The organism is Amycolatopsis sp. lyj-109, assembly GCF_046548995.1.
Classification (GTDB): domain Bacteria; phylum Actinomycetota; class Actinomycetes; order Mycobacteriales; family Pseudonocardiaceae; genus Amycolatopsis.
This window is the reverse complement of the sequence record NZ_JAJPWR010000023.1, coordinates 57,672-115,342: the sequence shown is the minus strand read 5'-3', so window position 1 is coordinate 115,342 and position 57,671 is coordinate 57,672. Positions and strand designations below refer to the sequence as shown.

Genomic DNA, 57,671 nt, shown 5'->3' with positions numbered 1-57,671 from the left:
TTGGTGAAGGCGGAGGCGCCTCGTGATCAAAGTGCTCGTGGCCGAAGACATGCACATAGTCCGGAGCGCGCTCGTGGCGCTGTTGCGGCTGGAGCCCGACATCGAGGTGGTGGCCGAAGTCGCTTCCGGGACCGAGATCCTTTCCGCGGCCCGGGCCAGCGAAGCGCACGTCGCCATCATCGACATCGACCTGCCGGGCAAGGACGGCCTCACCGCCGCCGGTGAGCTGCGCGAGCAGCTGCCGTGCTGCCGCACCCTCATCCTCACCGGCCTGGGCCGTCCGGGCACGCTCAGGCGCGCGCTGGACGCGCGGGTGAGCGGGTTCCTGCTGAAGGACGCGCCGCCGGGCGAGCTGGCCCACGCGGTCCGCGGCGTCGCGGCCGGACGGCGGATGGTGGACGGCGCCCTGGCCCTGGCGGCCTGGGACAGCGACGACTGCCCGCTGACCGGCCGCGAGCTCGACGTGCTGCGGCTGACCTCCCAGGGGTACGGGACGGTCGAGGTGGCGGCCCGGCTGTACCTGTCGGCGGGCACGGTGCGGAACTACCTGACGACGGTGGTGTCGAAGCTGGGGGCCCGCAACCGGGTGGACGCGATCCGGCTGGCCCAGGAGTCCGGCTGGATCTGAAGCGCCGGTCGCCCGGGAAACCGGCTCTCAGACGGGTACCACGGCGCGCAACCGGAACCGGCCGTCGTCCACCACACCGGCGGTGAGCTCGCCGCCGAGGTCGGCCACCCGGTGGGACAGGTTGCCGATGCCGCTGCCCGACGCGGTGCCGGGCCGCGCGGCTCCGTCGTCCGCCGGATCGGCCGGGGTGACCGGGCGCGGGCCGGACCGCTCGACGCCGTCGTTGACGATCTCGAGGCTGACTCCGCCGTCGACCCGGTGCAGGGCGATCTCGCAGGTCTCCACCCGGCTGTGCCGGAGCACGTTCGTGATGCCCTCCCGCAGCACCACCGCCAGTACCGTGCGGACCGGCGCGGGCAGCTCGTCCTGGAGCATCTCCATCTGGACCCGGACGTCGGCGGCGGCGAGCACGGAGCGGGCCGAGCGGGACTCGCTGTCCAGGGACAGCTCCCGGTAGCCGCTGGCCACCGAGCGCACGTCGGAGAGAGCCTGCCTGGTCAGGCCCAGGGTCTCGACCAGCTCCTCGGCCGCCCGGTCGCGGTCCAGTGGCAGCACCCTGGCCGTCAGCTCGCTCTTGAGCGCGATCGCCGAGAGGCTCATGCCGAGCAGGTCGTGCAGGTCGCGGCCGAAGCGCAGGCGCTCCTCGGCGACCGCGGTCTCGGCCAGCCGCCGCCGGCTGTGGTTGAGCTCGGCGACCAGCCGGACCAGCCACAGCATGCCGAACACGATGAGCCCGACCATCACCGTGCCGGCGGAGAACGTCACCGCGTAGAGGGCGTCTTCGCGGGCCTGCCCTGCGACGTACTCGAGCCAGAGGTAGAAGCCGGCGTTCGCGGCGAAGACCAGCCAGCCGGCGACCGGGGGCAGGACCAGCAGCGCGCAGCCCATGAGCAGCGACGGCCAGCTCACCCAGTCCCGTTGCAGCGGCAGCATCGGGAGGTAGATCAGGCAGGCCTGGACGAACAGCATCGCGATGCTCTGGCCCGAGCGCAGCCGGGTGGAGGGGCGGTTGAAGTAGGCGAACTGCAGGGTCAGCAGCGCCGCCAGCGACCCGGCGACGAGCGCGATGTGCCAGCCGTTCGTGGTCAGCAGGAGCTCGTGCACGACGGCCATGAGGCCGAACAGGGTGAAGATGACCGGCAGGAGCACCCGGACCCGCCTCGACTCCGCGTCGGCCGGCTGGGTGCCGTCGTCGGTGGACGGCGGCTCGACCCGGTCCGGCAGCGGCAGCTCGACGAGCAGCCGGAACCGGCCGTCCTCGCCGATACCGCTGCGCACGGTGCCGCCCAGCGCGGCCACCTCGTCCGGCAGCCGGGCGAGCAGCTCGGACTCCGCGGGCAGGTCGTCGGGGCCCACGCCGTCGTTGACGATCTCCAGCGACACCCGGCCGTGCCGCTGCTGGACCGCGATTTCGCAGTGTTCGACGTCGCTGTGGCGCAGGACGTAGGTGACGCCCTCCTGCAGCACCTTGGCGAGCAGGGTGCGCGCCTGGACCGGCAGGTCGCCCTGGTCCAGGTGGATCCGCACGGCGATGTCGGAGGCGGTCAGCAGCGACTGGGCGGTGCGGAACTCCTTCTCGAGCGACACGCGGTAGCCGTGGGACACCGCGCGGACGTCGGAGAGCGTGCGCTGCGCGATGGCGGAGATCTCGGCCAGCTCGGCCTGCGCCTGCTCGCTCGACTTGCGCATCAGGCGGTGCACCAGTTCACCCTTGAGGGCGATGGCCGAGAGGCTCATGCCGAGCAGGTCGTGCAGGTCCCTGGCGAAGGCCAGGCGCTGCTCGGCGACCGCGCGGCGGGCGAGCTCGGTCCGGGCCAGGTGCAGCTCGCGGATCATCCGGGCGACCAAAGGAAGCTGGGCGAAGACCAGGCTGTAGACGGCGACGCCGAGGACGGTGTAAACCGTCTCCAGCGGAGTGTCGTAGCGCAGCTCGATCCACAGCACCGCGGCGAGGTTGAGGCCGAAGAGGGGCCACGCGAACCGGGCGGGCAGCACCAGCACCACCGCGCCGCCGAAGAAGACCGGCATCGCCGACCACATGGCGTCGAAGGTGAAGACCGGCACGTAGCCCAGCAGGGCCAGCACGACCAGCAGGACCCGGCTGGTCCTCGTGTCGAGGCGGACCGACGGCCTGCTGAAGTGGAGCAGTTGGATGGCGAGGAGCAGCGCGACCGCGAGGATGGCGTAACCGGCCGCGACCGGGCTCACCGACTGGGGGATGAGGCCGGCGAGCAGCACGGCCCCGAAGCCGGCGACGACCACGGTGATGATCGAGCCGGCGAGGTAGGTCGCCAGCTTGGGCCGCCGGTCGACCGCGCTCGTGCCCCAGGGCCCGGAAAGGGCGCCCGAGCGGTTCGAGTCGACGACCGGAGACATGCGCAACGATCCTCCGGTGTCGTGGCGTCGCACGGAGTGGGTTCGGTGACCCGGGCTGAGCTCGGTCTGCATGCTTCCGGCCAATCCTATCTCATCTCTCATCCCGTCGGCTCGCATTACCAATCCGGCCCGAAAGTAGGCCGCCCCCTGTACTGCACGTAACCGTTGTCACCAAGCCATTCGGCCGTGACTGTGGCCGGATCGGCGACGATCGGCACAGTCGGCGAAGAGTGGCCGTGCCGCCGTGCGTCCGGCTCCGGCCGAACGTCCGGTCCGCTTCGTCAGCCGCGGCCCCGGCCCCGCGCGACACCGGCCAGCGCGAGGAAATCCAGGTACGGCACCGCGATCGAGCCGGTGTGCAGCACGGATCGCCCGTCCTGGCGGAAGAAGCTCAGGCCGGGACCGTCGTCGTCGTGCTCGCCGGGGCCGGCGCGCTCGAGGCGGCGCGTCGCCGGGAAGTCCGCGGCGAACCCGGTGTCCAGCGCCGAATACACCGGCAGGTCCCACCCGAAGTGCCTGCGGTACTGCTCGATCTTCGTGTAGGGGGCGTGGGAAACGATTACCAGGCGGGTGTCCCGGGTGTGCAGCGCGGCCGAAAGCTCTTCGGCGGAGGCGACGGCGGCGGGCCGGCTGCGATCGGGGACGGTGTGGTGCACCACGAGCCGTCGATGCCCGTCGAACAACCCGGTCAGGGTGACCGTGCCCGCGGGCCCGGCGAACCGGTACGCCCCGGCCGGCACGGGGCGTGGCCGGGGTGGGGCCTGCCGGGTCAGGCCGGGCAGCGCCAGTTCGGTCATGATCGCCTCCTGGGTACGGTGTGTCGGTGCGCACCGCGCATTGTGCGCCCGGACGCCGGGCCAGGTCACCGGTTCGCGAGCGGGCAGAGCAAGGTGGGAGACGCGGGCCGCCGGGCGCGGCCGCGGGCCGGGCCCTAGGCTCGCGGCCATGGCGAAGTACTTCGACGTGCACCCGGACAACCCCCAGCGGCGCGCCATCGGCCAGATCGCGGACCTGGTGCGGCGCGACGGGCTGATCGCCTACCCGACCGACTCGTGTTACGCGCTCGGGTGCCGGCTCGACAACCCCGAGGGCCTCGACCGCATCCGGGCGATCCGCAAGCTCGACCGGCGGCACCACTTCACGCTGGTCTGCCAGGACTTCGGGCAGCTGGGCCAGTTCGTGCACGTGGACAACGCGGTCTTCCGGGCGATCAAGGCGGCGACGCCGGGCAGCTACACGTTCATCCTGCCGGCCACCAAAGAAGTGCCGCGGCGGCTGATGCACGAAAAGAAGAAGACCGTCGGCGTCCGCATCCCGGCACACGTGGTCACCCAGGCGCTGCTGGCCGAACTGGGCGAACCGCTGGTGTCCAGCACGCTGCTGCTGCCGGACGTGCCGGAACCGCTGACGCAGGGCTGGGAGATCAAGGACGAGCTCGACCACGTGCTCGACGCGGTCGTGGACTCCGGTGACTGCGGGGTCGAGCCGACCACGGTGGTCGACTTCTCCTCGGGGGAGGCGGAGATCGTCCGCCGCGGCGCGGGCGACCCGGACCGCTTCGCCTGATCAGTCCGATTCGGACGTCCATAGTGGATTTCTGTGCTGCTGCACCAGTTCCAGCCATCGGCGGGCGCGCGGCCCGGTGGCTTCGACGGCCAGCCCGGCGGCCGGGCGACGGCCGGTGAACAGCAGGCAGAAGTCTTCGGCACGGCCGGAGATCCGGTCCGCCGCGTCGGCGGGGCCGAATTCCCAGAGCGTCCCCGACGGCGCGGTCACTTCGAACCGGAGCAGCCCGGCGGGCGGCCCGCCGTGCCCGGCGTAGACGTCGCCGCTGGTGCGGACGCCGTAGTAGGCGACGTGGCCGATGGCGTCGTCGCGCGGGAGCCGGGCGCCGAGCACATCGGCGATGTCCTGGCCGCGGGCGAACAGGACCGTCAGCAACGCCGCCGCCAGCAGGGACGGCCGCAGCGGGCCACCGGGCCACGGGACGTCCCCGGCCGCGGTGGCCAGCAGCTCGACGGCCTTGCGGTGCTCCGAACGCCAGGCGAGCACGGCGTCGCCGAGCAGGCCGGCGTCGGTGATCCGGGGAGCGGGCCCGGTCCCGGTGCCCTCCACGGCCAGGACGACCCGCCGCGCGACGACCGTCAGTTCGGCGAGGTGGGCGGCGACCGCGCGGGCGGACGGCAGCGGCAAGGCTCCCGCGTGTGCGTGCACCAGGTCCGCAAGGGCGTCCGCCCCGGCCTCCAGATCGGCGTACACGTCGGACATGGTCGCGGCCTCCGTGGCTGATCGGCGCTGAGGTGTCGATGCTGCTCCCGGGCCGCCGCCGCGGGCGACTCGTGGGTTGCGGTCCCGGATCGGCTATGTTCGGGACCGGCAAGGCCGGATCCGGGGAGGACACGTGAAGTACCTGCTGGCGATGTACATGAACCCCGACGTCTGGGAGGCGCTGTCCGAGCAGGACAGGGACGAGGTGATGAGCGGCCACGGCGAGTTCATCCGCCGGATCCGGGAGTCAGGGGAGATGATCAGCACCCAGGCCCTCGACGCCCCGGCCCGCAGCGCCGTCGTCCGGGTGACCGACGGGGTCCCGGCGGTGACCGACGGGCCGTTCATCGAGTCGAAGGAGTTCCTGGCCGGGTTCTACCTGGTCGAGTGCGCCTCGCCCGAGCGCGCCTACGAGGTGGCCGCGATGATCCCGGACGCCGGGATCAAGGGGCTCGGCATCGAGGTCCGGCCGGTGGTGTTCTTCGCCGACGCCGAAACCGAATCCGGGTTCACCGGCGGGTGAGCGCGTCCGTCGGGGAGCGCCTGCGGCCGCTGGTGCCCCAGGTGCTCGGTGCGCTCGTGCGTCGGTACGGCCAGTTCGACGCGTGCGAAGACGCCGTCCAGGAGGCACTGCTCGCCGCGTCGCAGCAGTGGCCCGCCGACGGCGTGCCGGACAACCCGTATGGCTGGCTCGTCGCCGTCGCGACCCGGCGGCTCACCGACCACTGGCGCAGCGAAAGTGCGCGGCGGCGGCGGGAGGAGTCCGTCGCGGTCCGCGAGCCGGTGGTGGCGCCCGGGCCGGACGACGACCGGCCGTCCGACGAGGACGACCCGCTCACCCTGCTCTTCCTCTGCTGCCACCCGGCGGTCTCCCCGCCCTCGCAGGTCGCGCTGACGCTGCGCGCGGTCGGCGGGCTGACCACGGCGCAGATCGCCAAGGCCTTCCTCGTGCCCGAAGCCACCATGACCCGGCGCATCACGCGGGCGAAGGAGAGCATCGCGGCGGCAGGCTCGACGTTCGGCGAACCGGACTCGGCCGACCGCGCGGAGCGGCTCCGGGTCGTGCTGCAGGTGCTGTACCTGATCTTCAACGAGGGCTACGCGGCCACGTCCGGGACGGACCTCCAGGCACCCGAGCTGGCGCGCGAAGCGATCCGCCTGACCCGCGGGGTGCACGCGCTGCTGCCGGACGACGGCGAGGTGGCGGGCCTGCTCGCACTGATGCTGCTGACGGACGCACGCCGGCCTGCGCGGGTCGGTCCCGAAGGCGAACTGGTCCCGCTCGCCGAGCAGGTCCGCGGGCGGTGGGATCGGGCAATGATCGCCGAGGGCGCCGGCCTGGTCCGCCGTACGCTGGGCCGTCACCCGGTCGGCCCGTACCAGGTGCAGGCGGCCATCGCCGCGCTGCACGACGAAGCGCCCAGCGCGGAGACCACGGACTGGCCGCAGATCGTCCAGCTCTACGCGGTGCTCCAGGAGCTCGCGCCGAGCCCGGTGGTCACGCTGAACCAGGCGATCGCGATCGCGATGGCGGAGGGGCCGGAACGGGGGCTGGAGCTGCTGGCCACCCTGGCGGACGACAGCCGGATGAAGCAGAGTCACCGCCTCGACGCGACCCGGGCCCACCTGCTGGAACTGGCCGGCGACCACGAAGCCGCCCGAACCCACTACCGCCGCGCGGCAGAGGCGACCGCGAGCCGGCCCGAGCAGCGTTATCTGCTGGGGCGGGCTGATCGGCTGGGGTGACTCGCGCGCGTGGCCGGGCCGAGCGGTTGCCGCGGCCCGGCACGGGCTCGTGGGCGGCCACCGCGGGGGTGGCCACCCACAGCACTGTCCTCAGTGGACGACGATGCCCTCCTGCGGCGAAGGTGCCGCGGTGATGCGGAAGAGCCGGGCGAACAGCTCCAGGTCGGCCAGCCTGCCGTCGATCGCGATGCGGCCCGTGCGGACCGCCTCCGCGGCGCTCGTCTGGCCGCCGATCACGTCGAGGAGGACCCGGCCGCGGTCGGCGCGGATGACCAGGTCCGCGTCCGGGAGGCGGCCCTCCGCCACCTTCAGCGCGCCGTCGTCGACCATCGCGTGCAACGTCATCGTGTCGTGGTAACGGATCTCGAACGTCGCTTGCACGCCGTCGGCGGCGTCGCTCTGGAACGTCGTGTAGAGCGAAAGGATCGCCGCGTCCAGCGTGAAGACGTCCTCCGGGTCACGGCCGTTCAGCGAGCGCGCTCCCCACAGCCCGAGGTCCAGCAGGACGTGTTCCAGCTCGCTGCCGTACTCGGTGAGCTCGTACACCACGTTGGCGTCCAGGTCGGGCCGCACGCGCCGGCGGACGACGCCGGACTTCTCCAACTCGTTGAGCCGGGCCGACAGGATGCTCGGCGGGATCTTCGGGAGCCCGGCCTGCAGCTCCGTGTACCGCTTCGAGCCGAGCACGAGGTCCCGCACGATGAGCAGTGCCCACCGCTCACCGACGAGCTCCATCGCGCGGGCCACTCCGCAGAACTGGCCATAGGTACGGGTTTGTGCGGTCATCGGTCCTCACTTCGTGCGGTGAGGTGGAACTGGTTGTGGTCGCCCTCGGAGATGAGCTCGCGGTGCAGCAGCTGCAGGTCGTCGCACGGCTCGACGCCCAGCTCCTCGGCGAGCCGGCGGCGCAGGTCGCGGTACACGGCCATCGCGTCGGACCGGCGGCCACTGCGGCCCAGCACCCGCATCAGCTGCCCGTGCAGTGCTTCGTCCAGCGGGTTGCCCACGGTCAGCGACCGCAGCTCGCCGATCAGCTCGCGGTGCCGTCCGCTGGCGATCTCCGCCTCGACCAGTAGGTGCAGCGTGGTGCGGTGCTGCTCGGCCAGCTGGGTCACGTACGACTGCAGCACCGGTCCACAAGAGACGTTCGCCAGCGGCGGGCCCGACCACAGGTCCAGCGCCTCGCGGAACCGGCCCGCCGCGTCGTCGTGCCGCCCGTTCCGTTGCAGGACCTGCCCTTCGTGCTGCAGCCGGTCGAAGCGGAAGACGTCCACCTGCGCGGGGTCGATGCGGAAGACGTAGCCCGGGTTCTTGGTGACGAGCAGGTCGTCGGCGTTCTCCGCGAGCCCGATCTGCTGGATGCACCGCCGCAGATGGTAGACGTAGGTGTGCAGGGTGGTCCGCACCGTGCGGATCGGGTCGCCGGCCCACAGCTCCTGCATGATCGAGTCGGCGTGGACCAGCCGGCCCGGCCGGACCACCAGCAAGGCCAGCAGCTGCAGGACCTTCGGTGTCGTCGGCGCGTAGTCGACGCCGTCACGCAGGAGGCCGAGCGGGCCGAGGACCGTGAAGCGGACGACACTTTCGGATGGTTCCCGTGGCCGCGGGGTTGCCCCGGCCGCTAGCCTAGTTTCGGAGTACATTGCCGAACGCCTCCAGTGTGCAGCCGTGTGCCGGCTCCCCAGTAGTGTCGCGTCAGGACCGATGTACTCCCGATGTACCGTCGATCCCCCGCTGTCCACACTCGAATGTGACAGAGCGGCCGGGGTGCGGCCAGTGAGCCGCCCACCAGAGTCGAACTGTGTTTCTCCGCCCGGACCCGTGCGTTCCGCACGTTTCGCGGCCGCGTGCCGCGGACTCCCGACCCGGCCGGATTGGCCGTCCGGATCATGCCGCCCGGCCGGGCGAACGGCGGAAGGCCGGTGTTCACTTGCCGTGTCGGGGCAGCTTTCACAACGGATCCGTGCGAAGTGCACGACGGGAGCCGTGCCCTTCGCACGGGTTCGGCGTTCCCCGCCGACAGCGCCTTCTCCGATCTCCGTCGAGGCTCGATCGGTCGTCCACCGACCCGCGACATCCGGCGTCTTACCTGGCGGCGAGGGAAATTCAAGCGGAGGAATTCGAGGTTGGACTGATGATCTTGCGATCGATTGCGTCCACGGGGGCGCAGCGGGAGGCCGGCGAGCCACCGGAGGACGCGGACCGGCTCAGACGCGAACAAGCCGTCCAGCCGGCGATCCTGCGGGCGATCGAGCTGCTGCTCGAACGCTACTTCGAGCCCATCACCCTGTCGGCGCTGGCCGCCGAGGTGTACGTGAGCCCCTTCCACTTCTCGCGCATCTTCGCGAAGGCGACCGGGGTCACCCCGGGCCGGTTCCTGACGGCCGTGCGCCTGTTCGAGGCGAAACGGCTGCTGCTGACCACTTCCCTGACCGTGTCGGACATCGTCTGCAGCGTCGGCTACAGCAGCGTCGGCACCTTCACCAGCCGGTTCGTCCGGGTCGTCGGCATGACGCCGACCGAGTACCGCGAACCGGACGTCGGCGACCTGCTCGTCGCGCACTCGGCGCACTTCCAGCGGCTGCCGTCGCAGCAGTCGCTGCGCGAAGCCGGCCGCGGCTGCGCTTCGCAGCCGATGGGCACCGGCCACCTGGACGTCGACCTGGTGGTGCCGGACGATGCGGCCCCGGCCACCGTTCTCGTCGGCGTGTTCGCCGACAACGTGCCGCAGCGCGGCCCGGTCGCCTTCGGCGGCTCGGCCAACACCCGGTCCGGGCGGGTGACCGTGCACGGCGTGCCGGAGGGCAACTGGACCGTGATTGCGATCGCCGACCACAGCATGCACGCCAAGAGCGGCCCCGCTTTCACGGTCGGGACCGCCTCGGCCGCCGTGTCGCCGTTCGACCCGCCGGGCGTCACCGTCCGGCTGCGGCGGCCCGCGCTGACCGACCCGCCGATCGCGATCACCCTGGCGTCCCGGCCGACGCCGTCGAGCCGGCAGGAGTTCGCCACGCAACGGCCGCACCTGCGCGCCGTCGCCTGACCCTTTCCCCCGACCGACAGGAAGATCCGGATGTCGACTCTGATCGGCGTGCTGCGCAAGCGCGTGCTCGCTCCCTCCCTCGCGTCCGTCGGCTTCGCCGAGCGCGGGTTCCCGGTGGTGCACACCGACGCCACGGCCCGCCTGGAAGCGGTGCCGCAGGCGGTCGTGTGCGGGTTCGAATGGGCCATCGAAGGCGCGTCGCTGTGGGAGATCGAGCGGCGCCTCGCGCTGATCGAGCCCGAACAGCGCGGGTTCGCCTACGAGGGCGCGACGATGGGCTACTCCGTCCTCGACGCCATGCCCGGCGGCGGCTCGGACCGGACCCGCGAGCTGCTCGAAGGACCGGGCCGCCCGCACATCTTCCTGACCTACATCGGGATCGGGTTCGCGATGGCGCGGCTGCCGCGTCCACTGTGGAAGAAGATCCTGCCCGAGCTGACCGGGGTGGCCTACCACCCGGTGATGAGCTGGCTCGCCGTCGACGGCTACGGCTTCGACCGCGCCTACTTCGACACCGGGAAGTGGGTGGAGCGGCAGGCCGCTCCCGAGCCCTACCCCTGGGCCGGCCGCCCGGAGTACTTCTCGCGGGCGTTCGACCAGGGGGTCGGCCGCGCGCTGTGGTTCATCCACGGCGGGAACCCGGACGCGGTGGCCGCCGCGGCCGGCCGGTTCACCGAGCACCGGCGGGCCGACCTGTGGAGCGGGATCGGGCTCGCCGCGACGTTCGCGGGCGGCAGTGACCAGCTCGGGCTGGCGCGGCTGCGCCGGGCGGCCGGCGGGTACCACGACGAGCTCGGCCTGGGCGTCGTGTTCGCGGTGAAGGCGCGGACCTACTCCGGGTACGTGCCGGCGCACACCGACCTCGCGTGCGGTGCCCTGGTCGACCTGACCGTGCAGGAGGCGCAGAACCTGGCCGACCGCACCGAGCGCGCCGACGGCGACGACGGGCCGGAACCGCCCTACGAGCTGTGGCGGGAGCGGATCCGGCAGGAGCTCCGCCCGGCCGCCGCGCGCCGGGCGAGCTGAGCGGTGATCGTACGCAACCGTGGAGTAGACCGCCGACCAGCGGATATGTGACTGTGGAATCGACGAGCAGAACCAAGTCCCATTCGACCCGTGAGGGGGAGAGTGCGTTGGGCAATGGCTGGCGCGCGCTCAGACGCCGCATCCTGACACCGAACGTTTCGGAGACCTCGCTGGAAAAGCGTGGCTTCCACCGCAAGAGCCCAGCCGCTCAAGAACGACTCGAGACGGTCGGGGAGAAATTCCTCCTCGGGTACGCACACGCGGTCGAGGCGCGTTCGGTCGAGCAAGCCGAAGAATGGCTCGAGCGCATTCCACCGCAGTTCCGCGGCTTCGCCTACGAAGGCGCGGGAATGGGGTACGGCGTCCTCGACGGGCTGCCGTTCGGCAAGAGCACGAACATCGCCGAATTCCTGGCCGGCCCCGGTGAGAAGCACGACTACATCATCTACGTCGGGGTCGGCTGGGCCATGTGCCGGCTCCCGCGGTTCGCGTGGCCGAAGGCCTCGGCGTTCGACCCGCTGCTGCGCTGGCTCGTGCTCGACGGCTACGGCTTCCACCAGGCGTACTTCAAGACCGACCAGTACATCCGGCAGCAGTACCAGGAGCCGGGTTTCTCGTGGCCGGACAAGCGCTACGACGGTTACGCGTTGCGCGCCATCGACCAGGGCATCGGCCGGGCGCTGTGGTTCATCTGCGGTACCGACGTCGAGCTGGTGACGAAGACGATCGAGGAGTTCCCCGAGTCGCGCCACGGCGACCTGTACGCCGGGGTCGGGCTGGCCTCGACCTACGCGTGCGGCGTCACGGCCGACGAGCTGCGGGAACTGGTCGACCGGGCCGGCATCCACCACGGGCCGCTGGCGCAGGGAAGCGCGTTCGCGGCCGAGTGCCGGGTGCGCTCGGGCCTGATGATCCCGGAGACCGAGATGGCGGCCCGGGCGATCTGCGGGCTCCCGGCCGAGCGCGCGGCGGCCATCACCCAAGAGGTCCGGCCGGAGGTGGTCGTCGACGGTGACGACGTCCCGGCGTTCGAAATCTGGCGGCGGCGGATCGCCGACGAAGTCCTGACGCACGGAGGTGTGCACGAATGACCGCGACCTTGGGCCGGCTGCGCAAGCAGCTGGCGGGCATCGTGGCGCTGGCGCTGATCTTCAGCCTGTTCCTGGTCGCGCGCCTGCCCAGCGTCTCCGCCGCCGAGCAGGACTCGATGGCGAGCAAATTCCACTTCACGCCGATGTCGATCGCGCTGCCCGCGGCGAAGAAGGCGCAGTCGATCCGCACGGTGAACAAGCAGTATAAGGACATCGCCGCGTGGATCTCCTCGGTCGGCGCCGCGATCGCGCTCAACGACATCAGCGGCTCCGGCAAGGCCAACGACCTCTGCCTCGTCGACACCCGCAGCGACCAGGTCGTCATCACGCCGGCGCCGGATTCGGGCCCGCGGTACGCGCCCTTCGAGCTCGATCCCGCGCCGGTGCTGCCGACGTGGGACTACATGGCGCCGATGGGCTGCGTCCCCGGTGACTACAACGAAGACGGCCGGACCGATGTGCTGGCCTACTACTGGGGCCGCACGCCCGTGCTGTTCCTGCAGAAGGCCACCGCGACGAAGTTCGACGCGTCCGCGTTCCAGCCGGTCGAGCTGGTGGCGGGCAACCACCGCGGCCCGGACGGCAAGTACAACGGCCCGCTGTGGAACACCGACTCCGCCACCATCGGCGACTTCGACGGCGACGGGCACGTCGACATCTTCATCGGGAACTACTTCCCGGACAGCCGGGTCCTCGACCCGAACGCCGACGGCGGCATCACCATGAACCAGTCGATGTCGCACGCGCTGAACTCGGGCGCGAAGTACATCTACCGCTGGACCGGCGCCGCGTCCGGCGCGAACCCGAGCGCGCAGTACGTCGACGCTTCGCAGGGCATCCCGGAAAGCGCGCGGTTCGGCTGGACGCTGGCCTCCAGCGCGACCGACATCGACGGCGACAGCCTGCCGGAGCTCTACATCGCCAACGACTTCGGGCACGACCGGCTGCTCTACAACAAGTCCACGCCGGGCCACATCGAGCTCGCCGAGGTCACCGGCGTCCGCGGGATCACCGACCCGAAGTCGAAGGTGCTGGGCAACGACTCCTTCAAGGGCATGGGCGTCGACTTCGGCGACCTGAACCACGACGGGCTCTACGACCTGTTCGTCAGCAACATCACCACGTCGTGGGGCATCGAAGAGTCGAACTTCCAGTTCATGAACACCGCGAAGAACACCATGGACCTGCGCAAGCAGCTGCAGGACGGCGTCGCGCCCTTCGAGGACGAGAGCGGGAGCCAGGGGACCGCCTGGTCCGGCTGGGGCTGGGACGTCAAGATCCAGGACTTCAACAATGGCGGCGAGAACCAGATCGCGCAGGCGACCGGGTTCGTCAAGGGCGAGGTCAACCGCTGGCCGAACCTGCAGGAGCTGGCCACGGCGCACGACGGCATGCTGTCCAACCCGCTCTGGTGGCCGAACGCCCGTGCCGGTGACGACATCGGCGGCGACCACACCCTGCACTTCTTCGTGAAGAGCGCGGACGGCCGGTACACCGACCTCGCGCCGCAGCTGGGCTTGGCGGTCCCGGTGCCCACCCGCGGCATCGCCGTCGGCGACACCGACGGCGACGGCCTGCCCGAGTTCGCGGTGGCGCGGCAGTACGAGGCGCCGATCTTCTACCACAACGACAGCCCGAACCCGGGCAAGTACCTGCAGCTGAAGCTGTTCACCGACGCCCCGGTGGCGCCCGGCCCGCTGCCCGCGGCCGGCCCGCCCGCGATCGGCGCCCAGGCCACCGTGACGACGGCGGACGGCAAGAAGTACCTCGGCCGGGTCGACGGCAGCAGCGGTGAGGCCGGCCGGCGCAGTTTCGACGTCCAGATCGGCCTCGGGCACGACGTCAGCGGCCCGCTCGACGTGCACCTGCAGTGGCGGGACCGGACCGGGCAGCTGCGGACCCAGAACCTGAAGCTCGAACCCGGTTGCCACATGTACCAGCTCGGCACCACGGCGAAGGAAGCGATGTGACGTGATGGCGACCCCGACTCTGACCAAAGTGGACACCGCGCCACCGAAGCGCACCGACAAGGTCACCACCGCCTTGCGCCGCTTCGCGATCTCGATCACGATCTTCAACATCGTCGGCTACACCGTGCTCGGCTTCGAGCAGCCGTGGCTGTACCCGTTCGTCGCGCTGGCGACCGCGTACACCACGGAGATCCTGCTCGAAATCATCAACGCCCGCGTCACCTCGCGCGCGGTCCGCTTCAAGGGCAACGGGTTCAAGGGGCTGATGGAGTTCCTGCTCCCGGCGCACATCACCGGGCTCGCGCTGAACATGCTGACCTACGTCAACGACCGGATCCTGGTGATGATCTTCGGGGTCGTCGTCGCAGTCGGCACGAAGTGGATCCTGCAGGCGCCGGTGTACGGCCGGATGCGGCACTTCATGAACCCGTCGAACTTCGGCATCACCATCATCCTGCTCCTGTTCCCGTGGGCCAGCATCGCCCCGCCGTACCACTTCACCGAGCAGATCCCCACCTGGGGCGGCTGGCTGATCGTCGGCATCATCCTCGCGTCGGGCACGGTGCTCAACGCGCTGCTGACCGGCCGGATGTTCCTCATCGCGGGCTGGCTGAGCTTCTTCGTCATCCAGGCCGTCGTCCGCGGCTGGCTCTTCGGCACGTCGATCCCCGGCGCGCTGGCGATGGCCACCGGTGTCGCGTTCGTGCTCTACACCAACTACATGGTGACCGACCCGGGCACGTCGCCGTCGAAGCCGGGTTCGCAGTTCGCCTTCGGGGCCGGGGTGGCGCTCGCGTACGGCTTCTTCACCGCCGTGCACGTGGCCTACGGGCTCTTCCTGGCCACCGCGACCGTCTGCTTGATCCGCGGCATGTTCCTGTGGGCCCTGCACTTCTCGAACAAGGCGCGGATCAAGTTCGAGGCCGAGCAGGCCGAGCAGAAGGCGAAACTGGAGCTCGCGCCCGCGCCGGCGGAAGCGGGTGGCGAGAAGCCGGGAGCCGTCGCGGCATGACCGGCCGCCAGCACCGAGCCCGGGCGGCGCACGCCGCGCCGCCCGGGCCGCCGCGCCGGGCGACCCTCCGGTTGCTGAAGCAGCTCTTCACCGACCGGCTCGCGCTCATGGGCGACAACGCCGAGGTCTACGGCGACGTCGTCCGCATCGCCATCGGCCCGAAGGCGATGTACCTGGTGAACCACCCGGACCTCGCGAAGCACGTCCTCGCGGACAACGCCGCGAACTACCACAAGGGCATCGGCCTGCAGGAGGCCCGCCGGGCCCTCGGCGACGGCTTGCTCACCAGCGACGGGGAGACCTGGCGCGAGCAGCGGCGGACCATCCAGCCGGTGTTCCAGCCGAAGCGGATCTCGCGGCAGGCCGCCGTCGTCGCGGCCGAAGTGGACGCGCTGATCCAGCGGCTGGCCGCGCACGACGGGCCGGTCGAGATCCTGCACGAGATGACCGGGCTGACCCTCGGCGTGCTCGGCAAGACGCTGCTCGACGCCGAGCTCGGCGGGTACGAAACGCTCGGCCACTCGTTCGAGGCCGTGCAGGACCAGGCCATGTTCGAGGCGGTCACGCTGAGCGCGGTCCCGCAGTGGGTGCCCTTGAAGAAGCAGCTGGAGTTCCGCACCGCGCGCGACGACCTGCGCCGGATCGCCGACGAGCTCGTCGAGCAGCGGCTGGCGAACCCGGTCGAGAACGGCGAAGACGTGCTGTCGCGGCTGATCGCGTCCGGGTCCGGGCAAGGTGCGTCGCGCGAACGCATGCGGGACGAGCTGATCACCCTGCTGCTGGCCGGGCACGAGACGACGGCGAGCACGCTCGGCTGGGCCTTCCACCTGATCGACGAGCACCCGGAGGTCGGCGAGCGGCTGCACGCCGAAGCCGCCCGAGTGCTCGGGGACCGGCTGCCCGAGAACGAGGACCTGCGGCGGCTCACCTACACCGTGGCCGTGGTCGAGGAAGTCATGCGGCTGTACCCACCGGTGTGGCTGCTGCCGCGGATCGCCCAGGCCGACGACGAGATCGGGGGGTACCACGTGCCGGCCGGCTCCGACGTCGTCGTGGTGCCCTACACGCTGCACCGGCACCCGGGGTTCTGGACCGACCCGGAGCGGTTCGACCCCGGCCGGTTCGACCCGGCCAACCCGGCCGGGCGGCCGCCGCGGTACGCCTACCTCCCCTTCGGGGCCGGGCCGAGGTTCTGCATCGGCAACAGCCTCGGCGTGATGGAGGCGGTGTTCGTAATCGCCATGGCGGCACGGGACCTGGAGTTGCACAAGGTGCCGGGCAAGGTCGTCGACCCCGAAGCGATGCTCTCGCTGCGGGTGCGCGGCGGGCTGCCGATGACCGTGCACCGCCGGGAACGGACGCGGCGGGCCGAAGCCGCCTGAGTTCATTGTGGACATTCGACGAGGAGGTAGGCCGGTGCAACCCGAGGCCACCGAAGAAGAACGCGTCAACACCATGACCCTCGAGGCCTACGCGGACACGATCGTGCCGGGGGAGAAGCGGTACGAAGGTGACCGGGCGATCGCCGGGGCCGCGCCCGGCCCCGGTTCGGTGGCGGCGGGCGCGCTCGAGCTGCTGCACTTCGACGCGACCGGCGTCACCGTCGGCCTGCCCTACCTCGCGCAGTCGCTCAACGATCACGCGAAGGCCTACGCGGGCGAAGCGGAGCTGTCGCTCGATCACGACGTCCCGCCGTTCGTCGCGCTGCCCTACGAGCACCGCCGCGAGCTGGTGCGGCGGCTGACCGCACCCGGCCACCCGGAGAAGGACGGCTGGGTCAGCCTCGCGCTGTTCTGCAACATGGCCTTCGACAGCGCCGCGCACAAGCACACCGCCGACGCCATCCGCGAGGGGCACCCGGGCCTCCTGGCGCTGGGCTACACCGCACCGGACGCCGACGGGTTCTGGCGGTTCCCGAAGTACGGCTACGGCCGCAAGCTGGCCGAGCTCCACCCCGACACCACGCCTTCCGGGAGCCCCGCATGACTGCCATCGACAAGACCGACGTCCTCATCGTGGGCAGCGGCTTCGGCGGGTCCATCCCCGCCTACCACCTCGCCGCCGGCGGGGCCAAGGTCACCGTGCTGGAGCGCGGGCCGTGGCTGGCCGCGGCCGATTTCGAGCACGACTACCTGCTCGGCTCGTCCTACACGCGGGCGTTCGACTTCGTCGTCGGCGACGGGATGAGCGTGCTCGGCGGCAACTGCGTCGGCGGCGGCAGCGTCGTGTACTTCGCCGCGATGCCGCGGGCGCCGAAGTTCGTCTTCGAGCGCCACGGCAGCATCGGGCGCCGGATGTGGCCGTGGGTGATCAACCGCGACTCGCTCGAGCCGTGGTACGACCGGGTCGACGAGTCGCTGCCGGTGTCCAAACAGGACTGGAGTGACGTCTCCTACGCCGGCGGGCTGTGGGCCGCGGCCTGCAACCACTCGGGCCGGACGGCCAACCCGGCGCCGGTCGCGGTCGACAACGACACCTGCGTCAACTGCAACTTCATGATGGCGGGTTGCAAGTTCGACGCCAAGCGCTCGATGCTGACGAACTACCTGCCCGCGGCCCTCTCGCACGGCGCGGAGATCCGCCCGCTGCACGAGGTCCAGCGGCTCGAGCGCACCGAGGACGGCGACTACCGCGTCTACTTCGACCTGATCGACGAGGAAGATTACCGGATCCACACCGGCAGCGGCGTGATCGAGGCGAAGATCGTCATCATCGCCGCCGGCGCGGGGGCCACCCCGGTGATCCTGCAGCGCTCGGAGGCCGCGCTCGGCACGATGCCGCACGGCGTTGGCCGGTACTTCTCCGGCAACGGCGAGCGGCTCAACACCGCGATCATCGACGAGGACCGCGTCCGCGAGGTGCTGGGACTGTCCCGTGAGGACGGTCCGGTCTACTCGGCCAACCACATCGGCAAGGGCCCGACCGTCGCGAACTGGGACAAGCTCGACGGGTCGCTGCCGGAGTACGAGCGGTACTCGCTGGAGCAGCTGTACTTCCCGCCGGGCCTGGGCACCATCCTCGCCCAGGTGCCCGGCGGCGAGGAGCCGCGCTGGTTCGGGGCGGAGAAGAAGGAAATCCTCAAGCAGTGGGCCAACTGGCTGACGATCTTCCTGATGACCGAGGACGACAACGAAGGCGTGTTCGGTGCCCCGCCGCCCACCGGGAACGCCTACCGGATCTCGCAGCAGATGCTCGGCCGCGGCTCGCTGCGCTACGAGCCGACGACGAACACCCGGCGCGGCTGGGCGCTGGCCGACGCGGACTGCAAGGCGATCATCGAGAAGGACGGCCTGGCGAAGGTCGCGCCGTGGACCAACGACGTCGTCGGGGCGTACACCGTGCACCCGCTGGCGTCCTGCCGGATCGGTGACGACCCGGCGACGTCGGCGCTGTACCCGAACCACGAGCTGCGCAACCACCCCGGCATCTTCGTCACCGACAGCGCGGCGGTGCCGGGCGCGCTGACGGTGAACCCGGCGATGACCATCGCCGCGCTCGCCGAGCGGTCGATCCCGGGCATCGTCCGGGCCCTGCAGGCCCGCGACGTCGACGTCAAGTACGGCGCGCCGGCTCCCGACGGCTCGATCACGGGCCGCCGTGCGGTGTCCAAACTGGACCTGGTCGCCGGGAACTGAGGCACGAAACCCGGAACTCGCGTGATCGAAGCCGGAACTCGCGTGATTCGGCGCGGTACGGCTCCAATCACGCGAGTTCCGGCTCTGATCACGCGAGATCCGGCTTCCGGTACGCGGGTTCGCCGGGTTGAGGAGGAGATATGGCGGCGGGGTTGGTGCGGGTTGCCTTGCGGCGGTCGCTGCGGGAGGTGCGCTACATCGACGTGGTGCGGCCGCGGCGGGCGCGCGGGCTGGTGCGGGAGGTCTACCGGCAGGTGGAGCGGGACTTCGGGATGCTCGCCCCGCCGATCGCGCTGCATTCGCCGTCGCCGGAGGTGCTGGCCGCGGCGTGGCTGATGCTGCGGGAGTCGCTGGTCGCGGGCGGGGCGGCGAGCCGGGCCGGCAAGGAGGCCGTCGCGGCCGCCGTGTCCGCGGCGAACTCGTGCCCGTACTGCGTCGAAGTGCACGCGATGGCGCTCGGGACGCTGGGGGAGCCGGCCGCCGCCGCGGCCATCGAGGCCGGAGACCCCGCGGCCATCCCGGACCGCGGCCTGCGCGCGCTGACGGCGTGGGCGGGCGGTGACGGCGGGCTGCCCGCGGACGTGCCCGAGGACGCCGCGGCGGAGTTCACGGCCGTGGCCGTCGCGTTCCACTACCTCAACCGGGTGGTGAGCGTGTTCCTCGGGCCGTCGCCGCTGCCCGAGGCCGTTCCGCCGACGGCGCGGGCGAAGGCCAAGGCCGTGCTGGGCTTCCTGCTCAAGCCGGGTGCCGCGCCGCCGGCCGGGCAGGCGCTGGACCTGCTGCCCGCCGCGCCGGGGACGGGGCCGGACAGCACGCTGTCCGACGCTTTCGCGCGTGCCGCGGCGGCGATCGAGACCGCCGGGGAACGCTCGGTGCCCTCCCGCGTGCGGGAGCTCGTCCGCCGGGAACTCAAGGCGTGGGACGGGAAACCGCCCGGGCTGAGCCGCGCGTGGGTGGAGCCGGTCCTCGCCGAACTCCCCGCGGAGGAGCACGCACCGGGCCGGATCGCGTTGCTGACGGCCAAGTCGGCCTACCAGGTGACGGCCGCCGATGTCGCCGCGCTCAGTCCGGAAAGGACGGACGACCGCGGGGTGGTCGAGCTGGTGTCGTGGGCGGCGCTCACCGCGGCCGTCGCGGCGGGCGACCGGCTTTCTCCGCCCGCGAAGAGAAGACTTCCCAGGTCGCAACGGTGATGATTGATCAGAAGAAGACGTCGCATCGGGGAAAGGACAGACAGGTGACTGACACCACGGGCGTGATCGCCGACCTGACCGCCGAGGCCGCCGAGGTGGACGCGCTCGTCGCGGGGCTCACCGAGGCGGAGTGGGACACCCCCACGCCCGCGCCGGGTTGGACCGTCCGCCACCAGATCGCGCACCTCGCTTTCATCTTCCGCATCGCAGGGCTGTCGGCGGCGCAGCCGGAGGCGTTCGTCGCCATGACGAAGTCGCTGTCCGGCGGGTTCGAGGCCGCGGTCAACGCCGCGCTGGAGGACTACGTCCACGACCCGGCCGAGGTGCTCCTGACGCGCTGGCGGGCCGAGCGGGACGCGGGGCTCAAGGCCCTCGCGGCCGTGCCCGGGAACCAGCTGGTGCCGTGGCTGGTGAACCCGCTGCCGCCGTACGTGCTGGCGTGCGCGGGGATGATGGAGGTGTTCGCCCACGGCCAGGACGTCGCCGACGCGCTCGGCGTGCGCCGCGAGCGCACCGACCGGATCCGGCACATCGCCGGGTTTTCCGTTCGGGTCCGGGACTTCGGCTACGAGGCGCGGAACCTGACGCCGCCCGCGGAAGAGTTCCGGTTCGAGCTCACCGCGCCCTCCGGGGGAGTCTGTGCGTTCGGGCCCGAGGACGCGGCCCAGCGGGTCACCGGCAGTGCCGAGGACTTCTGCCTGCTCGTCACCCGCCGGCGGCACCGCTACGACCTCGACGTGCACGCGACGGGCACGCTGGCCGACCAGTGGCTCGACATCGCCCAGGCCTATCGCGGGCCGGCCGGGCAGGGACGCCGTCCCGGCCAGTTCGACTCCTGAATCCTTTGTGGACATTTCTGGTCGTTGTCCGGTCGTGCCGACGATCCAGTCACGGGCAGCAGCAGAAGAAGCCGGTCCGCATCGTCCGGAGATGCTGGACCTGGCGGCCCGGAGCACCGGGCAGCGGCGGTGCCGCCAGACGGAGACAGGCCGGCGGCGGGACCTCGGTTCCCGCACCGGTGATCAGCGGAGACCGGACGCTTCCGATGGTATGGGGCTCGAGAGCCAGTGGGAGTGCTGTGGCATGAGCGTAGAGCGGATTTCGATCGTCGGTATCGGTCTCCGGTACCCCGACGCGAGTTCTCCGGAAGAGCTCTGGGAAAACGTGCTGGCCGGGCGCCGGGCGTTCCGCAGGCTGCCGGACGAGCGGATGAACCGGGCGGACTACTACTCGCCCGACCCGAAGGCACCGGACCGCTTCTACTCGCAGAAGGCGGCCGTGCTGCGGGGTTACGAGTTCGACCGGGTGGCGCACAAGGTCGCCGGCAGCACCTTCCGGGCGACCGACACGACGCACTGGCTCGCCCTCGAGGTCGCCGCGGAGGCCCTCGCGGACGCCGGGTTCGGTGACGGCGAGGGTGCCCCGAAGCTGAGCACCGGCGTCGTCATCGGCAACAGCCTCACCGGTGAGTTCTCCCGTGCCAACATCATGCGGCTGCGCTGGCCGTACGTGCGCCGCACGGTCGCGGCGGCGCTGACCGCCCGCGGCTGGGAGGACGAGGACACCGCGAACTTCCTGCGGGAGCTCGAGGTCCAGTACAAGGAGCCGTTCCCCGAGATCAACGAGGACTCCCTCGCCGGCGGCCTGGCCAACACGATCGCCGGCCGGGTCTGCAACTACTTCGACTTCGCCGGTGGCGGGTACACCGTCGACGGCGCCTGCTCGTCCTCGCTGCTTTCGGTGGTGACCGCGGCCAACGCGCTCGTCCAGGGCGACTTCGACCTCGCCATCGCCGGTGGTGTCGACCTGTCGATCGACCCGTTCGAGGTGATCGGCTTCGCGAAGACCGGCGCGCTGGCCAAGCGCGAAATGAAGGTCTACGACGCCGATTCGAACGGCTTCTGGCCCGGTGAGGGCTCGGGCATGCTGGTCCTGATGCGCGAGAGCGACGCGCTGGAGCAGGGCAAGCGGATCTACGCGTCGATCGGCGGCTGGGGGGTGTCCTCCGACGGCAAGGGCGGCATCACCCGGCCCAAGGCGTCCGGGCACCGGCTGGCCCTCAAGCGTGCCTACGACCGCGCCGGCTACGGCGTCGAGACCGTCTCCTACTTCGAGGGCCATGGCACCGGCACCGCGCTGGGCGACGAAACCGAGATCGAGGCGCTCTCCACGGCCCGCCGCGACGCCGACCCGCTGGCCAAGCAGGCCGCGCTGTCGACGATCAAGGGCAACATCGGCCACACCAAGGCCGCGGCCGGCGTCGCCGGCCTGATCAAGGCGTCGCTGGCGGTGTACCACCAGGTCATCCCGCCCGCGACCGGCCACTACACCCCCCACGAGTCGCTCACCGGCTCCTCGGCGCGGATGTACGTCCCGCGCGAGGCGACGCTGTGGCCGGAGGACCAGCCGGTCCGCGCCGGAGTCTCCGCGATGGGCTTCGGCGGGATCAACTCCCACGTCACGGTGACCGAGGCGCCGACCGCGGCCCGGCGCCGGGAGGTCGACGAGCGGGCCCGCTCGCTGGTCGCCGGTCGCCAGGACGCCGAGCTGCTGCTGTTCGACGCCGACGACCTCGCGACCCTGCGCGGGAACATCGCCGCGGTGCTGGAAACCGTGCCGAAGCTGTCGTTCGCGGAGCTGACCGACCTCGCCGGCACGCTGGCGAAGGACCTGTCGGGCAAGCCGGTGCGCGCCGCGGTCGTCGCGGCCAACCCCGAGCACGCCGAGCGGAAGCTGACCAAGCTCCTCGAGCAGCTCGACTCCGGTGACTCGGTCTTCGACAGCGCCGACGGCATCTTCGCGAGCAGCCGCGGCTCCGCGCCGAAGATCGGCTACCTGTTCCCCGGCCAGGGTTCCGGCCGCGGTGGCGACGGGGCGCTGCGCCGCCGGTTCGCCGTGGCGGACGAGATCCACCGGGCCGCCGCGCTGCCCACCACCGGCGACCAGGTCGCCACCGAGGTGGCGCAGCCCCGGATCGTCACCGGTTCGCTGGCCGCGCTGCGGGTCCTGCGCTCGTTCGGCATCGAGGCGTCGACGGCCACCGGCCACAGCCTCGGCGAGCTGACCGCACTGCACTGGGGCGGCGCGCTCGACGAGCGGGCGCTGCTGAAGCTCGCCACGATCCGCGGCAAGGTGATGGCCACGACCGTGGGCGACGGGACCGGCGCGATGGCGAGCATCGCCGCTTCGCCCGGCCGGGTCGAGGAGCTGGGCCTGGGCGACGACGTCGTCATCGCCGGGTACAACGCGCCCGAGCAGACGGTGATCTCCGGGCCGGCCGGGGCGATCGACCGGATCGTCGCCCGGGCGAAGGCCCAGGGGGTCACCGCGACCCGCGTCAAGGTCTCGCACGCCTTCCACTCGCCGGCGGTCGAGCCGGCCGCGAACGCCATGACCGAGCGGCTCGGCGAGTTCGGTTTCGCGCGGCTGGAGCGGCCGGTCGTCTCGACCGTCAGCGGGGACGTGCTGCACGCCGCGGAGGACCTGCCCGGGCTGCTGCGCGACCAGATCGTGCTGCCGGTCCGCTTCCGCGAGGCCGCCGCCAAGGTGGCCGAGCGCAGCGACCTGGTGGTCGAGGTCGGGCCCGGCCGGGTGCTGACCGGGCTGTTCGAGGAGATCGCGCCGGAGACCCCGGTGCTCGCGATTGACACGGACAACGCGTCGCTGCAAGCCCTGCTGCGGGTCGTGGGCGCGGCGTTCGCGCTCGGCGCGCAGATCTCGGTGGACGCGCTGTTCGAAGGCCGGATCGTCCGCGCCCTGCCCGCCGACGGCCAGTTCACCTTCCTGGCCAGCCCGTGCGAGGCGGGGGCGTCGATCGACAGCGAGCTGGCCGCCGAGCTGGCCGCGGAGAAGGCGGAGGCCGCCGCATCGGACGCCGAAACGTCCGACGCGGACACCGGTTCGACGCTGGACCTGCTGCGCAAGTTCGCCGCCGAGCGCGTCGAGCTGCCCCTGGAGGCGGTCACCGCCGACACGCACCCGCTCGACGACCTGCACCTGTCGTCGATCACGGTCGGGCAGCTGGTCAACGACGTCACCCGGGCGCTGGGCCGCCCCGCGCTGGAGGGCATGCCGAACTTCGCGACCGTGTGCCTCGGCGACCTCGCCGAGATGATCGACGAGCTGGCGCAGACGGCGAAACCGGCCGACACCGCCGCCGGCGAGGCCCCCGGCGTGGGTCCGTGGGTCCGGCCGTTCGCGGTCGAGTACGTGCCCGCGCCGCGGCCCGCCGCGGACCTCACGTCGGGGGCGGGGAACGCCGAATGGCAGGTCTTCGCGACGCCGCGGCACCCGCTGGCCGAACCGCTGAAGGCCGCGCTCGCGCGGTCCGGCGCCGGCGACGGCGTGGTGCTCTGCCTGCCGGCGGACTGCGACTCCAGCCACGTCGGCCTGTTCCTCGAAGCCGGTCGCGCGGTCATGGCCGCTCCCAACGGCACGCGGTTCGTGGTAGTCCACCACGGCTACGGGGCCGCCGGCCTGGCCAGGACCCTGCGCCTGGAGGACCCGTCGGCGAAGACGACGATCGTCGACCTCGCCGACCCGGCACCGTCCGATGTGGACGCGATCGCGTCGGCCGTGACCACGGTGGTGGCCGAGGTGGCCGCGACCACGGACTTCGCCGAAGCGCGCTACGGCGCCGACGGCGGGCGCACGGTGCCGAGGCTGTCCGCGCTGCCCGCCCCGAAGCCCGGACCGCTGCGCGACTCGCTGGACGCGACCGACGTCCTGCTCGTCACCGGCGGCGGCAAGGGCATCACGGCGGAGAGCGCGCTGGCGCTCGCCAAGGATTCCGGGGCGCGGCTGGCCCTGCTCGGGCGCAGCGACCCGGAGTCCGACAGCGAGCTGGCGGAGAACCTCGACCGCATGGAGGCGGTGGGCATCCGGTACCGCTACGAGCGGGCCGACGTCACCAGCGCCCCGCAGGTCGCCGAGGCGATCGCCCGGGTGGAGGCCGAACTCGGCCCGGTCACCGCGATCCTCCACGGCGCGGGCCGCAACGAGCCGGCTGCCCTCTTCAGCCTGACCGAGAACAGCTTCCGCAAGACCCTCGCCCCGAAGATCGGCGGCCTCAACGCGGTGCTCGCCGCGGTCGACCAGGACCGGATCAAGCTCCTGGTCACCTTCGGCAGCATCATCGGCCGGGCCGGCCTGCGCGGTGAAGCGCACTACGCCACGGCGAACGACTGGATGACCGAGCTGACCCTGCGCTTCGGCCAGGAACACCCGAAGGCACGGGCGATCGCGCTGGAGTGGTCGGTCTGGTCGGGCACCGGCATGGGCGAGAAGCTCGGCGTGGTCAGCGCCCTGATGCGCGACGGCATCACGCCGATCCCGACCGAGGAGGGCATCACCATCCTCCGCCAGGTGCTGGCCGACCCGGCCGCGCCGCCGGTGCTGGTGGTCTGCGGCCGCACGTCGGGCCTGCCCACGCTACCGATCCAGAAGCGGGAGCTGCCGCTGACCCGGTTCGTCGACCGCGCGATCGTGCACTACCCGGGCGTCGAGCTGATCACCGAGGCGGACCTGTCCGACGGGGCCGACCCGTACCTGACCGACCACCTGCTCGACGGGCAGCTGCTGTTCCCGGCGGTGCTCGGCATGGAGGCGATGACGCAGGCCGCGGCGGCGACGCTGGACCGCACCGGCACCCCGGTGCTCTCCGACGTCGAGTTCCTCCGGCCGATCATCGTCTCGCCCGGCGGGTCGACCACGGTCCGGCTGGCCACGCTGGCCCGCGACGCCGACACCGTGGACGTCGTCATCCGCAGTGACGAGACCGGCTTCAGCGCCGACCACTTCCGGGCGCGGCTGAGCTTCGCACGGCCGGCCGAGCTGGGGGAGAAGGCCGCCCGCGACGTCGCGCTGCCGCCGGTCCCGGTGGAGCCGATCAGCGAGCTGTACGGCTCGGTCCTGTTCCAGGGCAAGCGGTTCCAGCGCGTCCTCGGCTACCGGCGGGCGAGCGCCCGGCACGCGGTCGCCGAGATCGCGACCAGCGCGGACTTCTCGTGGTTCGCGCCCTTCCTGCCCCAGGAGCGGCTGCTGGCCGACCCCGGCACGCGGGACGCGATGATGCACGCGATCCAGTGCTGCGTCCCCGACGCGACGCTGCTGCCGCAGGGAATCGAGAAGCTGTACCTGGCCGAGCCGGGCAGTCAGCACGACGAATACGTCCTGCTGGACGCGAAGGAACGCTCCCAGGACGGCGACAGCTACGTCTACGACCTGGACGTGCGCAACCCCGACGGGACGCTGGTCGAGCGCTGGGAAGGCCTGAAGCTGCGCGCGGTCCGCAAGCGCGACGGCGCCGGGCCGTGGGTCCCCTCGATGCTGGGGTCCTATCTGGAGCGTTCCTGTGAGCGGCTGCTCGGCGGGACGCGGTCGGTGGTGCTCGAGCCGGACCCGGCCGGGCGCCCGGCCGAGGGCATCGCCGAGCGGAGGGCGCAGACGGCGCTCGCCGCGGGCCGGGCGCTCGACCGGCCGGTCGAGATCCGGTACCGCCCCGACGGCAAGCCGGAGTGCGACGGCGGGGTCCACATCACCGCGTCGCACACCGCACAGCTGACCCTCGCGGTCGCCGGTACCAGCCCGGTGGCGTGCGACATCGAGACGGCGATCGAACGCAGCGAAGAGGACTGGGCCGGCCTGCTCGGCGAACAGCTCCTCGCCCTCGGACGGCTGCTGGCCGCCGACACCGGCGAGCCGGTCAGCGTGGCCAACACCCGGGTGTGGAGCGCGCTGGAGTGCGTGCGCAAGACCGGGTCGATGACCCAGGCGCTGACCGTGCGCCAGGTCGACGCCGACGGGTGGGCGCTGCTGGCCTCCGGCAACGCCCGGATCGCCACCTGGTCGACCACCGTCAACGACCGGACCGCCCCGATCGTCTTCGCCGTGCTCCAGACAGAGGGGAACTGAGATGTCCGACTACTACGAGATCCGCCACACGGTCGGCTTCGAAGAGACCAACCTGGTGGGCAACGTCTACTACGTGAACTACGTGCGCTGGCAGGGCCGGTGCCGCGAGATGTTCCTGAAGGAAAAGGCGCCGGCGGTGCTCGAAGAGGTCCGCCACGACCTCAAGCTGTTCACCCTCAAGGTGGAGTGCGAGTTCTTCGCCGAGATCACCGCGTTCGACGAGCTGTCCATCCGGATGCGGCTGGAGGAACTCACCTCGACGCAGGTGCAGTTCGCCTTCGACTACGTCCACCTCACCACCGACGGCGAGGAGCGGCTCGTGGCGCGGGGTCGGCAGCGGATCGCCTGCATGCGCGGGCCGAACACGGCCACCGTGCCGTCACGGGTCCCCGAGCAGCTGCGCGAAGCGCTGGCGCCCTACGCGACGGCCGCGGTCAACGGCAGGGGAGTCTGACGTGGGCTACGACGCAGAGCCTTCCGAGGGGGCTCCCGTACTCAAACGGCTGCGGACGTCACGCGCCCGCAGTGGCCTCTCCGTCCAGCCGGGCCTGCGGCAGGTGATGGCCCAGTTCGCGACCGGGGTGACGGTGCTGACGGCGGGCGGGGAGGACGCGCACGGCATGACCGCCAACGCGTTCTCGTCGGTGTCGCTGGAACCGCCGATGGTGCTGTGCTGCGTGTCCAAGGCGGCCCGGATGCACACCGCGATCGTCACCGCGGGCTCGTTCGGGGTCAATATCCTCGCGGCCGAGCAGCAGGAGCTGTCGAAGTACTTCGCCGATTGGCGCCGTCCCGACGGGATCGCCCAGTTCGACGCGGTCGGCTACACGGCGGGCGACCTGACCGGCGCACCGCTGCTCACCGGCGCGCTGGCGTGGTTGGAATGCGAGCTCGCCCAGGTGGTGTCGGGTGGTGACCACTCGATCTTCCTCGGCCGGGTGGTCGCCACCAGCCGCGGCGAGGGCGAACACGCGCTCGTCTTCTACGGCGGCGGCTACCACCGGATCGACGGGCGGGCCCGCGCGGCCTGAGGGAGGCGAACGTCATGCTGATCGCGGTCACCGGCGGCACCGGCTTCCTCGGGACCCACACGGTCGCGGCCCTGCTGCGGCGCGGGCACCGGGTACGGCTGCTCGCCCGCGACCCCGGCCGGACCGTGCCGTCCACTGTGGACGTCGTGACCGGCGACGTCACGGACCCCGCTGCCGTCGCCCGGCTGGTCGACGGTGCGGACGCGCTGCTGCACGCGGCGGGCGTCTACACCTTCGACAGCAGGCGCCGGGCCGAGCTGTGGCGGGTGAACGCGGGCGGCACCGAAGTCGTGCTCGCCGCCGCACGCCGGGCGGGCACCGGGCGGATCGTGCACGTCTCCACCGTCGGGGCGCTGTACCCGGCGGCCGGGCCGACGATCGGGGCGGCGAGCCCGGTCGGCACCCCGCGGGAGGCCTACCTCGCCTCGAAGGCCGAGGCCGAGCGGATCGCCCGCGCGCACCGCGCCGACGGCGTCCCGGTCACCGTCACCCACCCGCCGGCGCTGCTCGGACCGCACGACCCGCACCTGGGCGACCAGAACGCGCGGCTGCGGGACCTGCTGCGCGGGCTGATGCCGATCTGGCCGTCGGGCGGGCTGCCGATCGGCGACGTCCGCGACTCGGCGGAACTGCACGCGCGGCTGTTCGACGGCGTGCCCGGCGACGGGTACTTCGGGCCTGGCCACTTCCTGACCACCCGCGAGTACCTCGCCGTGGTCCGGGCCGCGACCGGGCGGCGCCTGCCGGCGGCGTTCCTCCCGGCGCGGGCGATGTTCCCGGTCGGCCGGGGTGCCGACTTGCTGCAGCGCGGCTGGCCGTGGCACATCCCGGCCGAGTACGGCGCGCTCTACGTCTGCGCCTCCGCCGTGCCCGTCGCCGCGGACGCACCCGGGGCCGGCGTCCCGGCGCGGCCGGTGGCCCGCACCGTGCGCGACACGGTCGCCTGGTTGCACGCGACCGGACGCCTCACCGACCGGCAGGCCGGCGCGGCCGCCCTGCCCACTGTGCCCATGACGACGACAACGGTCCCGGCCGAGCCGGGACCGTCCCGACCGAGGAGGGTCCTGCCATGACCGCCAGCGACGCCATCGAGCCCATCCGGCCCGGCTCCGACACGGTTCCGACCGCCATGACGGACGTGCCGGACGGCCGGCAGGCCCGGCCGATGCCCCGGCTGGGGCGGGGCATCGTCTGGTCCGACATCGTCGCCGAGATCGAGCACGACTACGAGGTCCGGCTGCGGGATGCCGCGTGAGCGGAAGTCACCGCGCGGACGCCGCGGTGAGGCACTCGCCCTCGCGCTGAACCGCTGCCGTCGAACCGCCTCGGCCACTCGACGGCCGGTATCCCGGAATGCGGCGAGATTCGTCCGATTCGTGAGCTTGCCGGGCCGGGGAGGGAGAACGGAGGAAACGCCATGACAGCTCCAGCGTTGCCGGCCGGGAAGGGCCGGGCCGACGGATAGCGGCCGAACCGAGCGGCCGCCCGCGCGCGGACTCGCCGCGGGAACCGGCCGCGCCGGCCGAGCGGGAGTACCTGCGTGAGCACATCGTTCTCGGTTACAACTGAACGTCCGGTGGCCGGGCGGGTGCCGCGTCACGGGCGCGCGCCTGCCGGTCCGGCGCACGCACGGAGATGACGCGGTCACCGCGAGGGCGGGACACTGGAACCTCACCGGGGCCGGAGTGCGGGGCGGGAATCGCCGTGCGCGCCCGGCGCCCGGCCGAAGTTCGGTTGGGAGGCCGGTGGATGGCGATGCGCCTCCAGCTCACCGCGGGAGTGCAGGTGCTCGAGGACTGGGCCGAGTCGGCGACACAGGCCGAACGGAATGTCGTCTACGAGGCATTGTTCGGTGTGAGCGACGGGTCGGCTTTCCTGGTCTACGACATTTTCGGCGACCCGCACGATCCCGGTAATTTCATGATTATGGTGAAACCGGGTCTGGTGCTGAAGATAATGGTGCAGCGGGCGGAATCCGCATTCGAGATCCGATATGTCGGCAGTCGGCAGGACGGCGTCGACGCGCCGGCCCGTCCGGGCTCTTCGGGTCAGTGAGCACCGGTCGCGAGCTGACGCTGAGGCTTACTCCGGCCAGGCTGCCGCGGCTCGGTCCCCATGACGGTTCGTGACCGGGAGGGTCGGGCGGCGTCCGGCGGCCGAATGAGCGGCACTGCGCCGAACGGGGTAAGCCGTCGCCCGGATGGCGTACGTTCCCTGCTGGGGCAATGCATGCGACGGAACGGGAATTCCTCATCTTGACAATGTCTCTTGTGGTATGAAAACCTCGTCATGTTCGCCGTTGCGGCCGTTATTTTCTGGGGTGAATAACGAGGAGGCTTCGTCATGTCGTCGCCCGAATTGCCAGGACTCGATGTTTCCAGCCGGGTCCGCGCCCGGGACATCCAGCTCACCGGCGTGGCCGATGTCGGCCGCCGGGTACTCATGATCACCGGCGCGATCGACACCACCGATCACGACGTTTCGGTGAGTGTCAGCCTGCCGGAGCCGGGGCGTTGGCAGGTCATCAAGGCCGAGACCAACCTGACCGACCGGACGTGGGTCGCCATGCAGGCGGTGCTGGACGAGGACTCGGTGTTCATCGACGACGCCGCGCTGATGTCGCCCCAGTTCGCGAAGAGTTTCATGACGCCCGACCAGCGGCGGCTGACCTTCTACGACGGTGAGGTCCGGCCGGGCGAGGCCGTGCTCAAGACGTACTCGATGGAAACCGGCAGCCGCAAGCCGACGTACTTCTCCTCCCGGTACAGCCCGATCGCCACCGACAGCGCCGAGCGGTCGCAGCAGACGCTCGAGGAGCTGGTCACCAACGGGATGCGGCAGCGACCGGTGGTCGAGCTGATCGTCCCGATCACGGTGATCGGCTGAACCGGCGCCCGGTCCCGGACTCGGGCGTGAGGGGGAGTTCGTGATCAAGTTCGTCCCGGAACCGCACCTGCTTGATTCACCCCGCGGCCGTGACTGGCCGCGGTTGCCCGCCGCGCCGGCCGCGGGCCGCGAAACCCGGCCGCCCGCGACGGCGGAGGTCGTCGTCGTCGGGGCGGGGCCCGCCGGGCTCGCCGTGACGTCGGCGCTGTGGCACCACGGCGTCCGCGACGTCGTGGTGCTCGACCGCGACGGCCGTCCGTGCGGGCGGTTCCTCGACCGGATCGACCGGCTCGGCCAGCGCGTGCTGCGCTCGCCCTACGAGCACCACCCGGGAGTCGAGGGCTACCGCGACTGCGAGCTGGTCGACTTCGCCCGGCTGCACTGGGCGCGGTTGACCCCGGTCGAGCGCCGGGAGATCCGGATGTCGCAGGCCGGTCACCGGTCCGTCGTGCCGGTGGACGTCTTCGAGGCCTACTGCGCGCATCTGGCGGCGAGCCACCACGTCACGGAGAAGACGTGGCGGGGCGAGGTCCGCGAGGTGCTGCCGGCCGCCGACGCGGTCACGGTGCACGCCGGCGCCTTCACCGTCACCGCCCGCCACGTCGTGCTCTGCCTCGGCGAGGAACGGCGCCCGGCGCCGGATTCGTGGTGGGGCGGCGGCCCGACACCCCCCGGGATCTCGTACTGGGACGAGCCCGTGCCGGACGGCGGGCGGCAGATCGTCGTCGGTGCCGGGCTGACCGCCGCGCACCTGATCACCAACGCGCTTTCGGCCGGGCGGGAGGTGCACTGGGTGCTGCGCGACCCCGGCGAGCGGTACCAGTGCGCCGACGTCAACTCGACGTTCTTCCGCCCGGAGGGCCGCAAGCGGTTCGACAGCGTCGGCTGGGACGACCGGCTCGCCCTGATGAACCAGTTCCGCCGGGCGTCGATCATGTTCGAGTTCCAGCCGTTGCTCCGGCAAGCCGAAGCGGACGGCCGGCTGGTCGTCTACCGCGGCGAAACCGTGGCCCGGATCGCGACCGGCGTCGGCGGGACGGTGACGGTGCGCCTCGCGAGCGGCCGCCGGATCGCCGCCGACCACGCCGTCCTGGCGCTGGGCACGGCACCGTCGATCGGCGACGGCCTGCTGCCCGCCGAACTGGTCGGCGAGCGCGACGGGTGGCCGGCCCTGGACGAGCGCACCCTGGTCTTCGAGCGCGCCCCCCGCGTCTCGGCGGTCGGCGCCGCCACGGCGATGGTCCTCGGCCCGGCGGCCCGGAACATCGACGGGCACCGCGTGGCGACGACCCGGGCGGCCGCGGCCATCGCGGCCGCCGTCCGCGAGGAAAGCCCCGTCCGGACGCTCCGGGAGGCCGTCGGTGTCTGAGCCCGCCGGCAGCCGGTTCGCCCTGCCCGACGACAGCCGGTTCGCCCTGCCCGACGTCGACGCGCCCGCCGACGTCGAGGTCGGCATCATCCTGCTCGGCCTCGATCCCGACCGCCTGCTCGGCGGGCTGGGCCTGGCGCGGATCGCCGACGATCCGGCGCTGGTCACCCAGCTGGTCGACCAGGTGCGCCACGGGGGCAGCAGTTTCGACCTGCCGGGCCTGGTCGCCCTCGGCCGGGCCCATTGGCGTTCGGTGCGCTCCGCCCTCGACGAGCCGGCGGCGGACACCCCGGGCTCGCTCCGCCAGGAGTGGGTCAAGACCGCCGCGCGCGTCGCCGCCGTCGCGCCGGGCGCGGGGCACGCTTCGATCGCGTACCTGACCGCGTGCGTGCTGCGCCGCGCGGACGTCGATCCCCGCGCCGACACACCATCGAACGGAAAGGACCCGCGATGTCCTACCTGAAGTCCCTGCCGGCCGAGACGACCCTGCTCCAGGTGTTCCAGGCCTACCCCGAGCCGGCCCGGCACCTGCTGGCCTTCCACGAGCTGGTGCTGCGCGGCGAGTCCCCGTTCACGCCGGGCGAGCGTGAGCTGATCGCGGCTTACGTGTCCGGCGTGAACAGCTGCGATTACTGCCACGGGATCCACGCCGTCACCGCCGAGGCGTTCGGCATCCCGGAGGGCACGCTGACGGCGGTGCTCGCCGACCTCGAGTCCGCCCCGGTGGACGCCCGCCTCAAGCCGGTGCTCGCCTACGTGGGCAAGCTGACGAGGACGCCGGCGAAAATGACCGACGCGGACGCCGAAGCGGTCTTCGCGGCCGGCTGGGACGAGCGTGCGCTCCACGACGCCGTTCTGGTCTGCGCCCTGTTCAACTTCATGAACCGGATGGTCGAGGGACTCGGCATCCGCGCCGCCGAGGGCTACACGACGACCTCGGGCGAGCGGCTGAAGAACGCGGGCTACGCGGGTCTGGCGGAGTTGCTCGACGCCCCGGCCTGACCGGGTGCGGGCCGGGCTCACGAGCCCGGGCCGCCTGCTCGTCAGGTGTTGAGAACGGCTTCGATGTCCAGCGTGATGTCGACCTTGTCGCCGATGACGACCTTGCTGCCGTCGACCGCGAGGCCGAAGGTGAGCCCGAAGTCGGAGCGCTTGATCGTGGCCCGCCCTTCGAAGCCGATGCGGGTTTCGCCCTCGAGTCCGGTCGGGTCGATGCCGAGCAGCTCGAGCCGGATGTCGACCGGCCGGGTGGTCTCCACGATCGTGAGGTCGCCGGTGAGCACCCAGTGCTCCCCGTCCGGACGCAGGCCGGTGCTGACGAACCGCATCTTCGTGTTCTCCTCGGCCCGGAACCAGTCGGCCGAGCGCAGGTGGTCGTCACGCATCTTGAGGCCGGTGTCGACCGAAGCCAGGTCGATGTCGGCGGTGACGGTCGACCGGGCGAGGTCGTCGGCGGTCACGATCTGCGCGGTGAATTCGGTGAAACTGCCGCGCACCTTGCTCATCAGGTGCCGGACGGAGAACCCCACCGCGGAGTGGAAGTGGTCGACGGTCCACGTGCCGGCGATCCACTCCGGAACCGCCGCCGGATCCACCGTGGCCTCGCTTATGAGAGGCCTCCCCGTGCGCTCGTGGTGCCTTTCAGCCGACCTTGACACCGTCTCCCACCGAAGGGCACCTTCGCCCGTGCTCTGTTCCGGCGGGCGTTCATCCGCCCAGAGCCTCGAGATTGGCGACGACATCGAGAGGTGAGAGCTGCGCCGCCATCTCGCGGGCGACGGCCGAAGCAGCCGCGGCGAACGCGGGCGTGCCGAGCAGTTCTTCGCAATGCGCGGCCACGGCTCTCGGGGTGACTTCGTCCGGCAGCATCCTGATCCCCGCGCCGGCCTTGGCGACCGCGTCCGCGTTTTCGAACTGGTCGTCGAACTGCGGCAGCGCCAGTTGTGGCACACCGGCGGAGAACGCGGTCAGCGTGGTTCCCTGGCCGCCGTGCTGGATCAGGACATCGCAGGCGCCGAGCACCTGGTGCAGCGGCATCCGGCCGGCCTGGCTGACGTTTTCCGGCAAGGGACCCCAGGAAGCCATGGCCCGCTCGTCGACCGCGATCACCACGTCGACGTCCAGCCGGCCGAGCTCCCGCACGACGGCCAGCATTTTCCCGTGCAGGTCGGGAATTCCGAAAAGGGGAACCAGTGTACCGAGCGTCAGGCAGATCCGGGGCTTCGTGCGCGGCGCCAGCGCCCAGTCGGGAATGTGCGCGGTGCCGTTGTAGGACACGTGCCGGAAGCTCAGCTGGCCCGTCGCGTGCGGCAGGCGCAGGCTGGGTGGCCACGGGCTCAGCGACAGAGTGGGCTCGGGAAGAGCCAGTCCCGCCGCGACCGGCGAGCCGGCGAGCACCTCGACCGCACCCGCGCGGTACTCCGGCAGTTCGGCCACACCCCAGCGCACGTCGGCCAACGGCGTTCCGTGCGCGGCCGCGGCGAGCGGGCCGGCGAACTCGGCACGCTCGCTCAGCACGACATCGGGCCGCCAGGCGTCCACAATGGACAGCATGCGCGGGAGCGTCGCGGCGGCGATCCGCCCGAACACCCGGCCGTGCACGTGCCGCCGCTGTTCGATCGGGTGCGTGGACAGGTCCGGGCCCAGCTCGACGAAGTCCATCGGCGGCCCGCTCGACACCGCGGGCAGCCCGGACCGCAGGACAGTGTCGACGAAGTTTTCCGGGACGGCGACCAGCACCTCGTGCCCCGCCGCCCGGCAGGCCCAGGCGAGCGGGACCAGCGGGAAGAAGTGCCCGAGCAGCGGCTCGGTGGTGAACAGGATCCGAATGATTGGCTCCGATCTCCGTAACCGGCATGCCCGGTCAGTGCCCCAAGGCCACTTCGGCGGCTTTGCACTTGTCGTAGTGCGGAAGCAATCCGCGTTCCCGGGCTTCGGCGAGCGTCGGCGCGACTCGGTCGCGCGCGGACAGGATCGGTGTGAGGTCCTGCGGCAGCGGAAGTCCGAGCTCGGGGTCCGTCACCGAGAGCGCGAGCTCGTTCTCCGGCACGTACTCCCCGGAAAACAGGTAGGACATCACGGTGTCGTCCTGCAACGCGATGAACGCGTGGCCGACGCCGACCGGGAAGTAGACCGCACGGAAGTGCTCCTGATCGACCACCACGGCGTCCCAGTTGCCGAAGGTCGGTGAATCGACGCGGATGTCCACGACGACATCGATCGCCGATCCCCGGGGGCAGTAGACGTATTTGGCACAGCCGGGCGGCGTCGCCGTGAAGTGCACACCCCGGACCACGCCCCGGCGCGACCGGCTGTGACTGGTCTGGGCCACACTGAAGAGCCGCCGACCGGTGGCCAGCCGGAACGGCGTCTCCTGGAACGGCGAGACGAAGAGGCCGCGATCGTCTGAAATCGGGTTCGGCGTGATTTCCAGGGCACCTTCGACGGAAAGCTCACGTATCTGCATCGCTGTCCCCGCTCAAGAGTGACTCCCACGATGTTCGGACTGCGCCTGGATTCACCGCAGCAAGCGTGGCACCGGCACAACCGGGCCGGCGTCTTCAGCCATGCTGTTCGCCGCCGGGCGATGGCGGGTGGCGCTTCGCGCGCGGTGTCACCGGACCGCTGTCCTTGTGGAGACAAGACCGCCGGGCTCCGGTGGTCCGGTCCTCTTGCCCGCCCTGCCCGCTCGCCGGCGTCAAGCCGCGTCCGATGTGGAGGGCGGGTGCTCCATTGGCTCTTTGGGCGTTCGGGGCGGTGGTTCCGGAGTGGGCGGGCGCGGTCGGCGAGGTGGCTGAGCTTGGTCAAGTGGCGTTGGACCAGCCCGGCGCGGCGGGCTTCGTCGAGCGCTGTCCGGGTGATGGTGTTCTGCCGTCGTCGGCGGTGACGACCGCCGGGTGCTTCCTGGTGCACTGTGGGTCTCCTTTCCGTTCGGTGCTTCACTCGATCGTGGGGTGCGTGCGCGCACCGAAGCTGCGGTCGATCGGTCAGGTAACAAGGTTGTTTCGGGAAGAACTCGTTCGGGACCCACTGGGCCACCTGGGCGCTTACGCGGTGCGCCTTCCGGAGTCCTGCACGCGAGAGGGGACGAGACGCGGGACCGTCCACGGTGGGAGTACGGCCGAGGCGACGAGTGTGGGCCCGATCACTGGCCCGGGGCACGCCGTGCGCTGCTGCGCACGGCGTCTTCCCTGGTGGCGCCCCCGGCAGGACTCGAACCTGCGACCTAGAGATTAGAAGGCTCTTGCTCTATCCAGCTGAGCTACGAGGGCCCGCGCCGACGGCCGCTACCGGTGACCCGGCACTGGCAGCTTAGTCGTCGCCACCCAGTCGATCGTTCGACACCGGCGAATCGTTTCAGGTCTCGTTCGACGTAATTCGGGAGTTTCTGCGCGCACAGTCGTGACCGGACGCCTGGTCCCCTGCTTGAAGCGATGTGACCCCTCCTCCTGTGTCCGGGGAAGTGCTGAGCGTGACCGAGCGGGCTTTTCCGCGCGGCCGGAACCTGTAATCTGGCCATCAGAAGGCTCTTGCTGTGTCCAGCCAGAACCCTGCTCGCCCGCTCGACCCGCGGCCGGGCAGGCAGCGCCGTGGGCTTCTGCGCACCGCTGCTTGCCCGGCGCAGCGGGCGGCGAGCCCGGTTGCCGGCCCCCTTTCTGCTGGGAAATCGTGTGCAGGAGGCTCCTGCCTGCAGGAACGTCGGGGGCGACCACCTCGGCCGCCTGGCGTTCGGCCGCTGGGTGCGGTCGACCTGGCGGTTGCCGAGCGGTTGGGGGGCCGTCGGGGTCTTGGCGAATGGTGGTTCGGTCTCGGGCGTCGTTGGCGGGTGCGTGCCGGACGGGTGCCCGGCCGCTGAGGTGGTCGGTTTTGTGGCTGCCGCGGGTCCGGCTGTTGGGGCTGTGGTGAGCGGTGGCTCGTCGGGTCGCTGGGTGCGGACGGTGAGTGGTGCCACGGTGCGGGCGCCGGGCGGCTGCCCGGTCCCCGGCGGGCGGCCTGCTGGAGTTCGCCCCCCCCGGTCGGCTGAAAGCGCCACCCGAGAACTCCAGCAGACCTCCCGCCCGCCCGGAACAGGCTCCGTGCGCCCCGGATGGGCCCGTGTGAGCCCCGGACGGGCCGTATGAGCCCCGGATGGGCCCCGTGTGAGCCCCGGACGGGCCGCGTGAGGCCCGGATGGGGTGCGTGAGCCCCCTGGAAGGGCTGCCTGGGGCCTCGGATGGGGAGCGTGAGGTTTCGGATCAGGCCGCGTGAAGCCCGGATGGGGCTCGGCGCGCCCCGGATGGGCTCGTTGCGCCCCAGATCGCTGCGTGAGGCCCCGGAAGTTGCTCCCGTAGGCCCCGGAGGGGCTCCTGAGGGGCCAGGGGCCCCGGGACAGGTTGCGGGGAGCCCGTGGGCGCGCCCTGCCGCAGGGGGCGCGCCCACGGGTGGGGCCGCTTCGGGGGAGCGGCCCCGGTCGGGCCCGGCCGCCGCCGCGAGCCGGCTCCTGCCACGGAGCGGGCGGCTTTGCGGGGCCCGGGTCAGGGGGTCACTCCCAGATCTGGATGCCTCGGACCAGGAACGGCGCGTTCGGGACGTACGTGCCGCCACCCGGATAGGTGACGAAATCTCCTTCCGTCGAGCATTCCGCGTCTTGGTACACCGTGACGTCGCGGGTCATCAAATTTGCGAACGACGACCCGTCGAATCCTTCGGGCAGTGGCAGGCATTCCTCGGTATTGGCCGAGCGCAGGTCGAAACGCTGGATTTCGCCGGCGTAACCGTCGGACGGCCACAGGCAGAACTCGCCCTTGCGGCAGCCCGGATCCGTGCCCGCGTGCGCGGCTCCGACGCTGGTCAGCAGGCCGACCATGGCCAGGATCACGACGTGCGGCAGGCGGGAACGAAGACGACGTGAAGACATGGTGGATTTCCCCTCCGGAATCGCGGCTCTTGGGGGCCGCGGTGAACGTGTGATTCCAGATTGGCGGGCGGTGGGGGATTTGTCAGCCTGCGATTTCGAATCTGTGGACAAGTGCCCGGCAAGGGAAAGGTTGTCCACAGTCGCAGAGGAAGGTCTTGCAGAAAAACAGTGGCGGTGCTACCCGGGGCCCGTACTCCCGCGCACCACCAGCGAAACCGGCACCTCGACCGGCGCCGGCACCGAACCGTCGTCCAGCAGCCCCAGCGCCAATTCCCCGGCGATCCGCCCCTTGGCCGCGAGGTCCTGCCGGACCGTCGTCAGCGGCGGCGGCGACCACGACGCCGGCGGGCTGTCGTCGAAACCGGCCACCGACAGTTCACCCGGCACGCTGATCCCCAGCTCGCGAGCCGCGGCGAGCACCGCCAGCGCCAGCTGGTCGGACATGCACAGCACCGCCGTCGGCCGCGGCGACGCCCCGAGCAGCGCGAACGCCCCGGCCATCGCACTCTCCGCGCTGAGCCCGGCCGCCTCCTCGACGACGACCGAGCACGACCCCAGCTCGTCCAGGTAGCCACCCAGCCGTTCGCGGACGTCGTGGAACGGCGCCGCCGAGGCCTCCGCCACGGTCAGCGCACCCCCGCCGGGCCGAAGGTGGCTGCACGCGGCGAAGATCCCGAACCGCCGGTGCCCCAGGTCCAGCAGGTGCCGCGCGGCCGAAGCCGCGCCGATCCGGTCCGCGCAGCCGACTCGCGCGGTGCCGGGCAGCAGCGGCTGGTCGATCACCACGAGCGGCAACCCCCGCGTGCGGACCGCCTCCAGCGACGGAGCACCGTCGGGCAGCGAGTAGACGATCGCGATGTCGGCCTGCGCGGTGAGCACGCGGTCGGCGGCCGGCCCGCCGAAAACGCCGCCGGGCAGGAGCAGCAGCGCGTGGCCGCGCGGATCGATCACCCGCGCCAGCGCGTCCAGCGTCAGGTACAGCGCCGGGTCCGAAAACGCCATCGACAGCGACGTGTCCAGCAGGACCGCGATCGCGCCCGTGCGGCTGGTTGCGAGACTCCGCGCGGTCGGGTCCGGACCGGGGTAGCCCAGCTCGGCCGCCACCCGCAGCACCTCGTCCCGCAGCCGGGCGGACAGCTGGTCGGGCCGGTTGTAGGCGTTCGAAACCGTCGCGCGCGAGACGCCGACGGCACCGGCGACGTCGTCGAGCGTGGGACGGCGCCGCCGGGTCATCCGCGCAGTCTAACCGCAGGTAGGTGGACTTTCTGAAGCGCTTAAGTCACGCTGAAGACATGCGAGACCGGCTCGCGGTGTTCACCGTGTTCGCCCTCAACGGGCTCGCGCTGGGGTCGTGGGCGTCGCGCACGCCCGCGCTGACCGCGCAGGTGCACGCCTCACCCGGCGTGTTCGGCCTGGCTCTGCTCGGGGCCAGCGTCGGGATGCTCGCCGCCGCCTCGGTGTCCGGACGGCTGATCGAACGGGCCGGCGCCCGTGCGGTCGTCGCCGGGAGCACCGCGATGGCCGCCGGTTCGCTCGTGCTGGTCGGCTTCGCGCCGACCGTCCCGCTGCTGGCCGGGGCGCTGCTGGTGATCGGCGCGAGCGTCGGGATGCTCGACGTCGCGATGAACGTCGCCGGCGTCGCGGTCGAACGCCGCCTCGGCAAGCCGGTGATGTCGGTGTTCCACGCGGGGTTCAGCTTCGGCGCGCTCGCCGGCTCGCTAGGCGCGGGCCTCGCCGCCGGCCACGGCTGGTCCCCGGCGCGCCACCTCACCGTCGCCGCCGTCGTCGCGGTCCTGGTGCTGGCCCTCGTGATCCGCGACGTCCCTGGCATCCGCCCCCGGCACACCGAAGAACCCGTGGTCACGCCGGCGCGGGCGCCGATCCGGCGGCCGGTGCTGTGGCTGCTCGCCGCGGTCGCGCTGTTCTCGGCCATCGCCGAAGGCGCGTCGTCGGACTGGTCGGCGCTGCTGATGACGGTCGAGCGCGGGGTCGGCCAAGGCGCCGCGGCCCTGGCCTTCGCCGGGTTCCAGCTGGTCATGGCGCTGACCCGGCTGGCGGGTCCGTGGGCGCAACGCCGGTTCGGCCCGACCCGCTGCCTCGCCGCGGGTGCCGCGCTCGCCGCCGCCGGGCTGGTCACCGCGGCCACGATCCCGGTCGCCGCCGCCGGTTACGCCGGGTTCGCGCTGGCCGGCGCGGGCCTCGCCGCATCCTTCCCGATGGCCCTCAGCCTCGCCGGGGACGCCGGGAAGCGCGGCGACGGCACCGGCGGCGAGCGCGAGATCGGTTTCGTCACCGCCGTCGCCTACACCGGCTTCCTCGGCGGCCCGCCGATCGTCGGCGGTATCGCGCAGGCGACGGACTACGGCGTGGCGTTCGTCTTCGTCGCGCTCGTCGCGGCGTTGATCCTGCCCGCCGCGGTCGCCGCCCGGCGGTCACGACGGCGGGAAGAAGCGGACGCGATGATCGGCCGATAGTCGTTCCCGGCACGAAATCCGTGCCGCGGCCCGCGTTTCCGCCACGGCCCGGGCGTTGACAGTTTCCTGGTGCGCGAGGCAAGCTGAACCCCGTCGGTAAACTGAAATGAATACGGCGACGTTTCAATTTCAGGTCGGCTGATCAAGGCGGGGGCGCCTTGGTCCGGGGAGGACGTCGTGAGGGTTGTGCTGCTCGGCGGAGCGGGGGCGCTCGCCGGCCGGGGTGGGCGGTTCGGCGGGACGGGTTCGACGCTCGTACGGGACGCCGTGCCGCGGCTCGTGCTGGTGCCGGTCGCGTTCCGGCTGGCGCTGTTCCTGCAGGCCGTCTGGTCCGGCGGTCCGCTGAGCGCGCCGGTGCTCGGGGTCGCGGTCGCCCTCTACCTGGTGCCGAATCTCCTCGAAGTGGCCTGGGTCTTCCGCCGGGCCACCGGAATCCGGCCGGTTCTGGCCGCCGATACCGCGTACACGCTCGTGACGAGCCTCGCCGCGGCCGTGTTCGCGGCGCACTCGCCCGAGCTGCTGACCTTGGCCTGGCCGAACATCATGGGCACGGTCATGGTCTGGACCCTGCTGCGCGGCGCGCCCGCCGGGGCCGTCGCGATCGCCGGCGCGCTGCTCCTGCGGTACGGCATGGCCGCGGTGTCGGGCACGTCGGCGCCCGCGACGTGGATCCTGCTCGCCCTGGTCGCGGCCGCCGTGACGGCGCTGGCCATCGTGCTGCTCGTCGCCGGGTCCATGCGGTTCGCGCTCGGCCTCGGCGAGCAGCGCGGCCGGGCCGCCGAACGCGAACGGCACCGCCGCGACGTCCACGACACCGTCCTGCAGGTGATGGAGGCCCTCGCGCTGCCCGCCCCCGGGGACGCGCTCGACCCGCGAGGCAGCCTCGACCAGGTCCGCCGCACCGCCCGCGCGCACGCCCTGCGCCTGCGGCTGAGCCTCGACGGCGGCACGCCGGCCGAGCCGGGCGGGCTCGAACACCGGCTCGGCGCGCTGACGGTCGAGATGACGGCCGACGGTCTCCGCGTCGACCTCGTCGTGCTCGCGAAGCCCACCGAGGTCCCCGAAGCCGTCGTCAACGCCCTTCACGACGCAACCCGCGAAGCCCTGCGAAACACCCTGAAGCACGCGAGGACGGCGAAGGCCGTCGTATGCCTCGAAGAGCGCGAAGGTGTCGTCACGGTGTCCGTACGCGACCACGGCACCGGCTTCGACCTCGGCGCGCGCCGCGCCGGGTTCGGCATCGAGAACTCGATCCACGCGCGGATGGCCGAGATCGAGGGCGCCGCGCGGATCGACTCGGCGCCCGGCCACGGCACCCGCGTCGTGCTGACCGCGCCGCTAAAGCTGGGTTTCCCCGTCGGGTGAGTCCCGCCACTGGGCGAACGGGCGGTCCAGCGCCCACTTGCCGTCGGATTCGGAAAGGACACGGTATTCGCAGGTCGCCGGGTTGGAGAGGGACTCGAACAGCTCGATGCTCCAGCCGAAGAGCCGTCGGCAGAGCAGCCGCAGCGTGAGCCCGTGGGAGACGATCAGTACCGTCTCGGGGTGACTTTCCTCCCGCATCCGAAGGTCCGAGAGGAACGCCGCGACGCGGTCGTCGACGTCCGCGCCCGACTCGCCGAACGGCAACCGGTAGAAGAAGTGCCCGAACTCGTGCCGCCGCGCCTTCTGGATCTCCTGCTCGGCCGGGTCCTGCAGGTTGCCCCAGTCCTGCTCGCGCAGCCGCGGCTCCTGCAGCAGCCGCTCGCATGACGCCTGGATGTCCAGCAGCCGCAACGTCTCCCGGGTGCGCAGGTACGGGCTGACGTACACCGCGGGCCGGGTCCCGTTCAGCAGCCGCGCGATCTCCGGCGCCACCGCGCGGGCCTCCTGCTCGCCGTCGGCGGTCAGCGGCAGCGCGTGGTCGGGGATCCGCGTGTAGGCGAGCTCGTCGACGTTGCCGAGCGACTCGGCGTGCCGGAGCAGGATCATCTTCACCGCGCCCATCCTGCCCGTCACACGGGCCTGACCGGGGCGGGGCATACCCTCAGGGGCGTGTCCGCCACGAAATCCGACGTCCCCACCCAGCGCCGGGCCAGTGTGCTGCCCCTGCTCGTGGTCGGCGTCCTGCTGGCCGCCGTGGTCGCGATCGGCCTGATCGCGCTCACCGGCGGGGCCGGCTACGCCATCGCCGGCCTGCCCGACCCGGGCCTGGTCACCAAGTACGGCATCACCGTCATGCGCGTGGTGTCCGAATCCGCGTCGGTGATCTGCGTCGGGGCGCTGCTGCTGGCCGCTTTCCTCGTGCCGCCACAGAAGTCCGGGACGCTCGCGCCCGAGGGCTACGGCGCCCTGCGCGCGGCGGGGATCGCCGCGTGGGTGTGGTTCGCCGCGGCGCTGCTTTCGGTCGCCTTCACGGCCGCCGACACCGCCGGGAAGCCCTTCGGCGACGTCCTGGACCCGCAGACGCTCCTCGACCTCGTCGGCGCCATCGAACAGCCCAAGGCGTGGCTGTGGACGGCGCTGATCGCGATCCTCGTCGCGCTCGGCTGCCGGCTCGCGCTGTCCTGGGGCTGGACGGCAGTGCTGTTCTTCCTGGCCGTCGGCGGGCTGGTCCCGGTCGCCGTCACCGGGCACTCCGCCAGCGGCGGCTCGCACGACGTCGCCACCAACAGCCTGCTGTTCCACCTGGTCGCCGCGGCGCTGTGGGTCGGCGGCCTGGTCGCGCTGCTGGCGCTGGGGTACCGGCGCGGCGGCCACCTGAGCCTGGCCGCGCAGCGGTTCTCGAAGCTGGCGCTGATCTGCTGGATCGTGATGGCGCTTTCCGGCGCGGTCAACGCGCTGGTCCGGATCGGGCTCAACGACCTCTTCACCACCGACTACGGCCTGCTCGTCGTGGCCAAGACGGTCGCCCTGCTGCTGCTCGGGGTGTTCGGTCACCAGCAGCGCGAAAAGGGCGTCGCGAACCTCAAGGACGGCACGGACGGCAAGGGCGGCGCCCAGCTGCTGCGCCTGGCCTCGGTCGAGATCCTGATCATGTTCGTCACCATCGGGATCGCGTCCGGGCTGGCCCGGACGCCACCGCCGGCGGACGCGGTGACCCAGCCGTCCACCACCGAGCTGCTGATCGGCTACAACCTCGACGGCGCGCCGACGCTCTGGCGCCTGCTCTTCGACACCCGATTCGACCTGATCTACGGCACTTTCGCGCTCGTCATGGGCGGGTTGTACCTCGCCGGGGTCCGCCGGCTGCTGCGCCGGGGCGACACCTGGCCGGTCGGCCGGACGGTCGCCTGGATCGCCGGCTGCGTGGTGCTGCTGATGGCGACGTCGTCGGGCATCGGCCGGTACGCCCCCGCGATGTTCAGCGTGCACATGGGCAACCACATGCTGCTGTCGATGGTCGCGCCGGTGCTGCTCGTGCTCGGCGGGCCGGTGACGCTCGCACTGCGTGCCCTGCCGGCCGCGGGCAAGGACGCCCCGCCCGGGCCGCGCGAGTGGATCGTCGCCTTCGTGCACTCCCCGGTTTCGCGGTTCCTCACTCACCCGGTGGTCGCGCTGCTGCTGTTCGTCGGCTCGTTCTACGCGCTGTACTTCTCCGGCCTGTTCGACAACGCGCTGCAGTACCACTGGGCGCACCTGGCGATGAACGGGCACTTCCTGCTCGCCGGGTACGTCTTCTACTGGCCGGTGATCGGCGTCGACCCGGCGCCGCGGCGGATCCCGTACCTCGGCCGGCTCGGCATGATGTTCGCCGCGATGCCGTTCCACGCGTTCTTCGGCGTGATCCTGATGAGCAAGCAGACCGTCATCGGCCAGGCGTTCTACGGCCAGCTGCACCTGCCGTGGGTCACCGACCTGCTCGCCGACCAGCGGCTCGGCGGCGGCATCGCCTGGGCGGCCGGCGAGATCCCGGTGCTGCTGGTGCTGATCGCGCTGCTGGTGCAGTGGTCGCGTCAGGACGAGCGCGAGGCGAAGCGGAGTGATCGGCGCGAAGCGGCGACGGGCGACGAAGAGCTGAACGCCTACAACGCGATGCTGAAGAACCTCGCCGAGGGCAAGCGACCCTCGGGTTCCAGTTGAGGTTGAGCCACCGTCCGGCTGCCGGGAAAACGGCCGTTTCGGTACTCTCGCCGTGATCTCGGGCTGACATTCGGTAGTCCGACGGTGACCGGCGTCGAGCCGCGATCAGGTGCGCTCTACGATCGTGGGTATGGCCGAGTTCATCTACACCATGAAGAAGGTGCGCAAGACCGTCGGGGACAAGGTCATCCTCGACGACGTCAGCACCGCGTTCTACCCCGGCGCCAAGATCGGCGTGGTGGGGCCGAACGGTGCCGGTAAGTCCACCGTTCTCAAGATCATGGCGGGGATCGAGCAGGCCAGCAACGGCGAAGCCTTCCTCCAGCCCGGCGCCTCCGTCGGCATCCTCATGCAGGAGCCGGAGCTCAACGAGGAGAAGACGGTCCGGCAGAACGTCGAGGAGGGCCTCGGCGAGGTCAAGGTCAAGCTCGACCGGTACAACGAGGTCCTCAAGCTCATGGAGACCGAGTACTCCGAAGAGCTGATGGACGAGATGGGCCAGCTCCAGGAGGAGCTGGACCACGCCGACGCCTGGGAACTCGACTCGACCGTCGAGCAGGCCATGGACGCGCTCCGCTGCCCGCCGCCGGACGAAGGCGTCTCCCACCTCTCCGGTGGTGAGCGCCGCCGGGTCGCGCTGTGCAAGCTGCTGCTGTCGGCGCCCGACCTGCTGCTGCTCGACGAGCCCACCAACCACCTGGACGCCGAAAGTGTCCTGTGGCTGGAGCAGTTCCTCTCCCGCTACGCCGGCGCCGTCCTCGCCGTCACCCACGACCGGTACTTCCTGGACAACGTGGCCCAGTGGATCATGGAGATCGACCGCGGCCGGGTCGTCGGCTACGAGGGCAACTACTCGACGTACCTGGAGAAAAAGCGCGAGCGCCTCGAGGTCCAGGGCAAGAAGGACCAGAAGCTCGCGAAGCGCCTGAAGACCGAGCTCGAGTGGGTGCGGTCCAACGCCAAGGCCCGGCAGACGAAGTCCCGCTCGCGCCTCGACCGCTACGAGGAGATGGCGGCGGAGGCGGACAAGCACCGCAAGCTCGACTTCGAAGAGATCCAGATCCCGCCGGGTCCGCGGCTGGGCAACGTCGTGGTCGAGGTCGAGAAGCTGCAGAAGGGCTTCGACGGCCGGGTCCTCATCGACGGCCTGTCGTTCGACCTGCCGCGCAACGGCATCGTCGGCGTGATCGGCCCGAACGGCGTCGGCAAGACGACGCTGTTCAAGACGATCGTCGGGCTCGAGGAGGCGGACGCCGGTGAGGTCAAGATCGGCGAGACCGTCAAACTGTCCTATGTGGACCAGAATCGCGGCGGGATCGACCCGAAGAAGACCGTCTGGCAGGTCGTCTCCGACGAGCTGGACTACATCCACGTCGGCCAGACCGAAATGCCGTCGCGGGCGTACGTCAGCGCGTTCGGGTTCAAGGGCCCGGACCAGCAGAAGCCGGCGGGCGTGCTCTCCGGTGGTGAGCGCAACCGGCTCAACCTGGCGCTGACGCTCAAGCAGGGCGGGAACCTGATCCTGCTCGACGAGCCGACGAACGACCTGGACGTCGAGACGCTGGGCTCGCTGGAGAACGCGCTGGAGCAGTTCCCCGGCTGCGCCGTGGTGATTTCGCACGACCGGTGGTTCCTCGACCGGGTCGCGACGCACATCCTGGCCTGGGAAGGCACCGACGAGAACCCCGCTCAGTGGTTCTGGTTCGAGGGCAACTTCGAAGGGTACGAGAAGAACAAGGTGGAGCGGATGGGCGCCGAGGCTGCCCGCCCGCACCGTGTCACCCATCGCAAGCTGACCCGCGACTGAGGGGGCGGGTTTCCCCGTGGAAGCCAGCAAACAGCACCGGACGGGCCCGTTCTCCCCGGAGAGCGGGCGCTCCGCGCATGCCGGGGGAACCCTCTCCGCAGTCGGCAGGCTGATCGAACGCGCGGACGCGCTGCACCTACGCGCGCCCGAACTGGCACTGGTCCTCGGCGAGCGCGCGGCCGCGCTGGCCGAAGCCGCCAGTGCCGACGAACAGTGGATCCGGGCCGAGAGCCTGGTCGTGTCCGCGCGCGTCCGGCTCGGGATGCGGCCGGCCACGGTCGGGCGCGCGGTCGCGGCATTGCGCGCGGCCGAGCACGCGGGCTACGGCGACATCGCCGCCCGGCTGCGCATCGACCTCGCCGTCTGCGCCCGCAGCCTCGGCGTACCGCTGACCGGCCTCGCCGCGCTGCGGCCGATCCTCACGGATCCGGTGGTCTCGCCGGTGCACCGCGCGGCCGCGTTGTGCCACCTGGTGGGCTGCCTGGGCCAGCTCGGGCGCAAGTCGGAGCTGGACCGCGTGCTGGTGGAGGCGGACAAGCTCGTCGTCGGAGACGACTCTCTCGGCGCGGACACCCAGCTGCTGGTGCGGGCCCTGCTGCGCGTCGGCACGGCCGCCCACCGCCGTCGCCACGGCGACTTGACGGCGGCGGCCGACGCGGCCCGGACCGGCCTCGGCTTCCTGGAGAGGCTGGACAACCCGGCCGACGACGGCGGTCTCATCCGCATCCGGCTGGTGCTGTTGCTGGTCAGCACGCTGCTCGACCGCGGCGACGCCCAGATGGCGTACGAGATCGCGGAGCCGGTGCTGGCCGAGCCGGTCCGCGCGGCGGGCGTCGCCCCGATGGGCTGGCTGCGGCTGGCCGTCGCGACGCGGGTCCATCTGCCCGCGGGTTCCGGTGAGGCGGCGATCGAGCAGGTGCGCGAAGCCGTGGCCAGCACGGATCGGCACGGGCTGTCGGCGATCACGGCCCGGTTGTGGCTGGAGCTGGCGCAGTTGCAGGAGCGGTTCGGGCAGGCGGAGGAGGCCATCGCGTGCCTGTACCGCTCGCGGGCGGCGGAGCAGCTGCACGCCCGGGCCCGGCGGCAGGCGTGCAGTGTGCTGGCCGGCGAGTTCGGCAGCGGGGAGCCGGCTTCGGTCGATTTGGACGAGGTGCTGAAGGCGGTGCCGTCCGGGGCTTCGCCCCGAGCCGGGGGCTCCCGGGCCCCTGGAAGCGGCGTGCCGTCGCACCCGGTCCCGGTTGTCGCGGCCGCGCCGGTTCCGGAGCCCGAGCCGCGCACGCCCGCGTGGTCGTTCGAGCGGGAGGAAATGCCGTCGCGGCCCGAGTCGCGGCAGCCGGCGCCGGCGTGGTCGTTCGAGCGGCCACGGGTGACCGCGGACGCCGCCGAGACGGCGTTGATGCCGGCGGTGCGGATCGACTCGGCGCCGCAGCCGGGCCGACGGCCGGAGGTGCCTTCGGGCCGGCCGGAGCCTCGAGGCCGGGCGGAGTCGAGCGACGTGCGGTCGGGGCGGAACTCGGAGCCGGCCGACGTGCGCCCGGGACGAGGGGCGGAGCAGCAGCCTGAGGCCGGGGGGCCGCGGTCGGGGCGGGAGCCGGAGTTCCGGCCGGAGCCGGTCGAGGTGCGGCCGGCGCGGGGGTCCGGGCCGGTCGAGCGTGGGCCGGGGTCTGAGCTTGGCGAGCGTGGGCGGGACTCGGAGCTTGCCGAGCGTGGGCCGGGGTCGGAGCTTGGCGAGCGTGGGCGAGGGCCCGGGTCTGTCGAGCGGCCGCCGGTCGAGCGTGGGCGAGAGTCGAGGCCTGCCGAGTCGCGGTCGGGCCAGCGTGGGCGAGAGTCGGGGCCTGTCGAGTCGGGGCCTGCCGAGCGTGGGCGAGAGCCGGAGCGTCGCTCCGAGCTTGCCGAGCCGCGAGGGCGGCAGCCGGAGTCTCGGCTGGAGCCGGTCGAGCAGGGGCCCGAGCCGCGGGAGCCCGACTTCCGGTCGGCGCCGGCCGAGCCGCGGCCGGCCGAGCGTGGGCGAGAGCCGATCGAGGTGCGGTCCACGCGGGAACCCGTCGAGACGCCACCCGAGGTGGCGCCGGCCGCTGAACCCGGCAAGACCAAGTTCTCCTGGGCCGCGCTGGCCGAAGCTCGGCTGCGGGAAACCGCGGCCGAACGGGAATCGGCGCCCACTCGCATCACGCCGGCGCTGCCGCTGGCGCCCGAGCCCGCCGCCGAGCGGGAGCCGTGGGCGCCGGAAGGGCGGCGGCAGGAGGAGCCGCCGCCGTCGACGCGGCACGACGCCGAGCACGGCTCGGTGGCCGCGCGGTCCGTGCTGGACCGGCTGGGCATCTCCGCGTCCGGAGGTGCCGGTGGTGGCCGGCGCCGGGCGGAAGACGCCGACAGCCCGCGCGCCGAGGAACCGGCGCGTCCGGAGCCGAAGCTCGCCCCGCCGCCGCGGCCGGAAGACGAACCGCCGTCGGTGCCGGACTACCGCGACGAAGTGGAGCCGTGGCTGCCGCGGCTGCGGATGCCACCGTCGCTGGAGCCGATGGAGGACTTCGGCCACTGGACCCCGGCGACGGCCCCGTTCCCGGAGAGCTACGCCCGCGCCATCGCGGAGGACGAGCCCCCACCCGACGCCGGCCTCGCCGACCTGCTCGCCCGCGCCCTGGCCGAGCACCAGGCGGGCACGGCCAGCGCGGCAGCCCTGGTCAAGCAGCTCGACTCCCAGAACGCCGGCCGCCGCAACGGCCACGGTCGCAACGGCCACGGCGCCGAGGTCTCGGACTCCCGCGGCCACAGCTCCCGCGACTGACCCAGCCCGCCCGGCGAAGCCGAACCGCCACGGTCCGCCACGGTCCGCCACGGTCCGCCGCGGCTGTCCGGATGCCCTGAATGACTCATTCAGGGCATCCGACGCCCTGAATGAGTCATTCAAGACGCTCAGGCCATCGCAATGGCGGCCCGACCGGACCCTGCCCAGCACCCAGCGGGCCCGCCGCGGGGAGTTCACCCCGGCCGGCGTCCAGTCGGTGAGACACACCTATCCAGCGCCGACCTGCCGGCACGAAAACAGTGGGATCCGTCGCACCCCGGCGTCGCCGACTGGCCGACACCGTTCGGCGAACGGCAAAGCACCCGATCTACTGAACCGATCACGTTGACCCCACGCCGGGTCGCGCCCGGCGAGCGCGGCTGGTCAGGGCCGCGTACCGCCGCGCTACGCAACCCGTCAGTAGCTTGACCGATCACGCGAATCCCCTGGCCCGGAAGGGTTTCCGCGCGTCGGGGAACCTTCGGGTCTTCATGTGATCCCGGATCGCGGCGCATTAGTGTGGGGTGGCCGGCTCAACGACGAACCGGCACGGTGCCACCTCACGCAAACTGGAGAGTTGCCTCAAATGAGCTCGACCGGAGTCTCGTCCCTACCCGGAACCGGAGCCGAAACCGAACCCGAATTCGGCCAGCGCTCCCCGGCCAGCCCGGAGCAGATCAGGGACGACCTGATCGACGCCGCCGCCGGGCTGGCGCCGGAGATCGGTGAGCTCATCCGGCTCTACTACCGGCACATCCCGCCCGAAGAAATCGTCGGCGACGAGCCCGTCAACCTGGTCGGCGCCGTCCGATCGCACCTGCAGCTGGCCAAGTCGCGGATGCCCGGCCGCCCGGCCGTGCGGCTGCTGAACCCGACCGTCGCCGAAGACGGGTGGGCGCGCGAAGCCACCGTCGTGCAGGTCGTCACCGACGACATGCCGTACCTGGTCGACTCGATCGCCGCGGAGTTCGCCCGTGACGGCGTGCAGGTGCAGCGCATCGTTCACCCGATCGTGGTGGTCAGCCGGGACCTCACCGGCGAGCTCCTCGAGGTCCACCCCGCAGCGGACCCGGCCGAGCCACCCGCGAACTCGGCCGCCGAGTCGTGGATGTACATCGAGATCGACTTCGTCACCGACCGCAACCGGGCCCGCGAGCTCGACAACCGGCTCTCCAGCGTGCTCGGCGACGTCCGTGAGGTCGTCGAGGACGCCGAAAAGATGGCCCAGACGGCCTGCCAGCTGGCGAGCGAACTCGAGACGGACCCGCCGCGGCTGCCCCAGGACGAGGTCGCCGAGGGTGCCCGCCTGCTGCGCTGGCTCGCCGACGGCCACTTCACGTTCCTCGGCTACCGCCGCTACGAACTGATCGACAACCCGCACCCGGACAGCGACGAGCCCGCTCTGCGCGCCGTCCTGGCTTCCGGCCTCGGCGTGCTGCGCCAGGACAGCCTCGCCGCCCGCGGCCTCACCGCCGGTCCGGACACCGCCGCCACCGCCCTCGCGCCCACGCTGCTGGTACTGACCCAGGCCAGCGCGCCCTCGACCGTGCACCGGCCGGTCTACCCCTACTACGTCGGCGTGAAGACCTTCGACGCCGAAGGCAACGTCACCGGCGAGCACCGCTTCCTCGGCATGTTCACCACCACCGCGCTGCACGAGAACGTCCTCGACATCCCCGTCGTCTGCAAGCGGGTCCGCGAGGTCATCCACCGCGCCGGCTTCCCGATCGAGTCGTTCTCCGGCCAGCGGATGCTCGAAATCCTGCAGAACTGGCCGCGCGCCGACCTGTTCTCCGCCGACACCGGCTCGCTGTACTCGACGACGACCGGCGCGATCACCCTCTCCGACCGCCGGCGGCTGCGGCTGTTCCTGCGCCGCGACCCGTACGGCCGCTTCTACTCCTGCCTCGTCTACCTGCCGCGCGACCGCTACACGACGCGCTCGCGGCTGGCGATGCAGGAAGTCCTGCTCGAAGAGCTCGAAGGCACCCAGCTGGAATACAGCGCGCGGATCGGCGAGACCGTCCTGGCGCAGGTGCACTTCGTCGTGCACACCGACCCGGCCCGCCGCCTCGAACCGGACACCCTCAAGATCCAGGACCGGCTGAACGACGCCGTCCGCACCTGGGACGACCGGATGGTCGAGGCGGTCCTCGACGAACGCCGGGAGCGCGCCGACGGCGGCGTCGCGGTCGGGATCGTCGGCGAGGAATCGGCCACCGAGCAGGGCCAGCGCTTCGCGATGGTCTTCCCCGAGGGCTACAAGGAGGACTTCACCGCCGAAGAGGCGCTGGCCGACCTCCGCTCCCTGGACTCGCTCACCGACGAAGGCGACCTCGCGCTGTCCTTCTACCAGCCCGCCGACGCCGGCCCGGGGGAGCGGCGCTTCAAGCTCTACCTGCGCGGCGAAGGCGTCACCCTCTCGAAGGTGCTCCCGGTGCTGCAGGCCATGGGCGTCGAGGTGGTCGACGAGCGGCCGTACGAGCTGCACCGCGAAGACGGCGGCGCGTGCTGGATCTACGACTTCGGCCTGCACGTCGACCAGAAAATGCTCGACGAGTCCGACGAGCACGCCGTCGCCGAGCTGCGCGGCCGCTTCCAGGACGCCTTCGAGGCCGCCTGGCGGGGCGACGCCGAGGTCGACGGCCTCAACGGCCTCGTCCTGCGCGCCGGGCTCACCTGGCGCCAGGTAGCCGTGCTGCGCGCCTACTCCCGGTACCTGCGCCAGGCCGGCAGCGCGTTCTCCCAGGACTACATCCAGAACACGCTGCTGAACCACACCCAGGTCGCGACCAAGCTCCTGCGGCTGTTCGAAGCCCGGTTCGACCCCCAGTCGTCCGACGCCGACCGCGAGGCCGCCACCGAAGCCCTTTCCAGCGAGCTGAACGCGATGATCGACGAGGTCACCAGCCTCGACGAGGACCGGATCCTGCGACGCCTGATGGCCGTCATCCGGGCCACCCTGCGGACGAACTACCACGTCACCGGCACCGATGGCACTCCCCGCGAGTACCTGTCGATCAAGCTCGACCCGGCCGGCGTGCCCGACCTGCCCGAGCCGCGGCCGAAGTTCGAGATCTTCGTCTACTCGCCGCGCGTCGAGGGCGTGCACCTGCGCTTCGGCGAGGTCGCGCGCGGCGGCCTGCGCTGGTCGGACCGCCGCGAGGACTTCCGCACCGAGATCCTCGGCCTGGTCAAGGCACAGGCGGTGAAGAACGCGGTGATCGTGCCGGTCGGCGCGAAGGGCGGCTTCGTCGTCAAACGCCCGCCGGCCCCGAGCGGCGACGCGAGCATCGACCGCGACGCCCAGCTCACCGAGGGCATCGCCTGCTACCGCATGTTCATCTCCGGCCTGCTCGACCTGACCGACAACCGGATCGAGGGCAAGACCCTCCCCGCGCCCGGTGTCGTCCGGCACGACGCCGACGACTCCTACCTGGTCGTCGCGGCCGACAAGGGCACCGCGAAGTTCTCCGACATCGCCAACGAGATGTCGGCGCAGTACGGCTTCTGGCTCGGGGACGCCTTCGCCTCCGGTGGCTCGGTCGGCTACGACCACAAGGCCATGGGCATCACGGCGAAGGGCGCCTGGGAGAGCGTCAAGCGGCACTTCCGCGAGCTGGGCAAGGACACCCAGACCGAGGACTTCACCGTGGTCGGCATCGGCGACATGATGGGTGACGTCTTCGGCAACGGCATGCTGCTGTCCGAGCACATCCGCCTCGTCGCGGCGTTCAACCACATGCACGTCTTCCTCGACCCGAACCCGGACGCGGCAGCAACATTTGCCGAGCGGCGACGGTTGTTCGACCTGCCGCGCAGCTCGTGGGACGACTACGACCGCTCGCTGATCAGCGAAGGCGGCGGGATCTACCCGCGCACGGCGAAGTCGATCCCGATCAGCCCGCAGGTGCGTGCGGCGCTCGGCCTCGAGGACGGGGTCACGGCGCTGGCACCGATGGACCTGATCCAGGCGATCCTGCTGGCGCCGGTCGAGCTGCTCTGGAACGGCGGCATCGGCACCTACGTCAAGGCGGAGACCGAAAGCCACCAGGCAGCCGGCGACAAGGCCAATGACGCCATCCGCGTCGACGGCAATCAGCTGCGCGTCAAGGTCTTCGGCGAAGGCGGCAACCTCGGCCTGACCCAGCTCGGCCGGATCGAGTTCGCCCGGCGCGGGGGACCCGACCAGGCCGGCGGCAAGATCAACACCGACGCGCTCGACAACTCGGCCGGCGTCGACTGCTCCGACCACGAAGTCAACATCAAGATCCTGCTCGACCACCTCGTCCAGACCGGCAAGCTGGAGCGCGAACAGCGCAACGAGCTCCTGGAAGAGATGACCGACGAGGTCGGCGCGCTGGTCCTCAAGGACAACTACCGGCAGAACGCCGTCCTCGGCGTCAGCCGCGCCCACGCCGCACCGATGCTGTCGGTGCACGCCCGCCAGGTGCAGGCACTCGTGTCGGCGGGCGCGTTCGACCGCAAGCTCGAGGCGCTGCCGAGCAACTCGGAGTTCCGCGAGCTGGAGAAGGCGGGCAAGGGCCTCACCTCGCCGGAGCTCGCGACCCTGCTCGCGCACGTCAAGCTGGAGCTGAAGGACGAGCTGCTGGCCAGCGACCTGCCCGACTCGAAGGTCTTCGCGGCCCGGCTGCCCGAGTACTTCCCGAAGCCGCTGCGGGAGCGGTTCGGCTCCGCGATCGGCGAACACCCGCTGCGCCGGCAGATCATCACCACGCTGATCGCCAACGAGGTGGTCGACGGCGGCGGCATCTCGTTCGTCTACCGGCTGATGGAGGAAATGAGCGCGACCGCGACGGACGCGGTGCGCGCGTACGCCGTGGTGACGCAGGTGTTCGACCTCCCCGCGCTGTGGAAGGAAATCGACGCGCTCGACAACGTCGTGCACACCGACGTCGCCGACGAGATGGTGCTGGAAACGCGGCGGCTGCTCGACCGGGCCGCGCGCTGGTTCCTCACCAACCGGCCGCAGCCGCTGGCCCCGCTGTCGGAGATCAAGCGCTTCGGCCGGGTGCTGGACAAGCTCGTCCCGAAGATCGGCGACCTGCTGCGCGGCCGCGAGGCCGAGTCGGTGGAGAAGCACGTGAACGAGCTGATCGCCGCGAACGTGCCGGAGGGGCTGGCCCGCCGGGTGTCGCTGCTGCTGCACACCTACGGCCTGCTCGACGTCACCGAGGTGGCCGAGCTCGCCGAGCAGCAGATCGGCGTGGACGCCGTGCACAGCCCGGCCGAGACCGCGGAGCTGTACTACGCGCTCTCCGACCACCTGGACATCGACAAGATGCTCACCGAGATCAGCAAGCTCGAACGCGGCAACCGCTGGCACGCGCTCGCCCGGCTTTCGCTGCGCGACGACGTCTACGGCTCGCTGCGGGCGATCACGCTGGACGCGTTGCGGCACAGCGATCCCGGCTCGTCCGGCGACGCCAAGATCGCCCAGTGGGAGAAGACGAACGCGTCCCGGCTGCAGCGGGCGCGCGTCGCGCTCGACGAGATCACCAAGTCCGGCCGGCTCGACCTGGCGACCCTTTCGGTGGCGGCCCGCCAGATCCGGAGCACGGTTCGGTGACCTACGTTGCGCACGTCCGCCCGCGCTGGACGGACATGGACGTCTACGGCCACATCAACCACGCGAAAATGGTGACGCTGCTCGAAGAGGCGCGCATCCCGCTGTTGTTCAGCGCGGCGGTCGAGGCGGGGCTGGACCAGCTGCCGAAGGGCATCGTCGTGGTCCGGCTCGAAGTGGCCTACAAGGCGCCGATCGTGGTGTCCGGCCAGCAGCTGCGGATCGACATCGACCTGACCGAGCTGCGCGCGGCGAGCTTCACGCTGGCCTACCGCGTCCGCGGCGGGCCCTCCGCGGACGACCCGGTGGCGGTCACGGCCGAGACGGTGCTGGCGCCGTACGACACGGTCGAACTGCGGCCGCGTAGGCTCACCCCGGCCGAGTCGGAGTTTCTGAAGCAGGGGTTCGCGGATGCCTGAGTTGTTCGTGCCGGACGCGGCCGACCGGGAGACCCTCGGGGCGTTCGTCGCCCGCGCGGTCCGGCTGGACGGCCAGACGGCGGTCCGGCTGCGGCAGCGCGGCGACGGCGTGGTCGAGGCCTGGACGGCGACGCCGTTCGAGTGCCTGGCCACCCGCGCGGTGGCCGGCGATGTCACCCCCGGCGACGTCACGGTGTCCGGCAACGAGCTGCTCGCGGCGCTGACCGTGGCGGGCGGACCCCGGATGGACCCGGGCCCGGCCCGCGACCTGCTGTGGCACGGCGAGCTGCCGCCGTCCGGCCGCTGGCCGCTGATCGACGAGCTCCCGGCGCGGGTGGTGTCCGAGCTGGCGGACCGCGGCGTGACGCTGGCCAGGGACAACGCCGGCCCGCACGGCAACCCGCCGGCGTCGCTGATGGACCAGGCGGTGCTGACGGTGAGCGGCGGTTCGGTCGAGGTCAAGGTCCAGATGCGGTGCCTGTTCGCGATGTCCGGCATGGGTTTCGTGGACTCGGACGTCGAAGGTGACGTCGTCCGCGTGACGGCCACCGATTCGTGGCTGCGCCTGGACGCCCGGTACGGCGCGATCGTGCGGCGCCGGCACGCGCTGCTGCCGCTGCTGTTCTGACGAAGTGCTCACGGTGGCCACCACTGCTCGCCGGCGGTGGCACCCTGGAGGCATGACCCCGGACGAAGACCCGACCGCGGACTTCCTCGACGACGTGCGCGCCGAGGAGACCCCGTGGCGGCGCGACCGTCCGGCGGGCGAGCAGGCGCCGGAGCGCGCCGGAAGACCGGAGAGGTGGGGCCGCACGCGTGCGGCGGGCCGGGCGGCCGCCCAGGCGGCGCCCTACCTCCAGGCCGCGGCCCTGGTGGCCTGGCTGGCGAGCGGCGCCTTCGACGACGGTTCGGGCTCGGGCGACCAGTCCGGCTGAAACCGGCGCCGCGCAGTCCCCGCCCTCCCTGGCAGGGCCCCCGCAAAGCCGCGGGGCTCATTCACCCGGCAGCGCAGCCCAGCTCAGCCAACGTCTTGAATGACTCATTCAGGACCTCCGACGCCCTGAATGACTCATTCAAGACACCGCGGCCACACCAGCGCCGCCGAAACCGCCCCCTTCGGGCCCGCCCCTTCGACTTTGCCGGAACCCGGGCCACCCCGCGGGGGCGCCCCCCGGGTCCAGCGTATCGGTGGCTACCGCCGGAAACACCGGACGAGCTGGTTTCCGCCGGAGTTGTCCACACCCCGCGTGGATTGTGGAAGGCGGGTCAGACCAGCCAGGCGGCCGAGTCCGCGGGCAGCTTCCCCTCGACCAGCGGGCTGCTCGACAACAGCAGCTCGCCCGGCGGCAGCGCGATCGGCGAAGCCGACGTGTTCAGCGCGCACACCAGCCCACCCCCGCGCCGCCGGAACGCGAAGCACCCGGCCGGAGCGCCGTACCACTCCAGCTCGTCGCCGCCGAACGCCGGATGCGTCTTCCGCAGCTCGATCGCCTGCCGGTACAGCGAAAGCGTCGAGTCGGCGTCCTCGATCTGCTTCTCCACCGTCAGCCCGGCCCATTCCGACGGCATCGGCAGCCACGTCCGCGGGTTCCGCGAGAAGCCGTAGGGCGGCAGGTCGCCCTCCCACGGCAGCGGCACCCGCGAGACGTCCCGCCCGAACTCGGCGCCGCTCGTCTTCGCGCGCGGATCGGCCATGTCCGAAGGAGCCAGCTCCACGTTCGCCAGCCCCAGCTCTTCGCCGTTGTACAGGTACACCGCGCCCGGCAGCGCCAGCTCGACCAGCGCCATCGCCCGCGCGCGCCGCACGCCGGCCGGACCGCCGCCGTAGCGGCTGACCTGCCGCCAGACGTCGTGGTTGCCCAGCGTCCAGGTCGCCGGGGCGCCCGTGCGGGCCGGGACGGCCAGGGAGCGCTCGATGGCCGTGCGCATGGCGTCGGCGTCGAAGTGGGTCAGCACCAGCCGGAAGTTGAACGCCAGGTGCAGCTCGTCGGGCCGTAGGTAGCGCGACAGGCGTTCCTCGTCGGTCACCCAGATCTCGCCGACCGCCATCGCGTCCGGGAACTCGTCGAGCACCTTGCGGATCATCTGGTGGATCTCGTGGACGCCGTCGTGGTCCCACCGCGGGTCGTAGTAGTGGCTCGGCCCCAGCGCGTCGGCGCGCGGGTCCATGTCCGGCAGGCCGGGCGGTTTGGCCATGCCGTGCGCGACGTCGATGCGGAAGCCGTCGACGCCGCGTTCGAGCCAGAACCGCAGGGTGCGTTCCAGGTCGGCGGCGACCTCCGGGTTGGCCCAGTTCAGGTCCGGCTGCTGCGGCGCGAACAGGTGCAGGTACCACTGCCCGTCCGGCACGCGGGTCCAGGCCGGGCCGCCGAAGGCGCTGACCCAGTTGTTGGGCGGGTCTTCGCCGCGGGGGCCGACGCCGTCGCGGAAGATGTACCGGTCGCGCTCCGCG

Annotated in this window: 45 protein-coding genes and 1 tRNA gene (1 of these 46 only partly in view); 33 read left to right on the top strand and 13 right to left on the bottom strand. The window is 71.8% G+C overall.

Translation table 11 applies throughout. The annotated features are described in order from the left end of the window. Positions 1–22 precede the first annotated feature (22 nt). Positions 23–628 (top strand): DNA-binding response regulator, encoded by a 606-nt coding sequence (locus tag ACLJQF_RS38060; protein WP_410615130.1) that lies wholly within the window; start codon positions 23–25, stop codon positions 626–628. Positions 629–655: 27 nt separating this feature from the next. Here ACLJQF_RS38060 and ACLJQF_RS38055 read toward each other — a convergent pair whose 3' ends face one another. Both ACLJQF_RS38055 and ACLJQF_RS38050 read right to left on the bottom strand, forming a co-directional pair. Beyond that, complete coding sequence (locus ACLJQF_RS38055) at positions 656–3,004, bottom strand: sensor histidine kinase (protein WP_410615129.1); 2,349 nt, start codon at positions 3,002–3,004, stop codon at positions 656–658. 281 nt (positions 3,005–3,285) lie between these two features. Beyond that, positions 3,286–3,801 (bottom strand): DUF899 family protein, encoded by a 516-nt coding sequence (locus tag ACLJQF_RS38050; RefSeq protein WP_410615128.1) that lies wholly within the window; start codon positions 3,799–3,801, stop codon positions 3,286–3,288. Between the two features lie 148 nt (positions 3,802–3,949). Between ACLJQF_RS38050 and ACLJQF_RS38045 the strand changes: the two genes are divergently transcribed. Then, positions 3,950–4,570, top strand: coding sequence for an L-threonylcarbamoyladenylate synthase (locus tag ACLJQF_RS38045; protein WP_410615127.1), 621 nt, complete (start codon positions 3,950–3,952; stop codon positions 4,568–4,570). Here the strand turns inward: ACLJQF_RS38045 and ACLJQF_RS38040 are convergent, their stop codons facing one another. Continuing rightward, a complete protein-coding gene (locus tag ACLJQF_RS38040) occupies positions 4,571–5,272 on the bottom strand; it encodes a maleylpyruvate isomerase family mycothiol-dependent enzyme (RefSeq protein WP_410615126.1) in 702 nt (233 codons plus the stop codon). A 133-nt stretch (positions 5,273–5,405) separates the two neighbouring features. Here ACLJQF_RS38040 and ACLJQF_RS38035 point away from each other — a divergent pair, with 133 nt between their 5' ends. Both ACLJQF_RS38035 and ACLJQF_RS38030 read left to right on the top strand, forming a co-directional pair. Then, positions 5,406–5,795: a YciI family protein gene (locus ACLJQF_RS38035; protein WP_191307832.1), complete on the top strand. Its 390-nt coding sequence runs from the start codon at positions 5,406–5,408 to the stop codon at positions 5,793–5,795. After that, positions 5,792–7,018, top strand: a complete 1,227-nt coding sequence (locus ACLJQF_RS38030; protein WP_410615125.1) for an RNA polymerase sigma factor — start codon at positions 5,792–5,794, stop codon at positions 7,016–7,018. Before ACLJQF_RS38035 ends, ACLJQF_RS38030 begins: the two co-directional genes overlap by 4 nt. 90 nt (positions 7,019–7,108) lie before the next feature. Here ACLJQF_RS38030 and ACLJQF_RS38025 read toward each other — a convergent pair whose 3' ends face one another. Further along, positions 7,109–7,804, bottom strand: coding sequence for a winged helix-turn-helix transcriptional regulator (locus tag ACLJQF_RS38025; RefSeq protein WP_410615124.1), 696 nt, complete (start codon positions 7,802–7,804; stop codon positions 7,109–7,111). After that, complete coding sequence (locus tag ACLJQF_RS38020; RefSeq protein ID WP_410615123.1) at positions 7,801–8,661, bottom strand: AfsR/SARP family transcriptional regulator; 861 nt, start codon at positions 8,659–8,661, stop codon at positions 7,801–7,803. Before ACLJQF_RS38020 ends, ACLJQF_RS38025 begins: the two co-directional genes overlap by 4 nt. 491 nt (positions 8,662–9,152) lie before the next feature. Here ACLJQF_RS38020 and ACLJQF_RS38015 point away from each other — a divergent pair, with 491 nt between their 5' ends. The 20 genes from ACLJQF_RS38015 to ACLJQF_RS37920 all read left to right on the top strand — a co-directional run bounded on the left by ACLJQF_RS38015 (position 9,153) and on the right by ACLJQF_RS37920 (position 33,188). Further along, positions 9,153–10,061: a helix-turn-helix domain-containing protein gene (locus ACLJQF_RS38015; protein WP_410615122.1), complete on the top strand. Its 909-nt coding sequence runs from the start codon at positions 9,153–9,155 to the stop codon at positions 10,059–10,061. Positions 10,062–10,091: 30 nt separating this feature from the next. Next, the gene (locus ACLJQF_RS38010) at positions 10,092–11,087 is read left to right on the top strand and encodes a DUF1702 family protein (protein WP_410615121.1); all 996 of its coding nucleotides are present in this window, start codon (positions 10,092–10,094) and stop codon (positions 11,085–11,087) included. Between the two features lie 140 nt (positions 11,088–11,227). After that, on the top strand, positions 11,228–12,178 hold the full coding sequence (locus ACLJQF_RS38005) for a DUF1702 family protein (protein WP_410615148.1): 951 nt from the start codon (positions 11,228–11,230) through the stop codon (positions 12,176–12,178). Then, positions 12,175–14,148: an FG-GAP repeat domain-containing protein gene (locus tag ACLJQF_RS38000; protein ID WP_410615120.1), complete on the top strand. Its 1,974-nt coding sequence runs from the start codon at positions 12,175–12,177 to the stop codon at positions 14,146–14,148. Before ACLJQF_RS38005 ends, ACLJQF_RS38000 begins: the two co-directional genes overlap by 4 nt. A 4-nt stretch (positions 14,149–14,152) precedes the next feature. Next, a complete protein-coding gene (locus tag ACLJQF_RS37995) occupies positions 14,153–15,160 on the top strand; it encodes an enediyne biosynthesis protein (protein ID WP_360685697.1) in 1,008 nt (335 codons plus the stop codon). Next, on the top strand, positions 15,157–16,542 hold the full coding sequence (locus ACLJQF_RS37990; protein WP_410615119.1) for a cytochrome P450: 1,386 nt from the start codon (positions 15,157–15,159) through the stop codon (positions 16,540–16,542). Before ACLJQF_RS37995 ends, ACLJQF_RS37990 begins: the two co-directional genes overlap by 4 nt. 34 nt (positions 16,543–16,576) lie before the next feature. Then, entirely contained in the window at positions 16,577–17,146 is a 570-nt protein-coding gene (locus ACLJQF_RS37985; protein WP_364367073.1) for a DUF5987 family protein, read from the top strand. Next, a complete protein-coding gene (locus ACLJQF_RS37980; protein ID WP_410615118.1) occupies positions 17,143–18,795 on the top strand; it encodes a GMC family oxidoreductase N-terminal domain-containing protein in 1,653 nt (550 codons plus the stop codon). Before ACLJQF_RS37985 ends, ACLJQF_RS37980 begins: the two co-directional genes overlap by 4 nt. A 140-nt stretch (positions 18,796–18,935) precedes the next feature. Then, positions 18,936–19,988 carry a carboxymuconolactone decarboxylase family protein gene (locus tag ACLJQF_RS37975; protein ID WP_410615117.1) on the top strand — a complete coding sequence of 351 codons (1,053 nt, stop codon included), beginning with the start codon at positions 18,936–18,938 and terminating at the stop codon, positions 19,986–19,988. A gap of 44 nt (positions 19,989–20,032) precedes the next feature. Beyond that, complete coding sequence (locus ACLJQF_RS37970; protein WP_410615116.1) at positions 20,033–20,827, top strand: TIGR03084 family metal-binding protein; 795 nt, start codon at positions 20,033–20,035, stop codon at positions 20,825–20,827. Between the two features lie 244 nt (positions 20,828–21,071). Continuing rightward, complete coding sequence (locus ACLJQF_RS37965) at positions 21,072–26,900, top strand: SDR family NAD(P)-dependent oxidoreductase (protein WP_410615115.1); 5,829 nt, start codon at positions 21,072–21,074, stop codon at positions 26,898–26,900. A 1-nt stretch (position 26,901) separates the two neighbouring features. Next, positions 26,902–27,354 (top strand): acyl-CoA thioesterase, encoded by a 453-nt coding sequence (locus tag ACLJQF_RS37960; protein ID WP_410615114.1) that lies wholly within the window; start codon positions 26,902–26,904, stop codon positions 27,352–27,354. A gap of 1 nt (position 27,355) precedes the next feature. Beyond that, the gene (locus ACLJQF_RS37955) at positions 27,356–27,931 is read left to right on the top strand and encodes a flavin reductase family protein (protein WP_410615113.1); all 576 of its coding nucleotides are present in this window, start codon (positions 27,356–27,358) and stop codon (positions 27,929–27,931) included. 14 nt (positions 27,932–27,945) lie between these two features. After that, the gene (locus ACLJQF_RS37950; protein ID WP_410615112.1) at positions 27,946–29,004 is read left to right on the top strand and encodes an NAD-dependent epimerase/dehydratase family protein; all 1,059 of its coding nucleotides are present in this window, start codon (positions 27,946–27,948) and stop codon (positions 29,002–29,004) included. Then, positions 29,001–29,186 (top strand): DUF6222 family protein, encoded by a 186-nt coding sequence (locus tag ACLJQF_RS37945; protein WP_360685667.1) that lies wholly within the window; start codon positions 29,001–29,003, stop codon positions 29,184–29,186. The genes ACLJQF_RS37950 and ACLJQF_RS37945 overlap by 4 nt, the downstream gene beginning before the upstream one ends. 494 nt (positions 29,187–29,680) lie before the next feature. Further along, positions 29,681–29,986 carry a DUF6235 family protein gene (locus ACLJQF_RS37940; protein ID WP_410615111.1) on the top strand — a complete coding sequence of 102 codons (306 nt, stop codon included), beginning with the start codon at positions 29,681–29,683 and terminating at the stop codon, positions 29,984–29,986. 288 nt (positions 29,987–30,274) lie between these two features. After that, positions 30,275–30,817, top strand: coding sequence for a DUF6423 family protein (locus tag ACLJQF_RS37935; RefSeq protein WP_410615110.1), 543 nt, complete (start codon positions 30,275–30,277; stop codon positions 30,815–30,817). 40 nt (positions 30,818–30,857) lie between these two features. Next, entirely contained in the window at positions 30,858–32,186 is a 1,329-nt protein-coding gene (locus tag ACLJQF_RS37930) for an NAD(P)-binding protein (protein WP_410615109.1), read from the top strand. Continuing rightward, entirely contained in the window at positions 32,179–32,649 is a 471-nt protein-coding gene (locus ACLJQF_RS37925) for a DUF6187 family protein (protein ID WP_410615108.1), read from the top strand. The genes ACLJQF_RS37930 and ACLJQF_RS37925 overlap by 8 nt, the downstream gene beginning before the upstream one ends. Then, a complete protein-coding gene (locus ACLJQF_RS37920) occupies positions 32,637–33,188 on the top strand; it encodes a carboxymuconolactone decarboxylase family protein (protein ID WP_410615107.1) in 552 nt (183 codons plus the stop codon). The genes ACLJQF_RS37925 and ACLJQF_RS37920 overlap by 13 nt, the downstream gene beginning before the upstream one ends. A gap of 41 nt (positions 33,189–33,229) precedes the next feature. Here the strand turns inward: ACLJQF_RS37920 and ACLJQF_RS37915 are convergent, their stop codons facing one another. The 6 genes from ACLJQF_RS37915 to ACLJQF_RS37890 all read right to left on the bottom strand — a co-directional run bounded on the left by ACLJQF_RS37915 (position 33,230) and on the right by ACLJQF_RS37890 (position 39,315). After that, positions 33,230–33,781, bottom strand: a complete 552-nt coding sequence (locus tag ACLJQF_RS37915) for a YceI family protein (protein WP_410615106.1) — start codon at positions 33,779–33,781, stop codon at positions 33,230–33,232. Between the two features lie 112 nt (positions 33,782–33,893). Then, complete coding sequence (locus ACLJQF_RS37910; RefSeq protein WP_410615147.1) at positions 33,894–34,967, bottom strand: nucleotide disphospho-sugar-binding domain-containing protein; 1,074 nt, start codon at positions 34,965–34,967, stop codon at positions 33,894–33,896. A gap of 82 nt (positions 34,968–35,049) precedes the next feature. Then, positions 35,050–35,652: a dTDP-4-dehydrorhamnose 3,5-epimerase family protein gene (locus tag ACLJQF_RS37905; RefSeq protein WP_410615105.1), complete on the bottom strand. Its 603-nt coding sequence runs from the start codon at positions 35,650–35,652 to the stop codon at positions 35,050–35,052. A gap of 728 nt (positions 35,653–36,380) precedes the next feature. Continuing rightward, positions 36,381–36,457: transfer RNA gene (locus ACLJQF_RS37900), tRNA-Arg, on the bottom strand. A 1,250-nt stretch (positions 36,458–37,707) separates the two neighbouring features. Continuing rightward, the gene (locus ACLJQF_RS37895; RefSeq protein WP_410615104.1) at positions 37,708–38,082 is read right to left on the bottom strand and encodes a peptidase inhibitor family I36 protein; all 375 of its coding nucleotides are present in this window, start codon (positions 38,080–38,082) and stop codon (positions 37,708–37,710) included. A gap of 177 nt (positions 38,083–38,259) precedes the next feature. Next, positions 38,260–39,315: a LacI family DNA-binding transcriptional regulator gene (locus tag ACLJQF_RS37890; protein ID WP_410615103.1), complete on the bottom strand. Its 1,056-nt coding sequence runs from the start codon at positions 39,313–39,315 to the stop codon at positions 38,260–38,262. Positions 39,316–39,374: 59 nt separating this feature from the next. On the opposite strand from ACLJQF_RS37890, the gene ACLJQF_RS37885 reads away from it, so the two are divergent. Both ACLJQF_RS37885 and ACLJQF_RS37880 read left to right on the top strand, forming a co-directional pair. After that, on the top strand, positions 39,375–40,556 hold the full coding sequence (locus tag ACLJQF_RS37885) for an MFS transporter (RefSeq protein WP_410615102.1): 1,182 nt from the start codon (positions 39,375–39,377) through the stop codon (positions 40,554–40,556). A gap of 186 nt (positions 40,557–40,742) precedes the next feature. Continuing rightward, positions 40,743–41,921 carry a sensor histidine kinase gene (locus ACLJQF_RS37880; RefSeq protein WP_410615146.1) on the top strand — a complete coding sequence of 393 codons (1,179 nt, stop codon included), beginning with the start codon at positions 40,743–40,745 and terminating at the stop codon, positions 41,919–41,921. Here the strand turns inward: ACLJQF_RS37880 and ACLJQF_RS37875 are convergent. Further along, entirely contained in the window at positions 41,895–42,533 is a 639-nt protein-coding gene (locus tag ACLJQF_RS37875) for a phosphoglycerate mutase family protein (protein ID WP_410615101.1), read from the bottom strand. The two genes, ACLJQF_RS37880 and ACLJQF_RS37875, sit on opposite strands and share 27 nt — an antisense overlap. 57 nt (positions 42,534–42,590) lie before the next feature. On the opposite strand from ACLJQF_RS37875, the gene ACLJQF_RS37870 reads away from it, so the two are divergent. The 7 genes from ACLJQF_RS37870 (at position 42,591) to ACLJQF_RS37840 (ending at position 56,154) form a co-directional block, all read left to right on the top strand. Continuing rightward, positions 42,591–44,618, top strand: coding sequence for a cytochrome c oxidase assembly protein (locus tag ACLJQF_RS37870; protein ID WP_410615100.1), 2,028 nt, complete (start codon positions 42,591–42,593; stop codon positions 44,616–44,618). Positions 44,619–44,748: 130 nt separating this feature from the next. Continuing rightward, positions 44,749–46,425 carry an energy-dependent translational throttle protein EttA gene (ettA, locus tag ACLJQF_RS37865; RefSeq protein WP_410615099.1) on the top strand — a complete coding sequence of 559 codons (1,677 nt, stop codon included), beginning with the start codon at positions 44,749–44,751 and terminating at the stop codon, positions 46,423–46,425. A 16-nt stretch (positions 46,426–46,441) separates the two neighbouring features. Further along, positions 46,442–49,213: a hypothetical protein gene (locus tag ACLJQF_RS37860; protein WP_410615098.1), complete on the top strand. Its 2,772-nt coding sequence runs from the start codon at positions 46,442–46,444 to the stop codon at positions 49,211–49,213. A gap of 586 nt (positions 49,214–49,799) precedes the next feature. Further along, on the top strand, positions 49,800–54,803 hold the full coding sequence (locus ACLJQF_RS37855) for an NAD-glutamate dehydrogenase (RefSeq protein WP_410615097.1): 5,004 nt from the start codon (positions 49,800–49,802) through the stop codon (positions 54,801–54,803). Beyond that, positions 54,800–55,219: an acyl-CoA thioesterase gene (locus tag ACLJQF_RS37850; RefSeq protein ID WP_410615096.1), complete on the top strand. Its 420-nt coding sequence runs from the start codon at positions 54,800–54,802 to the stop codon at positions 55,217–55,219. Before ACLJQF_RS37855 ends, ACLJQF_RS37850 begins: the two co-directional genes overlap by 4 nt. Beyond that, positions 55,212–55,847 carry a hypothetical protein gene (locus ACLJQF_RS37845; RefSeq protein ID WP_410615095.1) on the top strand — a complete coding sequence of 212 codons (636 nt, stop codon included), beginning with the start codon at positions 55,212–55,214 and terminating at the stop codon, positions 55,845–55,847. Before ACLJQF_RS37850 ends, ACLJQF_RS37845 begins: the two co-directional genes overlap by 8 nt. A 52-nt stretch (positions 55,848–55,899) precedes the next feature. Then, positions 55,900–56,154, top strand: a complete 255-nt coding sequence (locus ACLJQF_RS37840; RefSeq protein WP_410615094.1) for a hypothetical protein — start codon at positions 55,900–55,902, stop codon at positions 56,152–56,154. A gap of 331 nt (positions 56,155–56,485) precedes the next feature. Here ACLJQF_RS37840 and ACLJQF_RS37835 read toward each other — a convergent pair whose 3' ends face one another. Then, positions 56,486–57,671 carry the 3' portion of a glycoside hydrolase family 13 protein gene (locus tag ACLJQF_RS37835; RefSeq protein WP_410615093.1) on the bottom strand. Its footprint extends 365 nt past the window's final position, so only the last 1,186 of its 1,551 coding nucleotides appear in the window; its start codon lies off the right edge, out of view; it ends in the stop codon at positions 56,486–56,488.

Excerpts from the sequence above, each read along its gene's own strand:
- ACLJQF_RS38045 (WP_410615127.1), top strand. The coding sequence starts at position 3,950 with ATGGCGAAGTACTTCGACGTGCACCCGGACAACCCCCAGCGGCGCGCC.
- ACLJQF_RS37845 (WP_410615095.1), top strand. The coding sequence starts at position 55,212 with ATGCCTGAGTTGTTCGTGCCGGACGCGGCCGACCGGGAGACCCTCGGG.
- ACLJQF_RS37840 (WP_410615094.1), top strand. The coding sequence starts at position 55,900 with ATGACCCCGGACGAAGACCCGACCGCGGACTTCCTCGACGACGTGCGC.
- ACLJQF_RS38010 (WP_410615121.1), top strand. The coding sequence starts at position 10,092 with ATGTCGACTCTGATCGGCGTGCTGCGCAAGCGCGTGCTCGCTCCCTCC.
- ACLJQF_RS38050 (WP_410615128.1), bottom strand. The coding sequence starts at position 3,801 with ATGACCGAACTGGCGCTGCCCGGCCTGACCCGGCAGGCCCCACCCCGG.
- ACLJQF_RS38055 (WP_410615129.1), bottom strand. The coding sequence starts at position 3,004 with ATGTCTCCGGTCGTCGACTCGAACCGCTCGGGCGCCCTTTCCGGGCCC.
- ACLJQF_RS37920 (WP_410615107.1), top strand. The coding sequence starts at position 32,637 with ATGTCCTACCTGAAGTCCCTGCCGGCCGAGACGACCCTGCTCCAGGTG.
- ACLJQF_RS38015 (WP_410615122.1), top strand. The coding sequence starts at position 9,153 with ATGATCTTGCGATCGATTGCGTCCACGGGGGCGCAGCGGGAGGCCGGC.
- ACLJQF_RS37885 (WP_410615102.1), top strand. The coding sequence starts at position 39,375 with ATGCGAGACCGGCTCGCGGTGTTCACCGTGTTCGCCCTCAACGGGCTC.
- ACLJQF_RS37980 (WP_410615118.1), top strand. The coding sequence starts at position 17,143 with ATGACTGCCATCGACAAGACCGACGTCCTCATCGTGGGCAGCGGCTTC.
- ACLJQF_RS37995 (WP_360685697.1), top strand. The coding sequence starts at position 14,153 with ATGGCGACCCCGACTCTGACCAAAGTGGACACCGCGCCACCGAAGCGC.
- ACLJQF_RS37905 (WP_410615105.1), bottom strand. The coding sequence starts at position 35,652 with ATGCAGATACGTGAGCTTTCCGTCGAAGGTGCCCTGGAAATCACGCCG.
- ACLJQF_RS37890 (WP_410615103.1), bottom strand. The coding sequence starts at position 39,315 with ATGACCCGGCGGCGCCGTCCCACGCTCGACGACGTCGCCGGTGCCGTC.
- ACLJQF_RS37935 (WP_410615110.1), top strand. The coding sequence starts at position 30,275 with ATGTCGTCGCCCGAATTGCCAGGACTCGATGTTTCCAGCCGGGTCCGC.
- ACLJQF_RS37950 (WP_410615112.1), top strand. The coding sequence starts at position 27,946 with ATGCTGATCGCGGTCACCGGCGGCACCGGCTTCCTCGGGACCCACACG.
- ACLJQF_RS37965 (WP_410615115.1), top strand. The coding sequence starts at position 21,072 with ATGAGCGTAGAGCGGATTTCGATCGTCGGTATCGGTCTCCGGTACCCC.
- ACLJQF_RS37855 (WP_410615097.1), top strand. The coding sequence starts at position 49,800 with ATGAGCTCGACCGGAGTCTCGTCCCTACCCGGAACCGGAGCCGAAACC.
- ACLJQF_RS38000 (WP_410615120.1), top strand. The coding sequence starts at position 12,175 with ATGACCGCGACCTTGGGCCGGCTGCGCAAGCAGCTGGCGGGCATCGTG.
- ACLJQF_RS37945 (WP_360685667.1), top strand. The coding sequence starts at position 29,001 with ATGACCGCCAGCGACGCCATCGAGCCCATCCGGCCCGGCTCCGACACG.
- ACLJQF_RS37940 (WP_410615111.1), top strand. The coding sequence starts at position 29,681 with ATGGCGATGCGCCTCCAGCTCACCGCGGGAGTGCAGGTGCTCGAGGAC.
- ACLJQF_RS38020 (WP_410615123.1), bottom strand. The coding sequence starts at position 8,661 with ATGTACTCCGAAACTAGGCTAGCGGCCGGGGCAACCCCGCGGCCACGG.
- ACLJQF_RS37990 (WP_410615119.1), top strand. The coding sequence starts at position 15,157 with ATGACCGGCCGCCAGCACCGAGCCCGGGCGGCGCACGCCGCGCCGCCC.
- ACLJQF_RS37895 (WP_410615104.1), bottom strand. The coding sequence starts at position 38,082 with ATGTCTTCACGTCGTCTTCGTTCCCGCCTGCCGCACGTCGTGATCCTG.
- ACLJQF_RS38040 (WP_410615126.1), bottom strand. The coding sequence starts at position 5,272 with ATGTCCGACGTGTACGCCGATCTGGAGGCCGGGGCGGACGCCCTTGCG.
- ACLJQF_RS38025 (WP_410615124.1), bottom strand. The coding sequence starts at position 7,804 with ATGACCGCACAAACCCGTACCTATGGCCAGTTCTGCGGAGTGGCCCGC.
- ettA (WP_410615099.1), top strand. The coding sequence starts at position 44,749 with ATGGCCGAGTTCATCTACACCATGAAGAAGGTGCGCAAGACCGTCGGG.
- ACLJQF_RS37975 (WP_410615117.1), top strand. The coding sequence starts at position 18,936 with ATGGCGGCGGGGTTGGTGCGGGTTGCCTTGCGGCGGTCGCTGCGGGAG.
- ACLJQF_RS37960 (WP_410615114.1), top strand. The coding sequence starts at position 26,902 with ATGTCCGACTACTACGAGATCCGCCACACGGTCGGCTTCGAAGAGACC.